At 64.8% G+C, this 57,671-nt stretch carries 47 protein-coding genes and 1 pseudogene (1 of these 48 running past the window's edge); 33 read left to right on the top strand and 15 right to left on the bottom strand.

Going from position 1 to position 57,671, the window contains the following annotated elements; all coding sequences use genetic code 11:
- Positions 1 to 456, bottom strand: the 5' portion of a protein-coding gene (locus DZC52_RS00570; protein ID WP_181918693.1) for a class I SAM-dependent methyltransferase. 144 nt of this gene lie to the left of the window's left edge; the window shows 456 of its 600 coding nt (coding positions 1–456); it begins with the start codon at positions 454 to 456; its stop codon lies beyond the left edge, outside the window.
- A 58-nt stretch (positions 457 to 514) separates the two neighbouring features.
- Here DZC52_RS00570 and gloB point away from each other — a divergent pair, with 58 nt between their 5' ends.
- On the top strand, positions 515 to 1,282 hold the full coding sequence (gene gloB, locus DZC52_RS00565) for a hydroxyacylglutathione hydrolase (protein ID WP_116649175.1): 768 nt from the start codon (positions 515 to 517) through the stop codon (positions 1,280 to 1,282).
- Between the two features lie 2 nt (positions 1,283 to 1,284).
- Positions 1,285 to 2,154, top strand: coding sequence for a cupin-like domain-containing protein (locus tag DZC52_RS00560; protein WP_116649174.1), 870 nt, complete (start codon positions 1,285 to 1,287; stop codon positions 2,152 to 2,154).
- Positions 2,155 to 2,191: 37 nt separating this feature from the next.
- Here the strand turns inward: DZC52_RS00560 and DZC52_RS00555 are convergent, their stop codons facing one another.
- Positions 2,192 to 3,058 carry a hypothetical protein gene (locus DZC52_RS00555; protein WP_116649173.1) on the bottom strand — a complete coding sequence of 289 codons (867 nt, stop codon included), beginning with the start codon at positions 3,056 to 3,058 and terminating at the stop codon, positions 2,192 to 2,194.
- Between the two features lie 111 nt (positions 3,059 to 3,169).
- On the opposite strand from DZC52_RS00555, the gene DZC52_RS00550 reads away from it, so the two are divergent.
- Positions 3,170 to 3,826: a Fe2+-dependent dioxygenase gene (locus DZC52_RS00550; RefSeq protein ID WP_116649172.1), complete on the top strand. Its 657-nt coding sequence runs from the start codon at positions 3,170 to 3,172 to the stop codon at positions 3,824 to 3,826.
- Between the two features lie 43 nt (positions 3,827 to 3,869).
- Here the strand turns inward: DZC52_RS00550 and DZC52_RS00545 are convergent, their stop codons facing one another.
- A complete protein-coding gene (locus tag DZC52_RS00545; protein ID WP_147307562.1) occupies positions 3,870 to 4,427 on the bottom strand; it encodes a hypothetical protein in 558 nt (185 codons plus the stop codon).
- Between the two features lie 229 nt (positions 4,428 to 4,656).
- On the opposite strand from DZC52_RS00545, the gene DZC52_RS15655 reads away from it, so the two are divergent.
- On the top strand, positions 4,657 to 5,571 hold the full coding sequence (locus tag DZC52_RS15655) for an ArsR/SmtB family transcription factor (protein ID WP_245960726.1): 915 nt from the start codon (positions 4,657 to 4,659) through the stop codon (positions 5,569 to 5,571).
- A pseudogene (gene metH / locus DZC52_RS00530) lies at positions 5,568 to 9,277 on the top strand (methionine synthase). Before DZC52_RS15655 ends, metH begins: the two are co-directional and overlap by 4 nt.
- Positions 9,278 to 9,513: 236 nt before the next feature.
- Here the strand turns inward: metH and DZC52_RS00525 are convergent.
- Positions 9,514 to 10,095 (bottom strand): DUF2058 family protein, encoded by a 582-nt coding sequence (locus DZC52_RS00525; protein ID WP_116649167.1) that lies wholly within the window; start codon positions 10,093 to 10,095, stop codon positions 9,514 to 9,516.
- Between the two features lie 19 nt (positions 10,096 to 10,114).
- On the bottom strand, positions 10,115 to 10,825 hold the full coding sequence (gene bamJ / locus DZC52_RS00520) for a BamJ family beta-barrel-assembly machinery protein (RefSeq protein ID WP_116649166.1): 711 nt from the start codon (positions 10,823 to 10,825) through the stop codon (positions 10,115 to 10,117).
- Positions 10,826 to 11,018: 193 nt separating this feature from the next.
- Here bamJ and DZC52_RS00515 point away from each other — a divergent pair, with 193 nt between their 5' ends.
- The 6 genes from DZC52_RS00515 to DZC52_RS15650 are packed head-to-tail and all read left to right on the top strand — an operon-like array spanning position 11,019 to position 16,162.
- Positions 11,019 to 11,285, top strand: a complete 267-nt coding sequence (locus DZC52_RS00515; RefSeq protein WP_116649165.1) for a hypothetical protein — start codon at positions 11,019 to 11,021, stop codon at positions 11,283 to 11,285.
- Between the two features lie 2 nt (positions 11,286 to 11,287).
- The gene (locus tag DZC52_RS00510) at positions 11,288 to 11,662 is read left to right on the top strand and encodes a GntR family transcriptional regulator (protein WP_116649164.1); all 375 of its coding nucleotides are present in this window, start codon (positions 11,288 to 11,290) and stop codon (positions 11,660 to 11,662) included.
- Positions 11,659 to 12,543 (top strand): ABC transporter ATP-binding protein, encoded by an 885-nt coding sequence (locus tag DZC52_RS00505; RefSeq protein ID WP_116649163.1) that lies wholly within the window; start codon positions 11,659 to 11,661, stop codon positions 12,541 to 12,543. The genes DZC52_RS00510 and DZC52_RS00505 overlap by 4 nt, the downstream gene beginning before the upstream one ends.
- Positions 12,540 to 13,508 (top strand): hypothetical protein, encoded by a 969-nt coding sequence (locus tag DZC52_RS00500; protein WP_116649162.1) that lies wholly within the window; start codon positions 12,540 to 12,542, stop codon positions 13,506 to 13,508. Before DZC52_RS00505 ends, DZC52_RS00500 begins: the two co-directional genes overlap by 4 nt.
- Positions 13,505 to 13,873 carry a hypothetical protein gene (locus DZC52_RS00495; RefSeq protein WP_116649161.1) on the top strand — a complete coding sequence of 123 codons (369 nt, stop codon included), beginning with the start codon at positions 13,505 to 13,507 and terminating at the stop codon, positions 13,871 to 13,873. The genes DZC52_RS00500 and DZC52_RS00495 overlap by 4 nt, the downstream gene beginning before the upstream one ends.
- 54 nt (positions 13,874 to 13,927) lie before the next feature.
- Positions 13,928 to 16,162 (top strand): TIGR03032 family protein, encoded by a 2,235-nt coding sequence (locus DZC52_RS15650; protein WP_245960725.1) that lies wholly within the window; start codon positions 13,928 to 13,930, stop codon positions 16,160 to 16,162.
- 33 nt (positions 16,163 to 16,195) lie between these two features.
- On the opposite strand, the gene DZC52_RS00485 is transcribed toward DZC52_RS15650, so the two are convergent.
- Positions 16,196 to 16,744 carry a hypothetical protein gene (locus DZC52_RS00485; protein WP_116649160.1) on the bottom strand — a complete coding sequence of 183 codons (549 nt, stop codon included), beginning with the start codon at positions 16,742 to 16,744 and terminating at the stop codon, positions 16,196 to 16,198.
- Between the two features lie 158 nt (positions 16,745 to 16,902).
- Here DZC52_RS00485 and DZC52_RS00480 point away from each other — a divergent pair, with 158 nt between their 5' ends.
- Positions 16,903 to 19,092, top strand: a complete 2,190-nt coding sequence (locus DZC52_RS00480) for a TonB-dependent receptor family protein (protein WP_245960724.1) — start codon at positions 16,903 to 16,905, stop codon at positions 19,090 to 19,092.
- A gap of 118 nt (positions 19,093 to 19,210) precedes the next feature.
- A complete protein-coding gene (locus DZC52_RS00475) occupies positions 19,211 to 19,531 on the top strand; it encodes a DUF4156 domain-containing protein (protein ID WP_116649159.1) in 321 nt (106 codons plus the stop codon).
- A 219-nt stretch (positions 19,532 to 19,750) separates the two neighbouring features.
- Here DZC52_RS00475 and DZC52_RS00470 read toward each other — a convergent pair whose 3' ends face one another.
- The 3 genes from DZC52_RS00470 to uvrB form a co-directional block, all read right to left on the bottom strand.
- Positions 19,751 to 20,272 (bottom strand): type 1 glutamine amidotransferase domain-containing protein, encoded by a 522-nt coding sequence (locus DZC52_RS00470; protein WP_116649158.1) that lies wholly within the window; start codon positions 20,270 to 20,272, stop codon positions 19,751 to 19,753.
- Positions 20,273 to 20,423: 151 nt separating this feature from the next.
- Entirely contained in the window at positions 20,424 to 21,143 is a 720-nt protein-coding gene (locus tag DZC52_RS00465) for a ZIP family metal transporter (RefSeq protein WP_116649157.1), read from the bottom strand.
- A 43-nt stretch (positions 21,144 to 21,186) separates the two neighbouring features.
- Positions 21,187 to 23,205 carry an excinuclease ABC subunit UvrB gene (gene uvrB / locus DZC52_RS00460; RefSeq protein ID WP_116649156.1) on the bottom strand — a complete coding sequence of 673 codons (2,019 nt, stop codon included), beginning with the start codon at positions 23,203 to 23,205 and terminating at the stop codon, positions 21,187 to 21,189.
- 101 nt (positions 23,206 to 23,306) lie between these two features.
- Here uvrB and DZC52_RS00455 point away from each other — a divergent pair, with 101 nt between their 5' ends.
- The 7 genes from DZC52_RS00455 (at position 23,307) to DZC52_RS00425 (ending at position 32,879) form a co-directional block, all read left to right on the top strand.
- Positions 23,307 to 24,485 (top strand): pyridoxal phosphate-dependent aminotransferase, encoded by a 1,179-nt coding sequence (locus DZC52_RS00455; RefSeq protein ID WP_116649155.1) that lies wholly within the window; start codon positions 23,307 to 23,309, stop codon positions 24,483 to 24,485.
- Positions 24,486 to 24,502: 17 nt separating this feature from the next.
- The gene (locus tag DZC52_RS00450; protein WP_116649213.1) at positions 24,503 to 25,183 is read left to right on the top strand and encodes a YceH family protein; all 681 of its coding nucleotides are present in this window, start codon (positions 24,503 to 24,505) and stop codon (positions 25,181 to 25,183) included.
- Between the two features lie 148 nt (positions 25,184 to 25,331).
- Positions 25,332 to 25,859 carry a GspH/FimT family pseudopilin gene (locus DZC52_RS00445; RefSeq protein WP_181918692.1) on the top strand — a complete coding sequence of 176 codons (528 nt, stop codon included), beginning with the start codon at positions 25,332 to 25,334 and terminating at the stop codon, positions 25,857 to 25,859.
- 70 nt (positions 25,860 to 25,929) lie between these two features.
- Positions 25,930 to 26,568: a TetR/AcrR family transcriptional regulator gene (locus DZC52_RS00440; RefSeq protein ID WP_181918691.1), complete on the top strand. Its 639-nt coding sequence runs from the start codon at positions 25,930 to 25,932 to the stop codon at positions 26,566 to 26,568.
- Positions 26,565 to 29,003, top strand: coding sequence for an acyl-CoA dehydrogenase (locus DZC52_RS00435; RefSeq protein ID WP_116649152.1), 2,439 nt, complete (start codon positions 26,565 to 26,567; stop codon positions 29,001 to 29,003). The genes DZC52_RS00440 and DZC52_RS00435 overlap by 4 nt, the downstream gene beginning before the upstream one ends.
- A 118-nt stretch (positions 29,004 to 29,121) precedes the next feature.
- Positions 29,122 to 31,491, top strand: coding sequence for a 3-hydroxyacyl-CoA dehydrogenase/enoyl-CoA hydratase family protein (locus DZC52_RS00430; protein WP_116649151.1), 2,370 nt, complete (start codon positions 29,122 to 29,124; stop codon positions 31,489 to 31,491).
- A gap of 209 nt (positions 31,492 to 31,700) precedes the next feature.
- Positions 31,701 to 32,879, top strand: coding sequence for an acetyl-CoA C-acyltransferase (locus DZC52_RS00425; protein WP_116649150.1), 1,179 nt, complete (start codon positions 31,701 to 31,703; stop codon positions 32,877 to 32,879).
- A gap of 482 nt (positions 32,880 to 33,361) precedes the next feature.
- On the opposite strand, the gene DZC52_RS00420 is transcribed toward DZC52_RS00425, so the two are convergent.
- Positions 33,362 to 34,663: an NAD(P)/FAD-dependent oxidoreductase gene (locus DZC52_RS00420; protein ID WP_181918690.1), complete on the bottom strand. Its 1,302-nt coding sequence runs from the start codon at positions 34,661 to 34,663 to the stop codon at positions 33,362 to 33,364.
- Positions 34,664 to 34,717: 54 nt separating this feature from the next.
- Here DZC52_RS00420 and phhA point away from each other — a divergent pair, with 54 nt between their 5' ends.
- The 9 genes from phhA (at position 34,718) to DZC52_RS15340 (ending at position 44,109) form a co-directional block, all read left to right on the top strand.
- Positions 34,718 to 35,518 carry a phenylalanine 4-monooxygenase gene (gene phhA / locus DZC52_RS00415; protein ID WP_116649148.1) on the top strand — a complete coding sequence of 267 codons (801 nt, stop codon included), beginning with the start codon at positions 34,718 to 34,720 and terminating at the stop codon, positions 35,516 to 35,518.
- Between the two features lie 2 nt (positions 35,519 to 35,520).
- The gene (locus DZC52_RS00410) at positions 35,521 to 35,859 is read left to right on the top strand and encodes a 4a-hydroxytetrahydrobiopterin dehydratase (RefSeq protein WP_116649147.1); all 339 of its coding nucleotides are present in this window, start codon (positions 35,521 to 35,523) and stop codon (positions 35,857 to 35,859) included.
- Positions 35,852 to 36,802 (top strand): AAA family ATPase, encoded by a 951-nt coding sequence (locus DZC52_RS00405; protein ID WP_116649146.1) that lies wholly within the window; start codon positions 35,852 to 35,854, stop codon positions 36,800 to 36,802. Before DZC52_RS00410 ends, DZC52_RS00405 begins: the two co-directional genes overlap by 8 nt.
- Positions 36,802 to 37,767, top strand: a complete 966-nt coding sequence (locus tag DZC52_RS00400) for a DUF58 domain-containing protein (RefSeq protein WP_116649145.1) — start codon at positions 36,802 to 36,804, stop codon at positions 37,765 to 37,767. The genes DZC52_RS00405 and DZC52_RS00400 overlap by 1 nt, the downstream gene beginning before the upstream one ends.
- Positions 37,764 to 39,746 (top strand): transglutaminase TgpA family protein, encoded by a 1,983-nt coding sequence (locus DZC52_RS00395; RefSeq protein ID WP_181918689.1) that lies wholly within the window; start codon positions 37,764 to 37,766, stop codon positions 39,744 to 39,746. The genes DZC52_RS00400 and DZC52_RS00395 overlap by 4 nt, the downstream gene beginning before the upstream one ends.
- A 42-nt stretch (positions 39,747 to 39,788) precedes the next feature.
- Positions 39,789 to 40,337, top strand: coding sequence for a Slp family lipoprotein (locus tag DZC52_RS00390; protein ID WP_116649143.1), 549 nt, complete (start codon positions 39,789 to 39,791; stop codon positions 40,335 to 40,337).
- 46 nt (positions 40,338 to 40,383) lie between these two features.
- Positions 40,384 to 41,013, top strand: a complete 630-nt coding sequence (gene lexA, locus DZC52_RS00385; protein ID WP_116649142.1) for a transcriptional repressor LexA — start codon at positions 40,384 to 40,386, stop codon at positions 41,011 to 41,013.
- Between the two features lie 81 nt (positions 41,014 to 41,094).
- Positions 41,095 to 43,116 (top strand): alpha/beta hydrolase family protein, encoded by a 2,022-nt coding sequence (locus DZC52_RS00380; protein WP_116649141.1) that lies wholly within the window; start codon positions 41,095 to 41,097, stop codon positions 43,114 to 43,116.
- Positions 43,117 to 43,533: 417 nt separating this feature from the next.
- Positions 43,534 to 44,109 carry a hypothetical protein gene (locus DZC52_RS15340; protein WP_147307561.1) on the top strand — a complete coding sequence of 192 codons (576 nt, stop codon included), beginning with the start codon at positions 43,534 to 43,536 and terminating at the stop codon, positions 44,107 to 44,109.
- 1,786 nt (positions 44,110 to 45,895) lie between these two features.
- Here the strand turns inward: DZC52_RS15340 and DZC52_RS00365 are convergent.
- The 3 genes from DZC52_RS00365 to icd all read right to left on the bottom strand — a co-directional run bounded on the left by DZC52_RS00365 (position 45,896) and on the right by icd (position 50,997).
- Positions 45,896 to 48,760: a TonB-dependent receptor plug domain-containing protein gene (locus DZC52_RS00365; RefSeq protein ID WP_220338231.1), complete on the bottom strand. Its 2,865-nt coding sequence runs from the start codon at positions 48,758 to 48,760 to the stop codon at positions 45,896 to 45,898.
- Positions 48,761 to 48,945: 185 nt separating this feature from the next.
- The gene (locus DZC52_RS00360; protein WP_116649137.1) at positions 48,946 to 49,740 is read right to left on the bottom strand and encodes a nitrilase-related carbon-nitrogen hydrolase; all 795 of its coding nucleotides are present in this window, start codon (positions 49,738 to 49,740) and stop codon (positions 48,946 to 48,948) included.
- 3 nt (positions 49,741 to 49,743) lie between these two features.
- The gene (gene icd, locus DZC52_RS00355) at positions 49,744 to 50,997 is read right to left on the bottom strand and encodes an isocitrate dehydrogenase (NADP(+)) (protein ID WP_116649136.1); all 1,254 of its coding nucleotides are present in this window, start codon (positions 50,995 to 50,997) and stop codon (positions 49,744 to 49,746) included.
- 64 nt (positions 50,998 to 51,061) lie between these two features.
- Between icd and DZC52_RS00350 the strand changes: the two genes are divergently transcribed.
- A complete protein-coding gene (locus tag DZC52_RS00350; protein WP_116649135.1) occupies positions 51,062 to 51,787 on the top strand; it encodes a hypothetical protein in 726 nt (241 codons plus the stop codon).
- Between the two features lie 3 nt (positions 51,788 to 51,790).
- Here the strand turns inward: DZC52_RS00350 and DZC52_RS00345 are convergent, their stop codons facing one another.
- Together DZC52_RS00345 and DZC52_RS00340 are read right to left on the bottom strand one after the other, a co-directional pair.
- Positions 51,791 to 54,043: a transketolase C-terminal domain-containing protein gene (locus DZC52_RS00345; RefSeq protein ID WP_116649134.1), complete on the bottom strand. Its 2,253-nt coding sequence runs from the start codon at positions 54,041 to 54,043 to the stop codon at positions 51,791 to 51,793.
- A 221-nt stretch (positions 54,044 to 54,264) separates the two neighbouring features.
- Positions 54,265 to 55,428 (bottom strand): acyl-CoA dehydrogenase family protein, encoded by a 1,164-nt coding sequence (locus DZC52_RS00340; RefSeq protein WP_116649133.1) that lies wholly within the window; start codon positions 55,426 to 55,428, stop codon positions 54,265 to 54,267.
- Positions 55,429 to 55,655: 227 nt separating this feature from the next.
- Here DZC52_RS00340 and DZC52_RS00335 point away from each other — a divergent pair, with 227 nt between their 5' ends.
- The 3 genes from DZC52_RS00335 to DZC52_RS00325 all read left to right on the top strand — a co-directional run bounded on the left by DZC52_RS00335 (position 55,656) and on the right by DZC52_RS00325 (position 56,858).
- Complete coding sequence (locus DZC52_RS00335) at positions 55,656 to 56,048, top strand: hypothetical protein (protein WP_116649132.1); 393 nt, start codon at positions 55,656 to 55,658, stop codon at positions 56,046 to 56,048.
- Between the two features lie 121 nt (positions 56,049 to 56,169).
- The gene (locus DZC52_RS00330) at positions 56,170 to 56,520 is read left to right on the top strand and encodes a c-type cytochrome (protein WP_116649131.1); all 351 of its coding nucleotides are present in this window, start codon (positions 56,170 to 56,172) and stop codon (positions 56,518 to 56,520) included.
- Positions 56,517 to 56,858, top strand: coding sequence for a c-type cytochrome (locus DZC52_RS00325; RefSeq protein WP_116649130.1), 342 nt, complete (start codon positions 56,517 to 56,519; stop codon positions 56,856 to 56,858). Before DZC52_RS00330 ends, DZC52_RS00325 begins: the two co-directional genes overlap by 4 nt.
- Positions 56,859 to 57,671: the final 813 nt, after the last annotated feature.

Below are 57,671 nucleotides of genomic sequence, written 5' to 3'. Positions count from 1 at the left end.
CACCTGGAGGCTGGCCGAGGTCGACAACCGAAGATCGCAGCGCAGGTGCATCCACTGGAACTGCGGCCAGCTGGGCAAGCGGAGCGCCGTACGACCGAGCTCGCGCCAGGCGAGCCGGTGCCAGGGGTTGGCCGAAACGGACACCAGCACGCCGCCGGGCTTGAGCACCCTGGAGGCCTCGCCGAGCAGGTCACCCCGTATGGCCGGCTGCCAGACGTGGCGAAGCAGCACGGCCGGGACGCTGTCGTCGTCGAGCGGCCAGCGCTCGAGTTCCGCCTTGTAGGGCCAGCAGCAGGACTCGGCGTCGATCAGAACACGGCTGCGCCGCAGTTCGCTTTTCGGCGAGGCACTGGCCGTCGGCGCGACTTCCAGGATCCAGTTCGGACGCGGCTGCGCGAACCCGGCCTCGACAAGACGGGTTTCAAGGGCCTGCAGGCCGGAAAAACCGGCCGGCATGCGGCGCGCGTTAGAATGCTTCTCGGACACGCAAAAAGGATACCAGACGGAGCCCGAGATGCCGCTGTCGATCGACGCCATTCCCACCCTGGAGAGCAACTACGTCTGGGCCCTGCACGACGGCAGGCACGCCCTGCTCGTGGATCCCGGCGCGTCTGCCGCGCCGCTGCGCTGGCTGGCGGAGAACGGCCTGGCGCTGAAGGCGCTGCTGATCACCCACCACCACTGGGACCATACCGACGGCATCGACGACATTCTCGCCGAGCACCCGGTACCGGTCTACGGCCCCGAGGACCGGCGCATTCCCCAGGTCGATCACCCGCTGCGCGAGGGCGATCACGTCGACATCGAAGCACCGGAAGCGCATTTCGAGGTACTGAGCGTGCCCGGGCACACCAGCATCCACCTGGCCTTCTTCGGCCACCGAATCGTGCTCTGCGGCGACGCGCTGTTCTCGGCCGGCTGCGGCCGGATGTTCGAGGGCACGCCCGAACAGATGCTGGCCTCGCTCGACAAGCTGGCCGAGCTGCCCGCCGACACGCGGGTGCTCTGCGCCCACGAGTACACGGTGGCCAACTGCCGCTTCGCCCTGGCCGTCGAGCCCGGCAACGAAGACCTGCGCGAGCGCGCTCGCGAGGCCACGGCCCTGCGCGAAAAGGGCGAGATCACCCTGCCCTCCCGCATCGGCGCCGAGCGCCGCTTCAATCCCTTCCTCCGCACCCGCGAACCGGCCGTGATCGATGCCGTCCGGGCCCACGATCCCGATTGCGGCAGCGACCCGGTCGAGGTCTTCGCCGCCCTGCGGCGCTGGAAGGACGACTTCTGAACATGGTCGATCTCACGCGCGTTCCCAGAATCGAAAACGTCGACGCCGCGACCTTCCAGGCCGACTACAAGAAGCCGGCCCGGCCGGTGGTCATCGAGCGGATGACCGAATCCTGGCCGGCCCGGCGCAAGTGGACGGTCGAACACCTGAAGGAGCGCGCCGGGGACGTGGTCGTCCCGCTCTACGACAGCCAGCCCTCGCGCGACCACAAGCACCAGCACGCGCCGGCGGCGCGCATGCCGCTGGGCGAGTACATGGAACTGCTGGAGAAAGGTGAAAACGATCTGCGGCTGTTCTTCTTCAATTTCTTCAACACCATCCCCGACCTGACCGAGGACTTCGAGTACCCGGATGTAGGGCTGAAGTTCTTCCGGAAGCTGCCCGTGCTGTTCATGGGCGGCAAGGGATCGCGGGTGCAGCTGCATTTCGACATCGACCTGGCCGACATCATGCTCTGCCATTTCGGCGGACCCAAGCGCGTGCTGTTGTTCTCGCCCGAGCAGACGCAATGGCTCTACCGCGTCCCGTTCTCCTTCAGCGCGCTGTTCGACGCGCGCGTGGACGAACCCGATTACGAGAAGTACCCGGCCCTGCGGCAGGTTCGGGGACAGGTCGCCGAGCTGGAGCACGGCGACGTGCTCTACATTCCGCCCGGCTGGTGGCACTTCGTGGAATACCGGGAAATCGGCTTCTCGATGTCCCTGCGCGCCTTCCCGCGCACGCCGCGCAACCTCTCGCGGATGATCTACAACCTGCTGGTGCTGCGCACCGTCGACGGCCTCATGCGCAAGACGGTCGGGCAGCCGTGGAACGACCGCAACGAGCGGCGGGCGGTGACGCGGACCAACCAGAGGCTGGCGCAGGTCCGTTGACCGACCCCGCCGAACGGCGGGGCCGGATGGTTGCCTATTACTCCAGGCCCAGCGCGGCGAGTTCGACGCGCGCTGCGGCCCCGTAGAGCCGGCTGGCTTCGCCCTCGACCGAATCGCCGGGCACCAACTCGGGCCAGAGTTCGGAAAGGTCGCCGACGATGGACTCGACGCGCTCGACCACTTCCGGCGCCTGGTCGCGCAGATCCTGCGGGAGCTCCCCGAGGCGCTTCATCGCGATCTGCGTGAAGCCCCAGGCGTCCTGGTATTCGTGCGCGTTGACCAGGCGACCCTCCTCCACGCCGATGGCGTACTCCTCGCCGGCCGTTCGCAGCAGGCCCATCACGCTCAACAGCTCGTCCGACAGCGTCGTTTCGGCCGTGTCTTCCGCGGCCCGGATGGCTTCGACCAGGGCCTCGTAAGCGGCGGCCACCCCGGCCTGCTCGGCGCCCTTCTCCACCGCTGTGGCCAGCGCGGAAAGCTGGTCGTCGAAGGCCCGGCCGCCGCGATGTTCGATGGCCGGAACGAGCCCGGCGTAGAGTTCGTCGCGGGGATGCTTCATGTGCGTGCGGGCCATGTCGGCCTCGCCTTGCGAGTAGAGCGTGAACCCGACCATGAGATGGCCCCGGATAAGGCCCAGTCGGGTCAGGTAGGCCGGGGCGTCTGTCTTGATGTCGACGGGTGCGGCACCTTCCCCCTCTCCTTCGCCTTCTCCTTCGCCCTCGCCGGCATAGGCCTGGCTGCCTTCACCCTCGCCCTCGCCTTCACCGGGGCCCTGGGCGCTGTCCTGGACCACGACGGTCGAAGCCGAGCCGGGGTCCAGCCCCGTGTCCTGGTCGGCCGCCACGACCGAAGTGCCGAACAGGGCCACGCTCATGCTGATCCAGAGTTTTCTGCGTTCGTTCATGCTTGGTCCGGGGATGATTCGGGGAAGCCGAAAGGCTCGCATAGATGAGATTGATTTTCAATACCAACTCAGCCAGAATCGCAGTTCCCTCTCTCGTTCGATAATTCGCCCATGCTTCTCCAGATTGCCGACTGCCTCGAAGCCTCCGACCTCGAAGCCGTTGTCGAGACCGCGGCGCGCGCCGACTTCACATCCGGAGAAAACACGGCCGGGCGGGTGGCTCGAACGGTCAAGCACAACCTGCAGGCCGAGGACTCCGCCGAGATTCGCGGCCTGCTCGAGCTCGTCGAGCGGCGCCTGCGCGCCAACCCACTCGTCCAGTCGGTGGCCCGCCCGATGGCCTTCGTCAAGCTGCTGCTCAGCCGCTACGAACCGGGCATGGCCTACGGGAGCCACGTCGACAACGCCCTGATGAAGGGCCAGCGCACCGACCTGAGTTTCACGCTCTTGCTTTCCGACCCTGCCAGTTACGAAGGCGGTGAACTGGTGATGGAAGACAGCAGCGGCGAGCGCGCCTGGAAACCGGCCGCCGGCAGCCTGCTGCTCTACCCCAGCACCACCCTTCATCGCGTGGAAGAAGTGACCCGCGGCGAACGCCTGGCCGTCGTCGGCTGGATACAAAGCCGCGTGCGCTCGGCCGAGCAGCGCGAACTCCTGTTCGATCTGGAAAGGGCGATGAGCAGCGAATACGACGCCCGGGGAAAGACCAACCAGTACGACCGGCTCAGCAAGTGCTTCAATAATCTCCTGAGAAGATGGCTGGATTGATCATCGCTCATGGACCCTGTGTCGCATTGGGGACGCCGACCGCTCAGCTCTGGATCAAGCTTCCGTCGGCACGCCTTGCGGTGGCCTGATCCACGACGAGTTGCAAGTGAAGTCCCGACCGGGGATCGAGCCCTTTCAATAGTTCGTCGACTCGCAGAGTGACTTGAGTACCATCTGCAAAGCGTACCTTCATTTCGCGATCTCCCTGCTTTTCGAATTCCTGGACGACGGAGAGCACTGCCAAGTGGGATCCCAACCAACCGAGTGCCCGAAAGCGCCTGTTCCACTCGTGCTCGTAGTAATCGTTCACGTCAGCCTTGAGCTGATTGCGTGCAAGACCGGCGGGCGAATCATCGGCACCGATCAGCTCGACCGCGCTTTCGACTCGGGTAAGGAAACCTTCCCGATCCGGCCCCTCCCTCAGGCTGCGGACGAAGTCGCGCGCTTCGGCATGGACACTGGACTTGTCGCCCTGAGTGCTGACGGCTGAACCAGCACTAGCTGCATGACCTCCGAAGGCAAGGCAAAAAAACAAAGCCACGCTCACAACTGAGCTGCGTCGCAAAGACACGGCCTGATTCGGACGATTTGATCGATCCATGACAGACTCCCCGAACTCAACGTCAATCCCCTTTCAGGACAATAGTTTAGGCACGAAAGCAGTCGTTGCTCAAGGACACCGGCTTGGTCGCTGGCGCACCAGGTCATCAGGTAGAGCCGTACATTTGACGGGCAAAGATCCAGGAATCGGTTGCAAAAACCGGGCGGCAGAACTAACCTTAAATATCTTTCAATCGCGATAAAAGGATATAGTCATCGACCTGGACCGCGTGGGCCGCCACTGCAGCCTGCTGGGGGACGCGACCCGGCTGAGGCTGCTGGCGTTGCTCGAAACCGAGGAATTGACGGTGGCCGAACTGGCGCAGATCACGCGCCTGGCGCAGCCGCGCGTGTCCACGCACCTGGCCCGCCTGCGCGAGGCCGGGCTGGTGGTCGACCGGCGCGACGGCGTGTCCGTCTACTACCGCCTGGGCAACCCCGACGACAATCCCGAGCTGCACCGGCTCTGGACGCTGTTCCGGGACGGCCTGGACGATGCGGTCGTGTCGGCCGACGCCGAGCGCCTGCCCGAGATCATGGCGCAGCGCGCGGCCGGCCGCAACTGGCCCGACTCGGTGGCCGGCGACATGGAGCGCCACTACTCGCCGGGCCGCACCTGGGAGGCCACCACCCGCGCGCTGGTCCAGCTGCTCTCGCTGGGCCGGGTGCTGGATGTGGCATCCGGCGACGGCGTCATGGGCGAACTGCTCGCCCGCCAGGCCGAGCGCATCGACTGCGTGGACGTTTCCGAAAAGGTCGTCGCCGCAGGCCGCGAGCGCGTCAAGCCGCTTACGAACGTGCAGTTCCATCTCGGCGACATGCACGCCCTGCCCTTCGACGACGACGCCTTCGACAGCGTGCTGATGATGCACGCCCTGACCTACAGCGATCGCCCGCAGGCGGCGCTGGCCGAGGCGGCGCGGACCATGAAACCGGGTGGACGGCTGGTCGGTGCCACGCTCAGGAAGCACCGCCACAGCGCGCAGGTGAAGACCTTCGGGCACGCCAACAACGGCTTCACGCCGCGCCAGCTCGCCGGACTGATCGAGAAGGCGGGGCTCGACACCGCCTTTTGCGACGTGACTTCCGTGGAACGCAAGACGCCGAATTTCGAAATCATCACCTTTCTCGCGGAGAAACCATGACCCGACTGCAATGGCACGACCCCGACGGCGTCGAGGCGCTGTTCGGCGCGCTGGGCGAGCGCATCCTGCTGCTCGACGGCGCCATGGGCACCATGATCCAGAACGAAAAGCTCGACGAGGCCGCCTTTCGCGGCGAACGCTTCGCCGACCATTCCGACGACCTCAAGGGCAACAACGACCTGCTCACGCTCACCAGGCCCGAGCTGATCACGCGCATCCACGACGATTTCCTCGAAGTCGGCTGCGACCTGGTCGAGACCAACACCTTCAATGCGAATCGCATCAGCCAGGCCGACTACGCCCTGGAGGATCTCTCCGAGGAGATCAACCGCGAGGCCGCCAGGCTCGCTCGCCAGACCTGTGACGCCTGGAGCGAAAAGACCGGGCAGCGCAGGTACGTGGTGGGCGTGATCGGCCCGACCAACCGCACGGCCTCGATCTCGCCGGACGTGACCAACCCCGGCTACCGCAACATCGACTTCGCCACGCTGGTCGAGGCCTATACCGAGGCGGCCCGCGGCCTGCTCGACGGCGGCTCGGACCTCATCCTGATCGAGACCATCTTCGACACCCTCAACGCCAAGGCGGCGATCTACGCCGTCTACGAGGAGTTCGAGCGCCGCGGCGAACGCTGGCCGCTCATGATCTCCGGCACGATCACCGACGCCTCCGGCCGCACCCTGTCGGGCCAGACGCCCGAGGCCTTCTACTACTCGGTCGAGCACGCCGAGCCCTTCTCGGTGGGCTTCAACTGCGCGCTCGGGGCCGACCAGCTCAAGCCGCACATCAAGGCGCTCTCGCGCGTGGCCGATTGCCTGGTCTCGGCCCACCCCAATGCCGGCCTGCCCAACGAGTTCGGCGAATACGATCAGACGCCCGAGGAGATGGCCGAGATCATCGAGGGCTTCGCCCGCGATCGCCTGGTCAACATCATCGGCGGCTGCTGCGGCACCACGCCCGAACACCTGGCCGCGATCGGCAAGGCGATCGAGGGCCACTCACCCCGTCCCATCCGAAGCAAGAAAGCGGCATGAGCGATACCGAACAGCACAAGCGCCACACGCGACTGAGCGGCCTCGAGCCGCTGGTGATCACGCCCGAGCTGAACTTCGTCAACGTCGGCGAGCGCACCAACGTGACCGGCTCGGCGCGCTTCAAGCGCCTGATCGCCGAGGAAAAGTACGAGGAAGCCGTCGAGGTTGCCCTGCAGCAGGTCGAAAACGGCGCGCAGATCATCGACGTCAACATGGACGAAGGCCTGCTCGACTCCGAACAGGCGATGGTCGATTTCCTCAACCTGATCGCGGCCGAGCCGGACATCGCCCGGGTGCCGGTGATGATCGACTCCTCGAAGTGGAGCGTGATCGAGGCCGGCCTGCGCTGCCTGCAGGGCAAGGGCGTGGTCAATTCGATCAGCCTCAAGGAAGGCGAGGAAGCATTCCTGAAAGAGGCGCGAAAGATCCGCCGCTACGGCGCGGCCGTGGTGGTCATGGCCTTCGACGAGGAAGGGCAGGCCGACAACGCCGAACACATGGTCGAGTGCCTGTCTCGTGCCCACAAGCTGCTGACCGAAGACGCCGGCTTCCCGCCGGAAGACATCATCTTCGACCCCAACATCTTTCCGGTGGCCACCGGCATCGCCGAGCACGACAACTATTCTGTCGAGTTCATCGAGGCGACGAAGGCGCTCAAGAAGCGCTTTCCGGACTGCCACGTCTCCGGCGGCGTGTCGAACATGTCGTTTTCATTCCGGGGCAACAACCCGGTGCGGGAGGCCATGCATTCGGTCTTCCTCTACCACGCCACGAAGGCGGGCATGGACATGGGCATCGTCAACGCCGGCCAGCTGGCCGTCTACGACGACATCGACCCCGAACTGCGCGAGCTGGTCGAGGACGTCGTTCTCAACCGGCGATCCGACGCCACCGAGCGCCTGCTCGAAGCCGCCGACAAGTTCAAGGGCGACGGCAAGCGGGAAGAAAAGGACGAGGCCTGGCGCGAGAAACCCGTGGCCGAGCGGTTGAAGTACAGCCTGGTCAAGGGCATCGACAAGCACGTCACCGAAGACACCGAAGAAGCCCGCCAGCAGTTCGACACCGCACTGGAGGTGATCGAGGGGCCGTTGATGGACGGCATGAACTACGTCGGCGACCTGTTCGGCGAAGGCAAGATGTTCCTGCCGCAGGTGGTCAAGTCCGCACGCGTGATGAAGAAGGCCGTCGCCTACCTCGTGCCCTACCTCGAGGCCGAGAAGACCACCAAGGAGAAGAAGGGCAAGGTGCTGCTGGCCACGGTCAAGGGCGACGTCCACGACATCGGCAAGAACATCGTCGGCGTGGTGCTGGCCTGCAACGGCTTCGACGTCCACGACCTGGGCGTGATGGTGCCGGCCGAGAAGATCCTCGAGGAGGCGCGCAGCTCGGAGGCCGACATCATCGGCCTGTCCGGACTGATCACGCCCTCGCTCGACGAGATGGTCAACGTCGCCGAGGCGATGAACGAGGCCAAGTTCGAACTGCCGCTGCTGATCGGCGGGGCGACGACCTCGCGCGCGCACACCGCGCTCAAGATCGATCCCGTCTACCCGGGCCCGGTCTGCTGGGTCAAGGACGCCTCCCGCTCGGTCGACGTCGTGCGCAAGCTCGCCAGCAAGCAGCACCGCGAAGGCTACGCGGCCGACATCCGCGCCGACTATGAAGAATACCGTGAGCGCAGCGCCAAGGGCCGTCGGCGCAAGCCGCTGGTCTCGATCGAGGCGGCCCGCTCCAACGCCTTCCGGCCGGACTGGGACGAACACCGCCCGGAAGCGCCCAAACAGCCCGGCCTGCACGTCTACGAGGACTGGCCGATTGACGAACTGGTCGACTACATCGACTGGACGCCCTTCTTCCAGACCTGGGAAATCAAGGGGCGCTATCCCGACATCCTCGAGGACGAAGAAGCGGGCGAAGCGGCCCGCAACCTGTTCCGCGACGGGCAGGACATGCTCCAGCGCATCATCGACAACGACTGGCTGACCGCCCGCGCCGTCTGCGGCCTGTGGCCGGCCGCCCGCGACGGCGACGACGTGCTGTTCTATACCGACGAGAAGCGCGACAAGGTCGCCGAACGCATGGTCATGCTGCGCCAGCAGGCCGACAAGCCCTCGGCCAACCTGTGTCTGTCCGACTTCGTGGCCGACGCCGACAGCGGCATCAAGGACTGGGCCGGCCTGTTCGCGGTGACCACGGGCATCGGCCTGGAAGAGGCCCTCGAACAGTTCCCGGCAACCGACGACTACAGCCGGATCCTGCTGCAGTCGCTGGCCGACCGCCTGGCCGAGGCGCTGGCCGAAGCGCTGCACCAAAAGGTCCGGCGCGAAATCTGGGGCTACGCCGCCGACGAGGCGCTGGACAACAAGGCGCTGATCCGCGAGAAGTACCGCGGCATCCGCCCCGCCCCGGGATACCCCGCCTGCCCCGATCACAGCGAGAAGGTCAAGCTGTTCGAGCTGCTCGACGTGACCGACAGGATCGGGATCGAGCTGACCGACGGCTTCGCCATGAAGCCGATGGCCGCCGTCAGCGGCTACTACTTCGGTCATCCCGAAAGCAAGTACTTCGTGGTCGGCAAGCTCGGGAAGGATCAGGTCGAAGACTACGCCGAGCGCAAGGGCATCAGCATCGCCGAGGCGGAGAAATACCTGCGGCCGAATCTCGATTACTGAGAATAGGTTTCAGGTTTCAGGTTTCAGGGTTCAGGTTTCAGGGCGGCAGCCGGAACCAATGCGGGCGGCTAAGCCGTGGGATGCCTTGCGAGACCGACAGGAAGCAATAGAGCCTTTCGGTTTGCGGAATCAAATCGCGGCGCAGCCGCCTCGCACAGCCAGCCGTTCCACCATCATCCGGAACCCGGAACCCCGAACCCCTTCTTTCCTGAAACCTGAAACCTGAAACCTAATTCTCACCAGACCAGATCGTCCGGCACCGGCGGATAATGACTGCCGTCGTCCTCGGGCTCGTCGCGGCCTTCCAGGCCGGGGACCAGGTCCGGGGCGACCTCGCGATACTTTTCGAGCGTCTCGAGTGAGACGAGCAGATACGATCCCCGCAGGTTGACCACGCCGATTTCACCCTTGTTGAGCTGCTCGCGCTGCTCGGGCGTGCACAGCACGCGGCGAATGCGGCCCATGTGCTCGAAATAGCGCGGCACCTCGGCGTCCTTTCGGTTGAGGGTGTTGCCCTTGATGATCGCGTCGAGCTCGAGGTTGCGCCGGCGGCGTTCCTCCTGCTCGGCCACGCGGCGCTGCTTCTCGGCCTCCTTCTCGCGCACTTCGGCCTTGCGTCGGGCCGCGTAGGCCCGTGCCAGGTCCGAGTCCGCGGCCTTTTTCTTGCGCGCGGTGCGTTTTTTCTTGGCCGGCGCGCTATTGCGGGCCTTTTTCGGGCCGGAATGGCCGGCGCCGGGCTTGCCCCGACGCCGGTTCTTCTTCAGCTGCTCTTCGTCAGCCAGCCCCGACTTGAGCAGGGCGTCCTGCAATGTCCCCATGACGAAGCGCTCTTCCGTCTTATTCCTGGGATTCGCTGTCGGCCACTTCCAGCAGCTCGACTTCGAAGATGAGGGTCGAGTTCGGACCGATCGGGCCCGGACGGCCCTGTTCGCCGTAGGCCAGTTCGGACGGAATGAAGAACTCGTACTTGGCGCCTTCGCTCATCAGCTGCAGCCCTTCGGTCCAGCCGGGAATGACCTGGTTGAGCGCGAAGGTGGCCGGCTCACCCCGGTCATAGGAGCTGTCGAACTGCGTGCCGTCGATCAGCGTGCCCTTGTAATGGACGGTGACGCGGTCCTCGGCGGCCGGGCTGGCGCCCTCGCCTTCCTCGATCACTCGGTACTGCAGACCGGAATCGGTCACCATCACGCCATCGCGCTCGGCGTTTTCGGCCAGGAAGGCCTCGCCGGCTTCCTGGTTGGCGCTCGCCTCTTCCTGGCGCTGGGCCTGCATCTGCTGCTGGCGACGCTGCATGAACGCCTCCCGCTCGGCCAGGGCCTCTTCCTTGGTCAGACGGGTTTCCTCGCCGTTGTAGCTGGCGCGAAGCGCCTCGACCAGGAGGTCCAGGTTCAGGTCCATGTCCTGTTCGGACAGGGAGCCGCCGATGTCCATGCCGATGGTGTAGCTGAGGCGCTCCTCGGGCGTGTCGAGGGTCTCGTCCTGGGCCAGGGCCACCGTCGAAACGCTCGCGGCCAGCACGGAGCCGGCCAGAATTCGGGCAATCTTCATGGAATAAAACTCCTTGGGAATGGGAAACTTGAGTGAGCCTGTGACCAGCCGAATGGCGGTCGGTTCCAGCCGAAAAGTCTACCAGATCGAGGAAGCGCGCTACGAGCGCGTGTTGTCGGTGAAAATACCGCTTGACTCTGTGGTGGTGTTTTACTAGACTAATACACCAACACGACAGCCAAAGGAGCTGACCATGTTGCCGATATCCAAGCACCGCACGCTCGTCATCCCGCACCGGCTGGCGCTGGTCGCTGCCGCGGTGTGCCTGGCCCTGTCCTTCACCTCCGACCGCGGAGACGTTCAGGGCCACCTCCAGGCCGACGGGGACCAGCCCATCGAACAGATCGAGGCGGTCAACGGCGGTTCGGCCTCGGTCGGCCATTCCGACCAGACGGCACGCTCGAGCCGCGGCAGGGGCAACCCCAGTCTCCTGCCCTGGTTTTCGGGGCTGACGCACTGACGATGGAAGCGCGCTGGGACGACAACCAGCCGATCTACTGGCAGTTGCGGGAGAAAACCGTTGCGGCCATTCTGGACGGCACTCTGCGAGAAGGACAGCCCCTGCCCTCGGTGCGGCAGGTGGCCGTTGATTTCCAGATCAATCCGCTGACGGTGTCCAAGGCCTACCAGTCACTGGTCGATGACGAACTGGTCGACAAGCGGCGGGGCGTGGGCATGTTCGTGCGCGAGGGCGCACGCAGCAAGCTGCTGGCAAGTGAGCGCAACCGGTTTCTCAATGAAGAATGGCCGCGGCTGGCCCAGCGGATCGAAAAGCTCGGCCTGTCGATCGAGGACCTGATGGCCGCAAGCGACAAGAAAGAGGAGAGCAATTCATGAGCCTGACCATTCACGCCCGGGACCTCAAACGCTATTACGGCAGCAACCGGGCTGTCGACGGCATCGATCTCGAGATCCCCTCGGGTCGCATCGTCGGCCTGATCGGCCCCAACGGCGCCGGCAAGACGACGGCCCTCAAGGCGATTCTCGGCCTGACCGGTTTCGACGGCCAGCTCGAGGTGCTCGGCCGCAAGCCGGACAAGGACCGCGACGAGCTGATGGAAGACGTGTGCTTCATCGCCGACGTGGCCGTCCTGCCGCGCTGGGCACGGGTCTGGCAGGTCATCGAGATGACCGAACGCCTGCACCCGCGTTTCTCCCGCGAGCGCTGCATGCATTACCTGAAGAACACCAAGGTCAAGCAGAACACCAAGGTCAAGGCACTCTCCAAGGGCATGGTCGTGCAGCTGCACCTGGCGCTGGTCATGGCCATCGACGCCAAGCTGCTGGTGCTCGACGAGCCAACGCTCGGCCTGGATATCCTTTTCCGCAAGCGCTTCTACTCGAATCTTCTCAACGAATACTTCGACGAAGAGCGCACGATCCTGATCACGACCCACCAGGTCGAGGAAGTCGAGCACATCCTGACTGATCTGCTGTTCATCAAGGACGGTAAACTCGTGCTCAACGCCACCATGGACGCCGTTCACGAACGCTACCGCGAAGTCATGGTCAAGCCCGACCACGTCGAGGAGGCGCGCGCCATGAACCCGATACACGAGCGCGTGCTGTTCGGCCGCCATATCTTCCTGTTCGACGGCGGCGACATCGCACGCCTCAAGGAGATCGGCGAGTTGCACCGACCGAGCGTTGCCGACCTCTTCGTGGCCCTGATGGGCGAAGAGTACGAGAACGGTGAGAGCACGGAGGAAGCAGCATGAGCACGCGATCGATCAGCACCATGTGGACCCTGATGCGGCGCGAGCTCTGGGAGAGCCCGGGTGCATTCAAGTGGGCCCCGATCACGATCCTTGGCCTGACCCTGTTCTTCATCGTCTTCGGGCTCATCCTCGGTTCGCGCTTCGACAACGAGATGGCCTTCACGCTGGACGCCATCCGGCAGTTTGCCGATGTGCCGACGGACCAGAAGCGACTGTTCGTCACCGGCGCGCTGTTCGCGGTCTCGGGCCTGTTTTTCCAGATTCTTTTGCTCGTGCTGCTGTTCTATCTTTCCAGCTGCCTCTACGACGAGCGCAAGGACCGTTCGATCCTGTTCTGGAAATCCCTGCCCGTATCGGACACGATGACAGTGGCCTCCAAGGTCCTCACGGCCTGCCTGCTGGCGCCGGCGATCTACCTGGTGATCGTCGTGATCACGCAGCTCATCGTGCTGCTGATCGCCACCGTTTACGGGTTCATGGCCGGCATCAACCCCTTCACCGCGTTCTGGCTTCCCGCCAGCCTGCCCAAGCTGTGGTCGGTCATGGCCTTGGGCCTGCTCATCCAGGGACTCTGGCTGCTGCCGGTGTATGCCTGGCTGGTGTTCTGCTCCTCCTGGGCGCCGAGAGTACCAATCCTGGTGGCCGTGGCCGTACCCGCCGTGATCTCGCTGTTGCAGCATGCCTGGAGCCTGCTGTCGAGCTTCAGCATGCCGGAGCTCAACGTGGGCCTGATCATCCTCAAGCGCCTGGGCAGCGGCATCCTGCCAAGCAACATCGGTTGGCGGGTCGAATCGAGCGGCAACAACATCGATCTCGCGGACGTCGAGTTCAGCGAGGAGTTGTTCATGAGCTTCTCCAACAGCCTGGAATACCTGGCGCGACCGGAGATGTGGGTCGGCATCGGCATCGCCCTGGCCCTGCTGGCGGGTTCGATCTGGTTCCGCCGCCGCGCGACCGACACTTGATTTCGACTCGCATCGCCATTCCCGCCCTGGCCGCAGTGCTGGCCGGGGCGTTCCTCCTCGCCTGGCAGCAGGCGCACTGGAGCTTCGTGGCGGGAACGGCCCTGTCCGCTGGAGCGCCGCTGGCCTTCGTGCTCCGGCAGCGCTTCAGCGCAGCTCCCCTGACCGCGCACCCGCTGGTCGTTTCCATCGCCAGCGGACTCGGCTGCGTGGCCGTGATGGTCGCCGAAACCCGCTTCGGGCCGGACCATCGCTGGGCGCTGTTCATCGCACTGGGGGCGCTGGTCATCTGGATGCTGTGGCAGCGGGGGCAACGAGGCCGCTCGCGGGCGCACCGGAACCGAGGGTTACAATCGGGCGGCGAGTGACAAGTTGACGCGTCATTTGACGTTACTAGTGAGAACCTTGAAAGCGCATAGCCCATGAAACTCGATTCACCCTTCATTCGTCTTCCCTACCGCTTCGATGCCGCCGGCGTCCTGGAAGAAATCGACGGCGTGGCCGATGCCGATGCCTGGCAAGCTCACCCGAGGAATCTCGAGGGCCACCGGATCCTGCCTCTGGTGACCGCTGAGGGCGGAAATGATGCCGGCCGGATGGAGGGCAGGATGCAGCCGACGGAATGGCTCGAGAAACTGCCCTCCCTGAAGAGCCTGCTTGCATCGCTCGACACGATCGTCGGACGAGCCCTGCTGGTCAGGGTCAAGCCCGGCCGGGCGGCGCAACGCATGGTCGACGCCGGCGCTTACTGGCACCGTCGAGCACGCGTTTTCATGGTCGTTGCCGGCGGCGAAGGCGCCGAATGGCAATGCAGAGACTCACGAGCGACCATTCCCGCCGGACAGGCCTGGCTGATGGACGGATGGGGAGGCTACGAGTACACGGCCGCGCCGGATGCCGAGCTGATCTACCTGGTCGTCGACACGGTGGGCTCGGCCACGTTCTGGTCGACGGTCAAGTCGGCCGACAGGCCGCTCGACTCCGAACGCGAAACGGGCATGAGCCCCAGGCAGGTCAATCTCGGGGCCGGCTCCCGACAGCTCGATACCGAAACGGTGCGGGTCGGTCGCGTGATGTCGCCCTGGGAGATGGAGAGCCTGATCAAGGAGATCATGGCCGAACTGCGCAGCGTCGTGCCGACGGAGGCGCCGCATCTGCCCAAGCTGGAAGCAGCCCTGGACCAGTACATCAACCAGTGGCAGGGCATCCACGCCCGGCACGGTGACGACGAGGCCGGCGACGCGGCCTACCGCCAGGCCATGGAACAGCTGGTCGCACAAGCCGGGATGTTCGCAGGCAACTGGAAGCTGCCGAACGGCCTCGACGTGGCCCAGGCCCTCTACCAGACCGTTGTGCTCGGCGCCCTGCGCGACGACGAAGGCAAGCCCGTGGTCATTGTTCCCCCCGGCGCACGCACGAATCGGGAGCCGAAGGCAGCTCCGGCATCGAATCACGCAGAGTCCGGTCAAGACAACGGTGTAGAACCGGCCATCGGCGCCCCGAATCGTGCACCCGAGCCGCCCGGCGGCCCGGCGGCCGCGAAGCCCGGCCCGCCGGGAGCGGCAACCCCGGAGAACGGGGCTCAGGATCCCGACTTGTCACCGCTGCGCAGCGTGCACACCGCCAGCATGCCGAAGCTGCTCCAGCAAGCGGCAAGCTCGCTGCTGGTCAGCACCTACCAGGCGGGCAAGCTGGTGATCGTGCGCGAGAACGAAGGCAAACTCAATACGCATTTTCGCGTCTACAATCGTCCGATGGGCCTGGCCAGCGATGGCGGCCGCATGGCGCTGGGCACGGCCTACACCGTCGAGTACTACCGCAACATGCCGGAAGTGGCACGCAAGCTCCCCCCTGAGGGCCGGCACGATGCGGCCTTCCTGCCCCGGCACGGTCACATCACCGGCAATATCGACATTCACGAAATGGACTGGGCCGGCGACGAACTCTGGCTCGTCAACACCCGCTTCTCCTGCCTGTGCACGCTCGACAACGAGCACAGTTTCGTCCCGCGCTGGCGACCGAAATTCATCTCCGGCTATGCGGCGGAGGACCGCTGTCACCTCAACGGACTGGAAGTGGTCGACGGACGTCCGAAGTACGTCACGGCCCTGGGCACTTCCGATACGGCCGGTGGATGGCGCGAAAACAAGGCCGGCGGCGGCGTCCTGATCGATGTCGAGAGCGACGAGATCATCTGCCGTGGCCTGTCCATGCCGCACTCGCCACGCTGGTACCAGGACAAGCTCTGGGTGCTGGAGTCGGGCAACGGCACGCTGGCCACAGTCGACCCGGACAACGGCCAGCTCGAAACCGTGGCCGAGCTGCCCGGGTTCACACGCGGCCTGGATTTCCTCGGGCCTTACGCCTTCGTCGGCCTGTCCCAGGTGCGCGAGTCGGCCGTATTCTCGGGGATATCGCTGACCGAGAGAGTCAGCGAGCGAAACTGCGGGGTCTGGGTGGTCGACATCCGCTCGGGACAGACGGTCGCATTCCTCAAGTTCGAAGACGCGGTGCAGGAAGTGTTTGCCGTCTCGGTTCTCGGCGGGATGCGCTTTCCCGAAGTGCTCGGGGGCAACGACAAGCACCTCGCCATCAGCTACTCGCTGCCGGACGAAGCACTGAAGGAAGTCGTGCAACCCCGCACGGCCGCTCACTGAAGCCGCCAGCGGGGCAACGCCCGCGTCCGACCGCTACTGAGCCGGCCGTGCCTGGCTGACCTGTTCGCCGGGGTTCTTCAGCTTTGCCTTGCGGAACCAGTGCACGCGGCACTCCAGGCCGCGGGGGCTGCGCCCGATGTAGACGAATTCGATGCGCGGCCAGACGGGCATGCGACCCGTTTCGCCGAAGCGCTGGTTCTCCAACTCCAGCAGCACGCCGATACAGGGCCAGTCGTGTTCCTGCGCGTCGGCCTCCAGAAGGCGCACGGCCTTGCGCAACAGGTTGTAAACCACCCGGGTATGGCGCCACTTCGGCGAGACGAAACTGCGGTAGTAATAAACCGGCTGAGCCAGTTGCGGGGGCCACTGAGGCACCGCCGTGCCGACTGCCGCGACCTCGCCGTCGGCATCGCGAGCGAACATCACGACCTGACTCACCCGGCGGCGAGGATCCTGCCCACCCGGCAGCGCCTTCTCCCGCTTCCAGAATTCGATGACGTCCTGCGCATCCTGCTCGGTCAGTTCGGTCCAGCCCGGGTGGTAGGTGAACTGGGGCGTGGCGCCCTCGCCTGCCTGATTCATGTATGGATTCTCTTCGCTTGGCTCCAACGCTCAATGTAACGAAATTCACTGCGGGGGGCGGTCATTCAGGCCTGCATCCGCAATTGCTCTTGCGCATGAAAATGATTTGCGTTTAGAATCGCCGCGCGCCATCAACAACAGTTCTCAAAGGACCCTTCGTGATCAAGAATCTCCTGCTCACCGGCCTCGCTCTGGGCGCGGTCGCCACTGCGCTCGCCGAGGAAGCGGGTCGGGACACCGAGTCGCAAGCCGAGCGCGAGGAAAGCGCGCGAGCCGTCCAGCAAAGCCTCCAAAGCGTTCTCGACCGCGTGCGCATCGTCGGCTCGAGCGCAGACGCCCGCAGGCTGTCCGGAACGGGCGCCGTCATCGACCCCGGGCAGATGGCGGTCGAGTCGCGAACCGACATCAATCAGCTGCTCAAGACCGTGCCGGGCGTCTATATCCGCGAGGAAGACGGCGAGGGCCTGCGTCCCAATATCGGCATCCGGGCCGCGGCCGGCGGCCGTTCGAGCAAGATCACCCTGCTCGAGGACGGCGTGCTGATTGCACCGGCGCCCTACTCCAACCCGGCCGCCTACTATTTCCCGCAGGTCTACCAGATGCACGCGGTCGAAGTCCTCAAGGGCGCGCCCCTGCTGCGCTACGGCCCCCAGACGATCGGCGGCGTCGTCAACCTGGTGACCACGCCGATTCCGTCGGAAACCTCCGGTCGCATCGTCACGACGATGGGAGAGAACAGCGAACACAACACGCACGCCTGGGTCGGCGGCCGCGAAGGCGGCTTCGGCTGGCTGGTCGATGCCGTTTACCGCAACAGCGAGGGCTTCAAGCACATCGATCGCAGCAATCGCGACACCGGCTTCGACATCCAGAGCTACCTGGTCAAGTTCGGCTGGGCCGGCGAACGCCAGAGCCTGCAGTTCAAGGCGCAGTACTCCGAAGAGACTTCCAACGAGACCTACGCCGGCCTGACGGACCGAGACTTCGAGCGCGACGCCAACCGCCGGTACGGCCTGTCGGAAATCGATCAGATGGACAACGACCACCAGGGCTTTTCGCTGGCCTGGGATTTCGACCTGACCAGCCAGATAAAGCTCTCTGCGCTTGGCTATCGCAACGAATTTGCCCGCGACTGGTTCAAGACCGGCATCGGCGCGTTCGTGGACGCGGCCAATGCCGGCGACGCCGAGGCCCTGGCCATCCTGCACGGCGAACAGGACTACAGCGGCCTGGGCTACAAGCACAACAACCGCGAATACGAATCCTATGGCCTGGAACTGGGTCTCGACGCCATCTTCGGCGACCATCGCCTGCAGCTCGGCGTGCGTGATCACAGCGACCGCATGGACCGATACCAGCCGGTCGAAGTCTACGATCAGCTCGACGGCAGCCTCGTCTACCGCGACACCGTCGCGCCGACCGGCAGCGACAACCGCCTCGAAGGCGCGGACGCCCTGGCCTTCTGGGCGCTGGACCAGTGGCAGGTCACCCCCGACTTCAGGCTGGACCTGGCCTTGCGTTATGAAGATGTCGAGACATTCCGGCGGCAGTTCGCCACGCCCGAGCGCACCGACGAACCCGCTCGCCGCAGCAACTCGACGGCCGAGTGGCTGCCCGGCGCCGCCATGACCTGGGACTTCCACGATCGATTCCAGCTACTCGCGGGCATTCACCGCGGCTTCGCCCCGCTGGGCGGCGGTGCCACCGAGAACGACGAACCCGAAACCAGCGTCAACTACGAGCTGGGCTTACGCCATTTCCGCGGCGATCTTTTCGTCGAACTGGTGGGTTTCCTGAGCGACTTCGAGAATCAGGCAGAAGTCTGTTCCATGGCCAGCCCCTGCAGCAACGGGGCGACCTCCGGCAGCTTCGTCACCGGCGAGGCGGTCGTCCGGGGCATCGAGTTCCAGTTCGGCCATGAGTGGCAAGCCGGCAAGCTGACCATCCCGCTGAGTTTCAACTACACCTACTCCGACGCCGCAATCAGCGAGGACAACCCTGTAACGGGCGTCCTCGACGGCGACACGCTCGCCGACATTCCGGAGAACATCTTCAGCCTCCGGCTGGGCATCGAACATACCGGGGGCTGGGACAACCATTTCGTCGCCAAGTACATGGACGAAACCTGCGTGCAGGTGGGCTGCAATCGCAACGACGACCCGTTCGATCGCACCGAGTCCCTGTTCGTACTCGACTGGATCTCGCGCTATGCCGTCACCGAGGACCTGACGGCTTTCGTCCGGGTCGACAACCTGCTGGATCGGCAGGTGATCATTTCTCGCCTGCCCGACGGCGCCCGGCCCAATAAACCGCGCACGGGCACTGTGGGCCTGGACTACAGCTTCTGATCCCGCGGGGCGGGCTCCGGTCGCGGCCCGGTCGCCCGCCCCGCCCGGCCGACATTGACGCCTGCCCCGCACCCGCCTATCGTGACATCCACCGTCAGCAGAAACGAACACACAGCAGATGAAGATTCACGTACCGGCCGCCGTCACCGCCGCGCTCATTCTGTCGAGCTGCACCTGGGTCGAACTCGAACGGGGCGCCGAGGGCGTGCGGCTCGTGGAACCCTCTCACGTACTGAATTGCGAGCGGCTGGGCACGACCACCACGTCGGTCAAGAGTCGCGTTGCCGGGGTCGAGCGCGACCCCGACAAGGTGGCCGCCGAGCTCGCCGACCTGGCGCGCAACAGCGCCTGGGACATGAACGGAGACACGATCGTCGCCGACGGCCCGGCGCGAGACGGGGAACAGCGGTTTGTCATCTACCGCTGCCGCAGCCGCTAGGAAGCCGCCGGAGAGCTACTGCGCGAGCGCCTGACGGCGTCCGGCGGTGCTCGAAATCCTCATGTATATCTACATACACTGCGGTTCCTGCGCTCCGTCGGCCACCGTCAGCCACTCGCTCGCGACGCTCTCCGGCGGCTTCCTCGCAATTCTGAGGTACTGCGCGAGCGCCTGACGGCGTCTGGCAGCGCAGTGCCTTGAAGCGCGTGCTCGAACCGGTCAATCGGCCCCGAGGGCGGCGAGAATGGCCCGGCAGAAAGCGGGCAGGTCGCCGGGCACGCGGCTACTGATCAGGTTGCCGTCGACCACCACTTCCTCGTCGACCCATTCGGCGCCGGCATTGACCATGTCGTCGCGGATGGATGCAAAAGACGTGACTCGCCGGCCGCGGACAATGTCGGCAGAAACCGCCATCCATCCCGCATGGCAGATCCAGGCAACCGGCTTTCCGGCTTCGTTCAACTCGCGTACGAACTCGACCATCGACTGATGCCGACGCATCTTGTCCGGCGCCATGCCGCCCGGAATCACGACTGCGTCGAAATCTTCGGCACGGACATCGTCCACGTTCTCGTCCACCGCCACCGCATAGCCCTTGCCGCTGTGATAGACATCCTTGCCGGCACCGATCACCGAGACGCGGGCACCGGCCTCCATCAGGCGCAGCCGCGGGTAGTGCAGCTCGAGCTCCTGGTACTCGTCTTCGGCCAGGATGGCGACGTGCTTGTCGTTGAAACTCATTCTCTCCTCCTTTTCAGGCTGTTCTCATTCCACTCTATTGATGCCCTGTAGCGTCGAGATCAAGCCCCTGACCCTCTCGACTGAGCAACGAGTGCTACGACGCAGCACGGTGGACGGCCGTTCGATTCGACACCCTTGGGCATCAGCCCCTTCAGGCACCGCCGATGATCCCGTGCCCGATCATGCCCATCAGGAAGCCGGCGACCGCGCCCAGGGGCGGCGCCCAATGCCGCTCGAGGCGCGCCTGCGGTGCGATGTCCTGGAAAACGAGGTAGAGGATGCCGCCGGATGCGAAGAGCATGATGGAGGCAACGATCGCCTGCGCGTCGACCAGCAGGAAGAAACCAGCCAGGGCGGCCGCCGGCCCCAACAGACCGATAGCGCTGAAGGCGACCAGGATCCTGGAGGATGTCGCATGCGTCTTGGCCTCGATTTCCCGATAGGCGTTGAAAGCCTCCGGCACATTTTGGAGCGCGATGAGAACAGCCAGTAGCACGGCAGTATTCGATCCACTGGCAAACACCGCCCCCAGCGCCATGGCCTCCGGCAGAAAGTCGGCCAGCATCGCGGCGAGCTGGCTGGCGGACGTGGCCTTGCGCGCAAGCCACCAATCGAGCCCGAAAAAACACAACCCGCCGAGGACAAACCAGCCGGCGGAGGCGGACAGGGGAAGACCTTCCATGCCGTTGGGCACGAGGACAAGGGCGACCGCCGACAGCAGGGCACCGCCGCCGAAGGCGATGATGGAATGACGCAGCTCGGCCTCCAGCCAATCGGGCCGAATGCGTTCGGCCGACGCCAGGGCCGCGCCGACCGGGACGCTTACACCCGCCCCGGCGGCGATCAGGAGCACCGCGATCCATTCAGGCATTTCGACCAGCCTCCCTGACTGCTTTGCGATGCGCGCCGGGCCCTCAGGTCGCGACCTTGAAACCCTGCTCGCGAATCTGGTGGATCCGGTCGCGGATCTCGGCCGCCTTTTCGAACTCGAGATCCTCGGCCGCCTTGAACATTTCCTTCTCGAGCTTCGAGATCTCCTTCGCCGCGTCTTCGGGAGAGACCGGCTCGACGACGTATTCGGACTCGCGTTCCTCGGCGACCCTGCGCGCCGGCTTATTCTTGCCCGGCATGTGCTGGGCGTCGGCCATGATGTCGGCGATGTTCTTGCGGATGGTCTGCGGCGTGATCCCGTGTTCTTCGTTGTAGGCGATCTGCTTGGCCCGCCGGCGTTCGGTTTCCTCGATGGCGCGCTTCATCGAATCGGTGACCTTGTCGGCATAGAGGATGGCCTTGCCGCGTTCGTTGCGGGCCGCACGACCGATGGTCTGGATCAGCGAGCCCTCCGAGCGCAGGAAACCTTCCTTGTCGGCGTCGAGGATGGCCACCAGCGAGACTTCGGGCATGTCCAGGCCTTCGCGCAGCAGATTGATCCCCACCAGGACGTCGAAAGCGCCCAGCCGGAGATCGCGGATGATCTCGACGCGCTCGACCGTGTCGATGTCCGAATGCAGGTAGCGCACGCGGACGTCGTGCTCGGCCAGGTACTCGGTGAGATTTTCGGCCATGCGCTTGGTCAGGGTGGTCACCAGCACGCGATCGCCCTGCCCGACGCGGTCGCGGATCTCGGACAGCAGGTCGTCGACCTGGCTGCCGACCGGCCGCACCTCGACCTCGGGATCGACCAGGCCGGTCGGCCGCACGACCTGCTCGGCCACGGTCTTCGAATGATCGAACTCCCACTGCCGGGGCGTGGCCGAGACGAGCACCATCTGCGGGGCGCGTTCCTCGAATTCCTCGAAAGTGAGCGGCCGGTTGTCCATCGCCGAGGGCAGGCGGAAACCGTAATCGACCAGCGTTTCCTTCCTCGCCCGGTCGCCGCGGTACATGCCGCCGATCTGCGGAATGGTCACGTGCGACTCGTCGACGATCAGGATCGAATCCTTGGGCAGGTAATCGAAAAGGGTCGGCGGCGGGTCGCCGGGTTGCCGGCCGGTGAGGTGACGCGAGTAGTTCTCGATGCCCTGGCAGTAGCCGAGCTCCAGCATCATCTCGATGTCGAACTCGGTGCGCTGCTTCAGGCGCTGCGCCTCGAGCAACTTGCCGGCCCGCTCCAGCTGCTCCAGGCGTTCCTTGAGTTCGGCCTTGATCGCCTCGACGGCGTCGAGCACCACCTGTCGGGGCGTGACGTAGTGCGTCTTGGGAAAGATGGTCAGCTCGTCGGCCTTCTCGTGCACCTCGCCGGTGAGCGGATCGAAGAAGCTGATGCGCTCGATCTCGTCGTCGAAAAGTTCGACGCGAACGGCCTCCATTTCCGAATCGCCCGGGAACATGTCGATGACCTCGCCGCGCACCCGGTAGGTGCCGCGGCGCAATTCGAAATCGTTGCGCGAGTACTGCATCTCGGCCAGGCGGCGCAGGATCTCGCGCTGCGACATGCGCTCGCCCACCTTCAGCGGCAGGGTCATCTTCAGGAAGGAACTGGGATCGCCCAGGCCGTAGATCGACGAGACGGTGGCGACGATCAGCGAGTCGGGGCGCTCGAGCAGCGCCTTGGTTGCCGACAGGCGCATCTGCTCGATGTGTTCGTTGATCGAGGCGTCCTTCTCGATGAAGGTGTCCGACGAGGGCACGTAGGCCTCGGGTTGGTAGTAGTCGTAGTAGCTGACGAAGTACTCGACGGCGTTGTCCGGGAAAAACGCCTTGAACTCGCCGTAGAGCTGCGCGGCCAGGGTCTTGTTGGGCGCCATCACCAGGGCCGGGCGCTGCACGCGCTCGATCACGTTGGCCATGGTGAAGGTCTTGCCCGACCCGGTCACCCCGAGCAGGGTCTGGTGCGACTCGCCCGCGCCGAGCCCCTTGACCAGGGCGTCGATCGCAGTCGGCTGGTCGCCGGCGGGCTGATAGCTCGACGCCATGCGGAAACGCCTGGTCATTGTCCTGAATCACTCATCAACATTGCTGGGGCGATTATAATCATGACCTCGTTCGTGGCCGTGACCGGCCGCAAAACCCGAATCCAGTAGGGAGTTCTATCGTGACTTTTCGATTTGCATCGCGCGTCAGCCAGGTCAAGCCTTCCGCCACCATTGCCATGGCGGCCAAGGCCGGCGAACTCAAGGCCGCCGGCAAGGACGTCATCTCGCTGAGCATGGGCGAACCCGACTTCGACACGCCGGCCCACATCAGGAAAGCGGCGGCCGAGGCCATCGAAGCCGGCCAGACCCGGTACACGCCGGTCGACGGCACCCCGGAGCTCAAGCAGGCCGTGATCTCGAAGTTCCAGCGCGACAACGAACTCAGCTACGAACCCAACCAGATCCTCGCCTCCACCGGCGCCAAGCAGAGCCTCTACAACCTGATGCAGGCGCTGATCGGCGAAGGCGACGAGGTGCTGATTCCCGCGCCGTACTGGGTGTCCTACCCCGACATGGCCCGGCTGGCCGGCGGCGCACCGGTGATCCTCAACACTTCGGCCAAGAACAACTATCTGGTCACGCCTTCGCAGCTCCAAGCCTCGATCACCGACCAGACCCGCCTGCTGATCCTCAACTCGCCGAGCAACCCCAGCGGCCGCGCCTACACCCGCGAACAGCTGGCCGCCATCGGCGAAGTGCTGCTCGAGTATCCCAAGATCGTCATCTGCACCGACGACATCTACGAGCACATCTGGTGGGCCGACGAGCCGTTCTCCACGCTCGCGCAAGTGGTGCCCGCCCTACAGGACCGCACCCTGGTGGTCAACGGCGTCAGCAAGGCGTACGCAATGACCGGCTGGCGCATCGGCTACACCGCCGGCCCGGCCGAGATCATCAAGGAAATGAAGAAGATCCAGGGCCAGAGCACTTCCAACCCCAGCTCGGTCAGCCAGGCCGCCGCGGTGGCCGCCCTCAACGGCGACCAGGCCTGCGTGGGCGAGATGTGCAAGGCCTTCAAGGAGCGCCACGACTGGCTGGTTCCGGCATTGAACGAACTGCCGGGCGTCAGCTGCGAGCCGGGTGAAGGCGCCTTCTACGCTTTCGCCGATTTCAGCGGTGCGATCGAGAAACTGGGCTTGAGCGACGACATCGAGCTGGCCGAACACCTGCTCGAGAAGGCCCTGGTCGCCTCGGTGCCCGGCACCGCCTTCGGTACCGCCGGTCACCTGCGACTGTCCTTCGCCTGCGGTCTCGATACCCTCAAGACGGCGGTCGAACGGATCGGCAACTCACTTTGAGCAGCGAGTACACGGCCATGAGCGACGAACCCACGAACAGCGGGGATCAGGAACCCGAAGACAGCGGGGGCATCCGCCTCAGCGCCGTGGAAGCGCGCGTGCTGGGCTGCCTGGTGGAGAAGGAGGCAACCACCCCGGACGCCTATCCGCTGACGCTCAACGCCACCGTCACGGCCTGCAACCAGAAGACCAGCCGAGACCCGGTCATGAAACTCGAACCGGGCCGCGTCGGCCAGGCCCTGCGCGAGCTCGAGCGCAAGGGCCTGGTGCGGCACCAGTTCTCGTCGCGAGCCGAACGCTACCGGCACACGGCCGAAAAAGGTCTGGAACTGACCGAGGGCCAGCTCGCCGTCCTGGCCCTGCTGATGCTGCGCGGCGGGCAAACGATCAACGAACTGCTGACGCGAACAGAGCGGCTCCACCGCTTCGACGACGCCGACGACGTCCAGTTCGCGCTGGAGCGCCTGGCGCAGAAGCAACCCGCCATGGTGGTCCGGCTGCCGCGACGCCCCGGCCAGCGCGAGGATCGCTACATGCACCTGCTCTGCGGCCCGGTCGACCTCGAAGCCGAGCTGGCTCCGGAGCCAGCCGCTCCCGAGCCGTCACGAGCAGGCCCCGACCCGGATCTAGTCGCGCGCCTCGAAGCGCTCGAAGAGCGGGTGGCCGAGCTCGAGGCGCGACTGGGCGGAGAGGATTAGGCAACACCCAACCGCTCTCCACGAGCGCCGGTCCCACGATGCCGCGCGCTTTTTTCCTACACGACTTCCCGTAATCGGCCGGATGATGCCAACGCCGGTCGCGGGCGATGCTGGAGGCCTCCACTCGAAAACCACCAAGGAGGCTCCCGTGTCCAAGCGCGACTGTTCCGGTTTCACCATCATCGAGCTGATGATCGCCATCTCGCTTCTCGCGGTCATCCTGACTCTCGCCGTTCCGGCCTTCGGCCGATTCATCGAGCAGCAACAGCTGACGGCCACGGCCAACCGGCTGGTCGGTCACCTGCAGTTCGCGCGCGGCCAGGCCATCACCCGCGGCACCCTCGTAGCCGCATGTCCGAGCCGCGACGGCCGAACCTGCACGGGCGGCAACCGCTGGGAACAGGGCTGGATCGTCTACCTCGATCCTGAAAAAGCGGGTCAGCCGGCGGAAGGCGGGGATGTGTTGCGGGTGGTACAGGCCATGCCGGAGCACGTCATGCATTCGGGCGGACGCCACCGGGTCCGCTTCAAGGACAGCGGAATGGCCTACGGCACGAACCTGACCATCCGGATCTGCTCAAGGGGCAACCCCGAAGCGGCCCGAGCGGTGATCGTCTCCAATCCCGGCCGAGTCCGCGCGACCCGCGAAGTCGATCCCGCCGAATGCGGCGGCTGACTCCTGCCCCCTTGCAGCCACGACTCGCGCGGAGTAGGATTGAAACGGTTGTTTGAATCGAGCGTTTCAATTGTCCGTTTCGACCCGTGATCGCATTCTCGACGCCGCCGAGGGCCTGTTCGCCGACCAGGGCTTCCACCTGACGACGCTCAGGCAGATCACCCAGGCGGCCGAGGCCAATCTGGCCGCGGTCAACTACTACTTCGGGTCCAAGCAGGAACTGATCCGCGCCATCTTTCGGCGCCGCCTGGATGCCCTCAACGCCGCCCGGCTGGAGCGGCTGGACGCCATCGAGGAAGACGACAGCCGGGCCGACCTGGAAGCCGTGCTCGACGCCTTCGTGGAACCGGCCCTGGAATTCACCCGCGGCGGGGACGCCGAAGGACAACGCTTCATGCAGCTGCTGCTGCGCGCCTTCGCCGACCGGGACACGGCGCTCCACGAGGCCATGCGCCAGGAATACGCGCACGTCATGCGGCGCTTCGCGGACGCCGTGTCCGCCGCCCTGCCGGGCGCCGATCGCACTCGCCTCAGGCACCAGCTCGATTTCATTGTCGGCGCCTTGACGCTGACCATGGCCGAATCGGCCCTGAAGGACACCCGCATCATTGCCGCCGAGCTGGTGCAGTTCGCCGCAGCCGGCCTGCGCGGCAGTCTCGACCACCGAATCCCTGAAAGTGCCCGACGCACTCTGGAGGCAACATCATGACCTGGTTGTTGATCATCGCACTCGTCGTCGGCCTGCTCGCGCTGGCCTGGTTCCGCTCCCCTTCCTGGCTGGCCGCACTGCTCGCCATCGCCGCCCTGGTGGGCACGATCTGGCAGGCGGCGTCCTGGCCGGTCATCACGCTTTACGCGGTGACCGCCGTGGCCCTGACCGTGGTCGCCATCCGCCCCTTGCGCCGGGCGCTGGTCTCCGACCGCCTGTTCGGTTGGTTCAAGTCGGTCATGCCGTCGATCTCCGATACCGAGCGCGAGGCGCTCGATGCGGGCACCGTCTGGTGGGACGCCGAGTTGTTTTCAGGCCGCCCGCGCTGGAAGAAGCTGTTCGGCATCGACAAGCCGGCGCTATCCGCCGAGGAACAGGCCTTCCTGGACGGCGAGGTGGAGGAACTGTGCGCCATGCTCGACGAATGGCAGATCAACAAGGACCTCAAGGACCTGCCGCCGGAAGCCTGGCAGTACATTCGGGAAAAGCGTTTCCTGAGCATGATCATTCCCAAGGAATACGGCGGTCTCGGATTTTCATCGCAGGGCAACGGCGCGGTCGTCACCAAGATCGCCACCCGCAGCCTGTCGGCGGCGGTGTCGGTGATGGTGCCCAACTCTCTCGGTCCGGGCGAGCTGCTGATGCACTTCGGCACCGATGAGCAGAAGAATCATTATCTACCGCGTCTGGCCAGGGGCGAGGATATCCCCTGCTTCGCCCTGACCTCCCCGCTGGCCGGTTCCGACGCCGCCTCGATGCCCGACGAAGGCATCGTCTGCAAGGGCACGTACAAGGGCGAGGAAGTGCTCGGCCTGCGCGTGAGCTGGGACAAGCGCTACATCACGCTGGCGCCGGTGGCTACCGTGCTCGGGCTGGCCTTCAAGGCCAAGGACCCGGACGGCCTCCTGGGCGACCAGAAGAACCTCGGAATCACCTGCGCACTCATACCCACCGAAACGCCGGGCGTCGAAATCGGCGATCGGCACCTGCCCGGCGGCAGCATCTTTCTCAATGGTCCGACCCGCGGCAAGGACGTGTTCATTCCCCTCGACTGGGTCATCGGCGGGCGCGAGCGCGTCGGCCAGGGCTGGCGCATGCTGATGCACTGCCTGGCCGCCGGCCGCGCCATCTCCCTGCCGGCCCAGAGCGTGGCCAACGGCAAGCTCACCAGCCTGACCACCGGCGCCTACGCACGCGTGCGCTACCAGTTCAAGCAGCCGATCGGCTACTTCGAAGGCATCGAGGAGCCGCTGGCCCGCATCGCCGGCGAGACCTATCGCATGGAGGCGGCCCACAAGCTCACGCTCAGCGCGCTCGACCACGGCGAAAAGCCGGTCGTGCTTTCGGCCATTCTCAAGGCGTACCTGACCGAGGCGAACAGGCGCGTTCTCAACGATGCCATGGACGTCCACGGCGGCAAGGCCGTGGTCGAGGGACCGAACAACTACCTGTCGATTCCCTGGCAGTCGATTCCCGTCGCGATTACGGTCGAAGGCGCCAATATCCTGACCCGCTCGATGATCGTCTTCGGGCAGGGCGCGATTCGCTGCCACCCCTACTTGCTCAAGGAGATGATGTCGGCGACCGACGACGACCCCAAGGCCTTCGACAGCGCCCTGTTCGGACACATGGGCTTCGTGATCTCCAACTTCGTGCGCGCCCCGCTGCTGGGACTGACCGGCGGCCGACTGAGCCGCGCGCCGGTGTCGGGCCCGACGGCCGGCCTGTACCGCAAAGTCAATCGCCTGAGCGCCGCCTTCACCCTGGTGGCCGACCTGTGCCTGCTCATCCTCGGCGGCAAATTCAAGTTCAAGGAGAAGCTGTCGGGCCGCCTGGCCGATGCGCTGGCGCACCTCTACATGGCATCGACCGTACTGCGCCGTTTTGAAGACGACGGCCGGCCGGAAGAAGACCTGCCGCTGGTCCAGTGGGCCGTGGCCGACAGCCTGCACCAGGTCGAGAACGCGCTGTTCACGGTGCTCCAGAACTTCCCCCTCTCCGGCCTGGGCGGCCCGTTGCGCGTGCTGCTCTTCCCCTGGGGCCGCCGGCATCGCCCGGTCGACGACCGCACGACCCATCGCATCGCCCGCCTGACCATGGAGGCCTCGCCGAGCCGCGAACGCCTGATCGCCGGGGCCTACCAGTCACGCGCCGACGACGGCACGGGCCTGCTGGCCCAGGCCTTCGAGGCCGTGTTGAAGGCCGCCCCCGCGGAAATGGCCGTGCGCAATGCCCTCAAGGTCGTGCCGACGCCGGTCAACGTCGACGAAGTAACCGCCAAGGCGGTCTCGGCCGGCGTGATCAGCGAAGAGCAGGCAGCGGACCTCAAGCGGGCCCAGGAACTGACGGCGAAGGTCATCGCCGTCGACGAGTTCACGCCCGAGGAAATCGGCGGCCAGCAGGCCATGCAGCCGCCGGTGGCCAAAGCCAGCTGAAACCCTGCAACCATGGAAGACACGGAAATCGCGGAATGATCAAGCTTTGCCCGTGCGATTCCGTGCATTCCGTGGTTCGTGCTTTTTGTTAACCATCTCGAACGCACAAGGACGACAAATGACGGATCACAAGCTCCAGGTACGACGTGCCGCGGTACTCGGTGCCGGGGTGATGGGGGCGCAGATCGCCGCCCACCTGACCGCCGCCGGCATTCCGGTCGATCTCTACGACCTGCCCAGCGACGACGGCCCGCGCAGCAAGCTGGCCGCCGAAGGCATCAAGCGCCTGACCAAGCTCAAGCCCGCCCCCCTGGCCCGCAAGGACCTGGCGGAATTCATCCGGCCGCTCAACTTCGCCGATGACCTCGAAAGCCTCGCCGACTGCGACTTCATCATCGAAGCCGTGGCCGAGCGCATGGACATCAAGCGCGACCTCTACGGCAAGATCGCACCGAATATCCGCGACGGCGCGATTTTCGCTTCCAACACCTCGGGCCTGTCCATCACCGACCTGTCGAAGGAACTGCCCGAGAGCCTGCGCGGGCGTTTCTGCGGCGTTCATTTCTTCAACCCGCCGCGCTACATGCACCTGGTGGAGCTGATCCCGCACGCCGGCACTGACGCGAAGGTCATGGACCTGCTCGAGGATTTCCTGACCCGAAACCTCGGCAAGGGCGTGGTCCGGGCCCGCGACACGGCCAACTTCATCGGCAACCGGGTGGGGATGTTCAGCCTGCTGTCCACCATGCACCACGCCGACCGCCTCGGCCTGGGTTTCGACACCGTCGACGCCCTGACCGGCCCGGTCATCGGACGGCCCAAGAGCGCCACCTTCCGCCTGGCCGACGTGGTAGGGCTCGACACCATGGGCAACGTCATCAACACGATGAAGAACCAGCTCGAGGGCGATCCCTGGCACGCCTGGTTCGAGCAGCCCGACTGGCTCAAGCGGCTGATCGAGGCCGGTGCCGTCGGCCAGAAGGCCGGCGCCGGGGTGTTCCGGAAGGAAGGCAAGACCATTCGTGTCCTGGACCCTTCCACCGGCGAGTACCGCGACACCGACTACAGCCTGCCCGAGGACGTGCAGAAAACCCTGGCCATCAGGGATCCGGGCGAGAAGCTGGCCGAGCTGGCCAAGTGCGAGAACGCGCACACCGAGTTCCTCTGGTCGCTCCACCGCGACCTGTTCCACTACTGCGCCTACCACCTGGCCGAAATTGCCGACAGCGCACGCGAAGTGGATCTCGCCATCCGCTGGGGCTACGGCTGGAAGATCGGTCCGTTCGAGATCTGGCAGTCGGCCGGCTGGCAGGCCATGGCCAACCTGGTCAAGCGCGATATCGAACAGGGCCGCACCGGCGTGGACGCGAACCTGCCCGACTGGGTCGGCAGCATCGAGGCCGCGCACACCCCCGAGGGCTCCTGGGCGGCCGACGAGGCGCGCTACCTGCCGCGTCCGGACCTGCCGGTGTTCCAGCGCCAGTACCAGCCGGTGCGCCTGCTCGGTGAGAAGACCGAATCCGGCAACACGGTCCACGAGACCGATTCGATCCGCCTGTGGACACTGGACGACGACATCCTCATCGCCAGCCTCAAGAGCAAGATGGCGGTCATCGACAACGGCGTCGTCGACGGCCTCAACGAGGCGATCGAACGCGCCGAGTCCGGCTACGAGGGCCTGGTGATCTGGCAGCCCAACGGCCCGTTCTCCGCCGGCGCCAATCTCAAGGCCGCCGCCGAAGCCATCCAGAAGGGGGACTTCGACAGTGTCCACGACCTGGTCGCCGGCTTCCAGGCGGTCAATCTTCGCCTGCGCTACTCGACCGTTCCCTCGGTGGCCGCGGTGCGCGGCCTGGCCTTGGGTGGCGGCCTGGAGCTGGCCATGCACGCCGCCACGCGCGTGGCCCACCTGGAAAGCTACATGGGCCTGGTCGAAGCCGGCGTCGGCCTGCTGCCGGCCGGCGGCGGCCTCGGCACCCTGGCCATGCAGGTCGTTGACGACACGAAGGCCGGCGACACCTATCCCCTGCTCGAGAAGCGCTACAAGCAGGTCGCCATGGGCCAGGTGGCCGGCTCGGCCATGGAAGCGCGCGAGATGGGCTACCTGCGCGAACACGATCGCATCGTCATGCACGAACACGAACTGCTGCACGCCGCCCACTTCGAGGCGCGGGCGATGGCCGCGGCCGGCTACCGGCCGCCGATGGCGGAAAGGACCTTCCCGGCCGCCGGCGATGTCGGCATCGCCACGCTCAAGATGCTGCTGGTCAATATGCTCGAGGGGCACTTCATCTCCGAGCACGACTACGAGATCGGCCAGCGCATCGCCACCGTGCTCTGCGGCGGGGAGATCGATCGCGGCTCGAAGGTCGACGAGGCCTGGATCCACCGCCTCGAGCGCGAGCATTTCCTGGAACTGTGCGCCATGGAAAAGACCCAGGAGCGCATCGCCCACATGCTCAAGACCGGCAAGCCGATGCGGAATTGATGGAAGGTTTCAGTGTTCAGGGTTCAGGTTTCAGGGAAGCCTTCGGACACGAAGCAGGTGCCTCGTGCCTTGAACGCTTCCCTAAACGCTGGTGCGACGGCTTCTCCAATCGAGACCGTCCTGAAACCTGAAACCTGAAACCTATTCCAGAACAGTTGCCGAAAGCCACTGAATCAAGACCAGACACCAAGACATCCGAGGACTCCACCATGAGTGACGCATACGTAGTCTCCGCCGTAAGAACCCCGGTTGCCCGGGCGTTCAAGGGCGCCTTCCGCAACTACCGCCCTGACGACATGCTGGCCCACGTCATCCGCGAATCGCTGGCCGAAGTGCCCGGCCTCGATCCGGCCCGCGTCGAAGACGTGATCGTCGGCTGCGCCATGCCGGAAGCCGAACAGGGCATGAATGTCGCCCGCATCGGCGCCCTGCTGGCCGGCCTGCCCGACAACGTGCCGGGCGTGACCGTCAACCGCTTCTGCTCCTCAGGCCTGCAGACCATCGCCATGGCTGCCGACCGCATCCGGCTCGGAGAGGCCGACGTGATGATCGCCGGCGGCACGGAGACCATGACCATGGTCCCGATGATGGGGCACAAGGTGGCCATGAATCCGAAGGTGTTCGCCGACGACAACGTCGCCATCGCCTACGGCATGGGCATCACCGCCGAGAAGGTGGCGAACAAGTGGGGCGTCTCGCGCGAGGAACAGGACGAGTTCGGGTACCAGTCGCACCAGAAGGCGATCAAGGCCATCGACGGCGGCGAGTTCACCGAGATTCGTCCGGTGACGGTGACCAACCGCGTGCCCGGCCCGGACGGCACCGTACGCGAGATCGAGACCGTCGTGGACACCGACGAGGGTCCGCGCCGCGACACCACGCCGGAGGCATTGGGTAAGCTGCGCACGGTGTTCGACGCCAAAGGCAGCGTCACCGCGGGCACCAGTTCACAGATGTCCGACGGCGCCGGCGCCCTGGTGCTGGTCTCCGAGCGGGTAGTCAAGGAGCTGAACCTGCAACCCCTGGCCGTCTTCCGCGGCTTCTCCGTGGCCGGCGTGCCGCCGGAGATCATGGGCATCGGCCCGATCGAGGCCATCCCGAAAGTGCTCAAGCAGACCGGCATCGGCAAGGACGAACTCGACTGGATCGAACTCAACGAGGCCTTCGCCGCCCAGGCCCTGGCCGTGATCCGCAACACCGAGCTCGATCCGGACAAGGTCAACCCGCTCGGTGGCGCGATCGCCCTGGGCCACCCGCTGGGCGCGACCGGCGCAGTCCTCGCAGCCAAGATGATCCACGGCCTGCACCGCCGCGACCAGCGCTACGGCATGGTCACCATGTGCGTGGGCACCGGCATGGGCGCCGCCGGCATTTTCGAAAAACTGTAAGCACAAGAAACCGCTGCAAAACGTAGCGAGCGGGTGTCTGACGGTGGCCGCCGGAGCGCAGGAACCGCAGCGCAGGCGAAAGCACGGTGCGGTTTGCGCGCAGCGCAAAAAGCGCCGGGCTGCAGCCGTGGCGCGTGTATGTGCTGATACATGAGGATTCCGAGCACGCGCTTGACGGCGCGCCGCCCTGGCTTCTTTCCTTCGGAAAACCGTCCAGGGCTCTGCGCCTGCGCTGCCGGACGCCGTCAGACGCACGCGCAGTAGTTTTGCAGCGGTTTCGAAAAAAAGGCGGCGCAGGGGATGCGCCGCCTCAACCCCCCAGCGAGTCCCGGGCAGGACTCTCCTGGGTGCGCCCGTACCAGCAAACGGGCTGACCTGCCAAAGGTGTTGCCACACAGTCTGACAAAAGTCCGGACACCCGGATAGAAGCAAGTGCCGCGACGACGGGTAAGAAATCAACCCGACGGCTTGTAGGAAATTTCCTACAAGTGGGAACGGCGATCGCGCAAGCGGTCGCGTAGCTGCGCCTGCCAGTAGATCCCCTGCCCCACGGCGCGGCCGAGAGGCCCGCCGGCCCAGACCGGCCGCCAGCGCTCGAACTCGGCCAGGCGCCGACCGTCGCCGCAAAGGGCTTCGGCCATGATCTCGCCGGCCAGCGTGGTCGTGGCCATGCCGTGGCCACCAAAGGCGAGCGCGTGCCAGACGCCGTCCCGGTTCCGGCCGAGCAGCGGCATTTCATGGCGCGCATAGCTCATCCACCCGCCCCAGGCGTACTCCAGTTGCACATTCTCAAGGTCGGGAAAGACGCGCGCCAGGTCGCGCCGCATCAGGCGGCGAATGGCGGCCGGCGAGCGGCTGGCCATGGAGATGCGGCCGCCCCAGAGCAAGCGGGTGTCGGGCAAGGGCCGGTAGTAATCGAAGGCGAAACGCGTGTCGTAGACGGCCACCGGACGCGGCAGGTGTCGCGGCAGGCGATCGCCGAGGGGTTCGGTAACCGCGATGTAGGTGGCCACGGGCTGCAGGGCGCGCTGCACCGACGGCACCAGCTTGCGGTCATAGCCGCCGGTGGCCAGCACGAGTTCGTCGGCCTCAAGCGTTCCCCGTTCGGTTTCCACCCGCCAGCGGCCGCTGGATCGGTCGACGCTCAACGCGCGCGATCGACCGAAAACCCGGCCACCCGCGGTCTCGATGCGCTCGGCCAGCCCGCGAATATGCCGCAGCGGGTGGAAATGGAAACTGCCGGGCTCCAACAAGCCGCCGCCGTACCGATTCGAACGCACCCAGTCGTTCATTCTGGCGGCGGGGATCCATTCAAGTTCGAAGCCGAGCCGCCGGCGCATCCGCTCGGCCGTGGCCTGCATGGTCTCCGCCTCGTCGAACCAGTCGGCGAGGAGCACCCCGGCGTCATTGACGTGGCACTCGATGCCGAAGCGCTCGATGCGCCGGCGAATCAACGCAACGGCATCGCGCGTGTAGCCGTGCAGGCGGGCGGCCGCTTCCTCGCCCACCTGGCCGATCAGGGCGTCGTTGCCCAGCGAGTAGCCGGCAAAAACGAAGCCGCCGTTGCGGCCGGAGGCGCCGGCACCCGGCCCCTGATCGTCGAGCACGACCACATCCTCGAGGCCGCGCTCGATCAGGCCAATCGCCGTGGCAATGCCCGCAAGGCCGGCGCCGACGATCGCCACGCGGCAACGCTGCCGCCCCTCGAACACCGGCCAGTCCCGCGATCCGGCCTTGGACTCGTACCAGCTCGTACCCGGCCAGTGTTCGGCACCGGTGTTCATGGCAGCCCGCCGCTCAGGTGATAACATGATGTGGATAACTCAAAGGAGGTGCTCATGGGCAAGTCAACCAAGTACGAAGCCAAGGTGCCGGACGAAAACGGCATCATCCCGTACACCGACGAAGAGCATAGCGTCTGGCGCGACTTATATGCACGCCAGATCGAGGTCATCCGGGGCCGGGTCTGCCAGGAATTCCACGACGGACTGGACATCCTCGACCTGCCCCACGACCGCATTCCCCAGCCCAAGGAAGTCTCGGAGGTGCTGCGCGAGCGCACCGGCTGGGAAGTGGCGCCGGTACCCGCGCTGATCAACTTCGACAAGTTCTTCAAGCTGCTCTCGGAGAAGAAGTTTCCTGCCGCATCCTTCATTCGCACGCGCGAATCGATGGATTACCTGCAGGAGCCGGACATCTTCCACGAGATATTCGGCCACACGACCATGCTCACGCACCAGGCTTTCGCGGACTTCACGCACGCCTACGGGCTGGCGGGGGTCAAGGCCTCCAAGAAGGAACGCGTCTTCCTGGCCCGCCTGTACTGGTTCACGGTCGAGTTCGGCCTGATCCAGAACGGCAGTCAGCTGAGCATCTACGGCGGCGGCATCGCCTCCTCGCCCGGCGAAACCGTCTACTCGCTCGAGAGCGATGAGCCCATTCGCCGGCCGTTCGACCCGATCGACGCGCTGCGCACGCCGTACCGCATCGACATCTACCAGACGGTCTACTACGTTCTCGACCGCATGGACGATCTGTTCGAACTGGCCAACACCGACCTGCTCGCCCTGATCCGCAAGGCACGCGCGCTGGGCGAGTTCGAACCCACCTATCCACCCAAGAACAAGGAAGCAGCCTGATCATGTCCGATACCCTGACCGACAAGAAGTGCGTCCCCTGCGAAGGGGGCACCGATCCGCTCGACCGCAATCGCGCCGAGGAGCTGCTCGCGCAGATCCCCGGATGGCAGATCGACGCCGACGGCAAGAAGATCTATCGCCGCTTCGAGTTCAAGGGGTTCTACAAGACCATGGCCTTCATCAACGCCATGGCCTGGATCGCCAACCAGGAGGGCCACCATCCGGACTTCGAAGCAGGCTACAACTTCTGCCTGATCCATTTCACCACCCACGCCATCGACGGGCTGAGCGAGAACGATTTCATCTGCGCAGCCAAGGTCAACGCACTGCTGGATGAATAAGCCCTCGACGGCCCGTAGCGGGGCCCCGCTGGCCGAAGATCTGGCCAGGGCCCGGGCGACGGTCAACGAGATCATCGTCGACAAGGGCGAGGTCATCGACCTCGCCTTCTCGGCCCTGCTCGCGGGCGGGCACCTTCTGATCGAAGACCTGCCCGGGGTGGGCAAGACGACGCTGGCACAGGCCCTGTCCCTTGCAGTGGGCGGCGACTGGCAGCGAATCCAGTTCACCAGCGACATGCTGCCGGCCGACATCCTGGGTGTCTCGATGTTCCGCCGCGAAGGCGAGCAATTCGAATTCCGCCCCGGTCCGATCTTCGCCAACGTCGTCCTCGCCGACGAAATCAACCGGGCCACGCCGCGCACCCAGTCGGCGCTGCTCGAGGCCATGGCCGAAGGCCAGGTCACCGTCGACGGGCGAACGCACGAGTTGCCCCGCCCGTTCTTCGTGATCGCCACGCAGAATCCGCTGGACCTCACGGGCACCTACCCCCTGCCCGACTCGCAGCTGGACCGCTTCCTGCTGCGCACCCGAATCGGCTATCCGTCGGCGGCCGAGGAACGCCGCCTGCTGACCGAGCCCGATCGGCGCAACCTGCTCAAGGACATGGAGCCGTCACTCGATCCGAACCGGGTCATGGAGCTGATCGGACTCGCCGGCGAGCTCCACGTCTCCGAGCCGGTACTCGACTACATCCAGGCCCTGGTTGCGGCCACGCGCTCGCATCCTGCGGTCAAGGCGGGGCTGTCCCCGCGCGCGGCGCTCGCCCTGATCCAGACCGCGAGGGCGCACGCCCTGGTCATGCAGCAGGATTTCTGCCTGCCCGACAACGTCCGCACGGTCTTCCCGGCGCTGGCCGGGCACCGCCTGCAGCCGGTTGCCGAATCGGGCATGGACGGCGACGCGGTGGCCGCGGAGATCCTGGAGTCCACCCCCGTTCCCTGATGGCCCAGGCCACCGGTTCACGATCCGGTTCGCGGCGCCCGAATCTGCTCGATCGCTGGCTGCGGCGGCGCACGCGCCTCGACCTCCCGCTGACGCTCGCCTACCGACGTATCTTCATCCTGCCGACCCGGTTCGGATGGATGCTGGGCGTCCTCATGGGCGCGATGCTCATCGGCAGCCTCAATTTCAACAACAACCTCGGCCTGCTGACCACCTTCCTCATCGCCGCCACCGCGGTCAATTCCATGCTGCTGGCCTTCCGCAACCTCGACGGCCTGCACCTTCGCCACGGCAAGGCCCGGCCCGTGCATGCCGGAGAGCCGGTCGAATGGCGGATGGCGGCGATCAACGAATCGGCGCGGGACAGGACGGGCCTGCAGCTCGACTCGGGCGAGGCGGCAAGCGGCTTCGACGTGCCGGCCGGAACCACGCAAGAAGTCACCGTCCGGCTGCCGGACCGGCATCGCGGCTGGCACCGGCCCAGAAGGATGCGCATCCAGACTACCCAGCCGCTCGGCCTTTTCCGGGCCTGGTCCTGGATCGAGCCCACCTCGCGCTTTCTGGTCTGGCCCAGGCCGGCCAGCGGCGCGCCGCCCTTGCCCGAAGGAGGCGACGACCGGCAGGGTCTGCGCAGCCAGGCCCTCGAAGAAGGAGAGGATTTCCACAGCCTGCGTGAATGGCGGGAAGGCGACCCGCTCCACCGCATCGCCTGGAAGGCGAGCCAGCGCCACCAGACACTGCTGTCGCGACAATTTCGGCGCGAGCGCTCACGCGAGGTCTTTCTCTGCCTCGAGCGCGCTCCCGGTCGCGATCTCGAAGAGCGGATCGGCATCGTGACCGCCTGGATCCTGCGGGCCGAGCAACAGAAACGCCCCTGGATCCTCGAAATCGGCGCGCAGCGACTCGGCCCCGATGCCAGCGAACGCCACAAGCACGAATGCCTCCGGGCCCTGGCGGAACTGTGAACAGGCCTGCAACGCACCTGCCGCTCGGCCCCGTCGCCTGGACCGTCGCCACCTTCCTGGTTGCGGCCCTGCCGCACCTGCTGGCGATGCCGCCGGTGCTGGGCGTCGTAGTGTTCGCGCTGTGCGGCTGGCGACTGCTGGTGGCCCGGAAACGGTGGCGCCTGCCGCCGGGCTGGCTGCGACTTCTGCTGACGATCGCGGCAATCGGGCTGCTGGCGGTCAGCTACGGCGGGCTCTGGGGCCGGCGCGCCGCCACCGGCATGCTCTGTTTGATGCTGGCAGCCAAGATGATGGAACTGTCGCGCCTGCGCGACCTGCGCATGGTGGCCTCGGTCTCCCTGTTCCTGATCGCCAGCCAGTTCCTTTTCAACGAGCGGCTCGTCCTTCTCGTCTACCTGTTCGGCGGCGTGCTGCTGGCTCTCGCCGCGCTTCTTCGAATCCAGCAACTCGACGTCAACCGCCGAACCGCACCGGGCGGCGATGTGGCGCTGCTCCGCCAGAGCGCCTTACTGCTGGTGTCTGCCCTTCCGATGGCACTGGCCCTCTGGGTGACCTTTCCCCGGCTGGCCGAGCCGCTGTGGGGCCTCCCGGACGAAGTGATGGACGGCAAGACCGGGCTGTCCGACAGCATGTCGCCCGGGTCGATCGCCAACTTGTTCCTTGACGACTCGCCGGCTTTCCGCGCGGAGTTCGCCGGCGAGCCGCCGCCGCCCAGCCAGCGCTACTGGCGCGGCCCCGTGCTGTGGCGCTTCGACGGAGACACCTGGGAACGCGCGTTCCTGCCCTCGCGCACCGAGGCGCCGCGCGTTCCGCCCGGATCGAACGACTACCGCTACACCGTCCAGCTCGAACCGCATGAGCGTCGCTGGTTGTTCGCCCTCGACCACCCCGTCCGGGTACCACAAGACGCGCGACTGTCGCTGGACTTCCAGCTGACCCGTCGGAATCCGATCACGACCCTCACGGAGTACTCGGTGCGCAGCAATCCGGATTTCACCGACATGCCGAGGCTGCCGGTGACGCTGCGGCAACTGGCAGTGAGCCTGCCCGAGGACCGCAATCCGAGAACGCGCGAGATGGCGCTCGAACTTCGCGAGCGATTCGAAGACGACCGCGCGCTGATCGACCACGTACTCGACTGGCTGCGAACGGAGCCCTTCTACTACAGCCTGGAGACGGCGCCGCTGGGGCGCCATGGCGCCGACGAATTCCTCTTCGACCTGCGTACCGGCTACTGCGAATACTACGCCTCGGCCTTTGCCGTGATGATGCGCGCGGCCGACATTCCGGCGCGCGTCGTCACCGGCTATCAGGGCGGTTTCTGGCAGGAAGGCGGTCAGTATCTGCTCGTCCGAAACTCCGACGCCCATGCCTGGGTTGAAGTCTGGCTCGAGGGCAGCGGCTGGACTCGTGTTGACCCGACCGCGGCGGTCTCACCGGCCCGCATCCGAAGCGGTGCGGGCAGCGTGGCCGGCGGCGGCGAAGGCCTGGAATGGCTGCGCGCCCTGCGCAACCGCTACGACCGGCTGCAGCATCTCTGGAATTCCTGGGTACTTGGCTTCGACGCCGACCGTCAGCAGCGCATGATGAACTTCTTCGGCCTGCCGAACCTCTCGCGCACGGGCATGGCGCTCCTCATGGCCGGCGTTCTCGGCCTTATCGTGCTCGCCCTCGCCTGGGCCTGGCTGCGCCAGCCGGCGCGATCGCGCGATCCCGTAAGGCGCGCGTGGCTGCGCCTGGCGCGTCGAATGCAGCGCCGCGGGCTCGGCCCCGGGCTCGGTGAAACGCCATTGGCCTGGGCCGAGCGCGTCGCTCATCGCCTTGCCGACGGAGCGCGTTTTCTCGAGCTTGCGAGGGACTACTGCGCCATTCGCTACGGCGACCGCGGCAACGAGGCCGACCGGCAACGCTTTATCCGCGCAGCGCGGAGATTCCCGGTCCGGCGAGCCGTTGAACCGCGACGCGCCGCCAGCGTCTAAACTGGCAGTATCCGATTCGCCTCAAGCACGAGGAGTTCGATCATGAAAGCCATTCGCCTCGCCCTTCCCGCAATCGCCCTGGCGGCCCTGCTTGCGTCGGGCTGCGCCACGGTGCCCGAACCCCTGGGCGGGGAGTACCCGCCGCTCACGCCCGAGCAATCCGGCGATCAACACGTCGGCCAGCGCGTGCGCTGGGGCGGCAGCATCGTCGACACCCGCCCCGGAAAGGCCGAGACCTGCATCGAGATACTCGCGCGCTCGCTCGACGACAGTGCACGTCCCCGGGGCGGCGACGCCAACCAGGGCCGCTTCCTCGCCTGCCGGGAGGGATTCGAGGATCCCGCGGTTTTCGAGGGCGGGCGCGATATCACCGTCGTCGGCACACTGACCGGGTTCGTGGAAGGCCGGATCGGAGAGTTTCGCTACGTCTATCCACGCGTGGCCGCCGACACCCTGTTCCTCTGGGGCGAGGAGCGGCCGGTGCGCTACTACCACGACCCCTGGTTCTACGACCCCTGGTGGCCCTACGCGCGGTTTCCCTGGTCTCACTCGCGCTGGCATTTCTCCGGACACATCATCATCACGGACTGAATACGGCCGGGCGACCCAGCGAACTGTTTTTTGATACAGTAGCAGGATGCAACTGACCGCGCGCCAGCAGCAGATCCTGGACTTCATCGAGCAGCGGATGGCGGCCGACGGCCTGCCACCCACCCGCGCCGAGATCGTCGAGCATTTCGGCTTCGCTTCGCCCAACGCCGCCCAGTGCCACCTGCGGGCGCTGGCCGAGCGCGGCGCCATCGAGCTGCGGCCCGGTCGAGCCCGGGGCATCGTCCCGCTTCGCACCTCGCCCGCCCCCGAACCGGACGCGACCACCACCCGCAGCCTGCCCGTCATCGGGCGAGTCGCCGCCGGCTCGCCGTTGCTTGCAATCGAAAACCTCGAAGACGAAATCCGGGTCGACGCCGAACTGTTCCACCCGGCGCCCGACTACGCGCTGAAGGTCCGCGGCGACAGCATGGTCGGCGCCGGAATCGACGACGGGGACCTGCTTCTCGTACACAGAACCCCCGAAGCGCGGGCCGGCCAGATCGTGGTTGCCCGCATCGACGGCGAGGTCACCGTCAAGCGCCTGCGCCGCAAGGGCCGGGGCATCTTTCTCGACAGCGAAAACCCGGCCTACGCGAGCATTCACGTCTCTCCCGGCAGCGATTTCGCCATCGAAGGACTGGCCGTGGGCAGCATTCGCGCCTTCCAGCCCGCCTGAACTTGCGAGCGCCGTGACACCGCATTGAGTAAACTGTCGCTCAGTCCGACCAAACCAATCAACCTCCAGAGGATCAGCAAAATGACCCGAAGGTTTTCAACAATCGTTCTCCTGGTCAGCGCCCTGCTGGCGACGGGATTCGCCCACGCCGAACAGATTTCCGCCGAGTCCCTGGCGAAGATCCCCAATATCCAGTCGGTGTCGATCAGCGCCGACGGGGAGCACCTCGCGGCCATCATCGCCCTGCCCGGCTCGGACAACAGCGAGACGGCCCTGGCGACCTGGGAACTGGACAACATGGGCCAGGACCCGGAAATCACGCCCAGCGGCGACAAGATGAAATTCATCGCCGCCAGCGCCCTGAAGGCTGGCCGAATGCTCGTCCTCGGCCGACAGGAATGGACCGGTCGCCTCGGCGGCTGCGGCGAAGGCAAGATGTCCGGCGCCACCCGGACCTTCGTCACCAAGGCCTACCTGACCGACGCCGAACACGAAGAGTTCGAAGAGGCCTTCGCCCAGAACGTACGACGCATCGGTATCAGTGAAAACACAGAGCGCTGCCTCGAACTCAGCGGCGAAGCCAACCTGGTCAGCAACCTGCCCCTGGATCCGCATCGTGTGATCATCCAGCAGCTCAACGGCCTCACGCTACAGGGCAACTACTACCTGTACGACCTGCGCGACGGCAGCACCGAGTTGCTGGTCAGCTCCAACGCCGGCAGCTCGCCCAGCCTCTTCCACCCCCGCACCGGCGAGGTCCTCGCCCGCAGCGATCTCGAATCGGTCGACGGCGAATACGTACAGCGCATCCTGCTGCGCAACGACGAAGGCGAGTTCGAAGTCCACGACAAGCTGACGACCAAACTCAGCGAGCGCCACTCGGTCACGATCGAGGGTATCGACGAGGAAAGCGGCAAGTTCTACGTGCTCACCGACCAGTTCTCCAACCAGGTCCAGGCACGCATGTACGACCCGGCCAAGCGGGACTACGATCCCGAGCCGCTCGTCGCACATGACAAGTACTCGATTTCGGGGCTGGTATTCGGCAACCGCCGGTCGAACTTCAACCAGTTGCTGGGCTTCCGGATCGCCGGCCCGCGCATGCAGACCGTCTACGTCGACCCGACCATGCGCAGCATCCAGGACGGCCTGGAGCAGGCCTTCCCCGACCAGCACGTGTCGATCAACGGTTACACCGACGAGATGACGACCGTCCTGTTCAGCACCTCGAGCAACCGGCATCCGCCCACCTACCACCTGTTGCGCGACCGCAAGCAGGTCGAGACCATCGGCAGCCAGCGCCCCTGGATCGAGCCGGAAGACATCGGCGAGCAGCGCTGGGTCACCTACGAAGCCCGCGACGGCATGGAAATTCCGGCCATCCTCGACCTGCCTGCGGGCTGGGAAGAGGGTGACGAGCCGCTGCCGACGATCATCCACCCTCACGGCGGGCCCTGGGCGCGCGACAGCATGGGCTGGGACGCATCCGGCTGGGTCCCCTTCCTCACCTCGCGCGGCTATGCCGTACTGCGCCCGCAGTACCGCGGCTCCGCCGGACTCGGCCGTGAGCTCTGGATGGCCGGCGACCGCGAGTGGGGCAAGAAGATGCAGGACGACAAGGACGACGGCGCCGCCTGGCTCGTGGAACAGGGCATCGCCGACGAGGGCCGCATCGCGATCTTCGGCTACTCCTATGGCGGCTTTGCCGCGGTGGCGGCCACCGTGCGGCCCGACGGCCCCTACAACTGCGCCATCGCCGGCGCCCCGGTCAGCGACCTGGGCCGCCTGGGCGTGACCTGGAGCGACAACCGCCTGCAGCGCATCCTGCAGGGGCAGACCGTCACCGGTATGGACCCGATGCGCAACACCGACAAGGCCGACATCCCGATCCTGCTCTACGTCGGCGACCGCGACGTGCGCACGCCGTCCTGGCACGCGGAGAACTTCTACAACGCGGTCAAGGAGCACGTGCCTGCACGCTTCGAGCTGGTACCGGACATGCCCCACAGCATGCCCTGGTATCCGCGCCATCAGACCCAGACCCTGGGCCTGATTGAGGAATTCCTCAGCAGCGGCCACTGCGGGATGGACACCCGCGCCTGACCTGGGCGCTGACGACCCGCTTTCAGCAAGCCCGCCGCGTCTCTCGATGCGGCGGGTTTTCTTTTGCCGACCTGGGAAGATTTCGCGTCATTGCTTGACTTGTACATTAAGTGCAACCCGCGCACACAATTGGACATGCCAACAACAAAATTCAATTGTTGATTAACTTCTCGTTTTAAGCAATCAAATTTGATTCATCTCCCTTACGTCAGAAGCCCGCCCCGCCCACTCAGCACGCCAGATGCTTATAGCTGAGAGTTTTCTTGACACATTCTGACAGACTCTGATACACCTATACGCGCTACCAAAAATGTAGCAAATGGCGTATGAGCAGCGAGGGGGGAGTGATGTACCCGGCAAAATCGGTCATCCTGCTTGTTCGCGTCTTTTTTGACATCACATTGTTAGGAGACGGGAATGAAACCAATTGCACCACTCACGATTGCTATCCTGATTTCAGTCACACTGCTTCCGCTTTCAGCAATTAGCCAGGAGCGCCCCAACCCTGCCATAGAAGCAAAAGCTGTGGCTTTGGAAATTGCAAATAGTCAGGCGTCGATTCGATCCGAAGCTGAACTCCAGCAGAATCTTCGCTCCAAGTCCAGCCCCCTCCACCAACTGTCTCCCGGAGCCAAAGAGCGCCTGATTGACAGTCTTGTGTTCACGGAAACTGGCTTGGGCAGCATGCGCACCGACGACATCAGCCGCGAACTCAGCGAACAGCAAATTTACGAGCTAGCGAAACTTTTTGGAGTGCAATTTGAACTTCCCAAGCTCATTACCCCTTCCGTATACGACAAGGAGGATCAAGCACTCTACAGGCTAATCCAACAGCCAACTACCGAAGGGGAACTCCAGTCCTGTGGTGGCTGGCCTCCCAGCGATTCTGGCTGCCTTGAAGACGGTGACGTTTGCGTGCAAATGGGAGGCGGCAGAACATGCATGCCGCTACCAATGAACGTCTGCTTCAGCAACTGCGAGTCATCCGGTTAATGTCCACCAGGGGCGGCTTGGCCAATGATGCCAGGTCGCCCCATCTCCGGTGTATCAATCACCACTAGTCAATATGCAGCACATGCCGGCCTTGCTCCGCTTTGATCTAACTCTATTGCCGGAAGCACCCAAGCCTTCAAAATCTGACCAGCGCGTAACCCATAGAGCCCCACTCAGAGGCACTGAATGAATGCAGTTGGATGTGTTCAAGAACTGACATACCAAAGGCCTGTTCAGGCCATAGCTGGAGCCACCGCCCTCAGGGGGGCACTACTAGTCGGAATATTCACGGCAGTCTTTCTGGGCTTGTCTTCAGCCGTGACTGCAACCCCAACCGATGATAACCATAAAGAGCGCTTGAGACACGACATCCTATTGGGTTATCCAACGCATCACTCCACTACTGACCATCAATACAAATCAGACCTGTATCCGACCCGACAAACTTCAAACTGGGTACAAGATACGTTTGACCGACTTTACTCTGCAGATGATTTCGCCTCAGAATTAGGTTCTGTGAGCCATGAAACCCTTCGGCTCCGGTTTAGTGCGGCCTCAACAGCCGTCTTCTTTACGCACAGCACGAGGCACCTGCGATTCTTGGAGCGCGCTTTCGATGAATTGAAGCAAAGGGAAGCATCTACAGCGTCAGACTACCGGGTGTTATTCAAACACTACATACGACTTCGGGAGTTCAGAAAAGCCGCCCAGCTCTTCCCCGATAACTGGCCCGGTCTATCGGACCACATTCCCCAGATTACTGATAATGACACTGCACAAGCCCCACATAGCGTGGAGTCCAGGCCCGTTTGGAGACTCGGCGAGAACCATTCAACCATGGCTAGATCAACTCTCGACTTGTCAGGAACACACGTAGTCGTGACCTTCGACCCAAAGTGTAGCGCATCAATGCAGGCCGTAGAAGCGATACGAAACAATCGGGAATTGAGCTCCATCTTCAGGCTCCAAGGCTGGTTCCTGATCCCACCGTCATCAAGCCTCTCGATCCCCACGTTACGTGAGCTCCCGAGCTTTGCTCCTATAGGCCAACTAGCCTTCATTGACAAGAGGTCTCAATGGAGCGAAATCCCTTCTTGGTCAACTCCGGCATTTCATATCTACATAGACGGCAACCTAGTTGACGTAATGGTCGGATGGAAAAGCGAGGAGAGCTTGCGTGAGTTCTTGGCCAAGCAGAGAATCATGGTTACGGAATAAGGCCTCGAATGGCCCATTGGTGGTATAGCAAGCCACTTGCGCCCCCGATGATTGGAAAGTCAAAATCAGCTAGGACATTTGCGGACCCCGAGGGACCAGTAGTGAACTGAGCAGCTTCGGTCTTTAATTGCGCCAGCAAAGATCCGGAGTCAGCCGTGCAACCATGACTCTTGCCCTGGACCTAGCCCAGCCACGGATTCCAGGGACAGCGGCCCACATATCTCACTCCTGCAGGCCTTGAATGCGATGCATGTTATCAATGAGCTTATCCAGGGTTGCGGAGACCTCATGCCACTCCGCGCTGGGCGCCGCCGGACGAAATGCTTCCACGACGGAACTGCAGCTCTACCCTGCCGATTATCGCTTGAGCCGATCTCTAAATGTTGAAACCGTGAGCTTCTCGGCCGCTCCTTCCTTCCGCAACGTAGTCACAATTAATTCTCGGGAACATATATGGTGAGTGGACACCCCCACGAAAGAAAGAGATGTCCACACCAAGCCGACAATAGGAAAAAAGGGGCGGCGCTTGCACGCCGCCCCAAAAGGGTCTTCAGAAGCGTTCGTTTGCTTAGAAGTAGTAGTTGAACCGAACGAAACCGGTCCGGCCACGCGGGTCATACTGCGTAGCAGCAAGCGGGATATTTCCGCGGCGCTGAACGCTCGAGGACACGAGCGGCGGCTCCTCATTGAAGAGGTTGCGAACGCCGGCGAGGATCGACCACTTATTCTGTTCGTAAAGAACGGAAATCGTGTGGTACAGGCCGCGCTCAGCGGTGATGTCCTGGTAAGCCGGATCGAAACCGAAGTACGTGGTTTCTTCGTCGACGAACTTCTTCAGGTCGGTGCGACGGATGTATTCAATGTAGTAATTGAACGTCCAGTCGTCACGCGTGAGAGACGTGCGCAGGTTGCTGACCAGCTTCGGTCGACCGATGATGCCGTTGCGATCATTGTCGTCAAAGCCCTGGGCCAGGCTCGGGTCGAACAGCTGTTCGAGGTCCTCGAACACCCAGGTGCTCTGGTTCTCGACGACCAGGCGACCGAAGGAGAACAGACCGTCGTAGCGGAAGTTGACGTCAACACCGCGGGTCTTCTGACGGTCCACGTTCAGGAAAGAATCGCGAACTTCCGTGATGTTATACGGAGCGGTGGGGTGGTCTCCCGCGTTGCGGTCGAAAAGATCGCAGAAGGCGTTCGGGTAATTCGGCGAACCGTAGCAGCCGCCCAGGATGGAACCGGCACCCAGCTGGGCCACCTGGTCCTCTACTTCCATCTCGAAGTAGTCGACAGCGATACTGAAGTCCGCGAACGACGGCGTGAGAATCAGGCCGGCCGTGAACGAGTTCGAAGTCTCGGGCTCGAGCACGCCAAGACCACCGCCGGACACGATCGTGGCGGAAGACGAAGCACCAGCGTCATAGTCTCCCGGGATGCCGGCAGCAGCACAGTTATTACGCAGCGTCTCGTTCGTGCTCTCGGCCCAATCGATGCAGGGATCCACCGCCAGCTGGCTCAGGAAACTGGTCTGATCACCCAGGTACAGCTCATACAGAGCCGGAGAGCGGTAGGAGGTGCCGTAGGTGCTGCGCAGGCGAACCGTCGGGTTGATCTGCCAGTTCAGGCCGGCCTTCCAGACGTAATCCGAACCCGTGGAGTCGTAGTCGAACCAGCGGCCCGACGCATTGAGGGTCAGCGACTCGAAGGGAGTCTCGCCGGCCAGGAGCGGCAACTCGATTTCCGCGAAGCCTTCCACGACGGAATCATCACCCTTGGTGACCTGAGCAGAGGAAGAACCCCAGAGGTCACCGTCCTGCGAGAGCTGGCTCGGCACGTCGTCGATACTGAAGTCACGATACTCGGCACCGAAAGCAACACCGACCGGGCCGGCCGGCATCTGGAACAGGTCACCGGTGATGATGCCCGTGGTGACGAACTGGTCGTAAACCGTGTTGCCTGTGTGAACTTCACCGATGGTCGCAACCAGCTCATCCATGCGCTGACCGCTCAGGATCTCCGGGCTGTAGTAGGGGAGCTGCGGAGCGCGAGTATCGAACCGGACGTCACCGGAACGCGAGGCCACGATGCCGTTGCTGGTGTAGTCACCATCGGAACGCGAATACGAAGCGTCGACGCTCCAGGTCCACAGGCTATTGCCGATCGAACCTTCAAGCCCCGTGGCCACATAGTAGTAGTCGACCTCGACATTGCTGTTCGACGGGTAAGGAATGATCGGGCGACCGATCCCAGAGGGCACCGGCGTGATGTAGTCCGGACTGTCAGGATAAACGTAGCTCGGGATCGGGGCGTTGGCGCCGCCGGTCTGCGGGAAGAACTGACGCCAGCCTTCGGCCGTGGTTTCTCGCTTGTTGTAGAGCCACTCGGTGTCCCAGGTCACGCCGCCGGCGAAGTCCAGGTTGAACTCCGAGGCACCGTACAGGCTCATGCGTTCCTGGCGGTTGATCGCGGTCTCAGAGGCTGCGAACGGGAAATTGGTCACAATCTCGTAGTAGGCTTCACCGTTCGAGCCCGGATCGTCATACCGCAGAGGGGTGCGCGGACGGTAGCCGGGGATCAAACCAATGGTCTCGCCGCCCGGGGACGGAATGTAGCGTACACCGGTAAGCAGGTCATCCACTGCATTCGCAAACAGATTGTCGCAACCGGCCAGGTCGGTGCCGGCCAGAATCGAGCGGTCTTCCCGATCGATGCGATTGCCTTCTGCGTCGTAGAAGAGGTCCTGCGGGCACTCAAGAAAGTCGCGATCGCGGTGCCGCAGTTCTTCCTGGAGGTGGTACTGCGCAGCAACGACGACACTACCACTGGCGAAATTCCAACCGTAACCGGCCGAGCCCTGATAGGTGGCGCCGCCGGCCTCTTCGGGCTGGCTGATGCTCAACGAAACCTCACCCCCGTCGAGATTCTTACGCGTGATCACGTTCACGACGCCGGCAACAGCGTCAGAACCGTAGATCGAGGAAGCGCCATCCTTGAGAATCTCAGCGCGCTGGACAATCACTTCAGGGATCACGTTGAGGTCAAAGGCGCCGACCTGGCCGCGAACGCCGGCCGGGCCGGGGCGACGGTTATTGAGCACCACCAGCGTGCGCTGGGCGCCCAGACCGCGCAGGGACAGCGAGTTGATACCCGTGCCGCCCTCGATCACGAAACCGTTGAAGGTGTTGTTGTACTGCGTGGAGCCGGCAGCAACGCTGGAACGCTGCAGATACTCCGCCGTGCTGATCTGACCGACCTGCGCCTGCGTTTCGGCAGTGATCACCTGGACCGGCGAGGTGGAACTGTACTCGGCTCGGCGAATCAGCGAGCCGGTAACCTGGACTCGGCCGAGATCGGCGGCCTCTTCATCCTCATCGGCCTCGTCCGTCGTCTCTTCGGCGACGTCTTCTTCCGAGTCGGAATCCTGATCCTGCGCCATGACCGGGTTCCAGATCAGACCCAGCATTGCGAGGAAAAACAACAAGCTGGCGAGGGCCAGCCTACGCTTGATGAGAGTCAACATCCCTTTTTACTCCCTGAAGTTACAAATTGGTTAAGGGAGTATAGCCTCTCGATTCGGGTCGGGCAATCGTTAAATGCCGCCAATTTGTTCACTTTCGTGAACTAACGGAAGCAAAACGGGTCGCGGTCGGCCAGGAATGGAAGGGCCGAGCGGAAGTCGTCGAGAGCGGCCTTGTCAAGCGTGGCCCGACCGCAGGTTTCGATGGGCCCGAGCTCGAGCAGGCGTTTCCCGTCGGGTCCGCGGATGACGGTGTCCCCGGCATAGTCGAGATCGTTGCCGTCGCGACCGCAGCGATTGACGCCGATGACGTAGGCCTGGTTCTCGATTGCGCGGGCCTTGAGCAGGCTGCGCCAGTGATCGGCCCGGGGCGCCGGCCAGTTGGCCACGAAAAGCTGGATGTCGAAGTCCCGGTCGTTGCGACACCAGACCGGAAAGCGCAGATCGAAGCAGACCTGCAGATCGACGCGCCAGCCCTTCCACTCGACGACGACCTGCCGCTCACCAGGGCTGTAGCGCTCATCCTCGCCGCCGAAACCGAATCGATGGCGCTTGTCGTAGGTAACGGGCTCGCCGTCGGGCGGCAGGAAGATCATGCGGTTGAAGCGCCTGCCCCCGCCGCCGTCGATCACGAGGCTGCCGCAAATCGCGGCGCCGCGCGAGCGCGCCTGCTCGCGCATCCAGGTCACGCTCGGCCCGTCCATGGATTCAGCCTCCAGGCCGGCGTCACCCAAAAAGCCGGTGGAGAAAGTCTCGGGTATGACGTAGAGATCGCAGCCGGGCTGGGCGTCCATCATCGCCGCCAGGCGGCGGCGATTGGCGTCCGGATCCTGCCAGACGAGGTCGGCCTGGACCAGGCCGACCTCGAGGGTCTCGGCAACGTCGTGCGCTGCCGACACCGATCAGGCCTTCCGGATGGCCTCGACCAGCGCGTCGGCGAAGCCGGAGGTCTTGACCTCGGTGGCGTCGTCGCGCTGCCGGGCGAAGTCGTAGGTCACCGTGCCGCCGACGACCACCTTCTCGAAGGCGTCCTCGATCAGGCGACCCACTTCCGGCCAGCCGATGTAGTCGAACATCATCACGCCCGAGAACAGCAGCGAGGACGGGTTGACCTTGTCCTGGCCGGCGTACTTCGGCGCGGTACCGTGGGTGGCCTCGAACACGGCCACATGGTCGGCCATGTTGGCGCCCGGCGCGATGCCGATGCCGCCGACCGAGGCCGCGGCCGCGTCGGAGAGGTAGTCGCCGTTGAGGTTCATGGTCGCCAGCACGTCGAACTCGGCCGGGCGCAGCTGCAGCAGCTGGAACATGATGTCGGCGATGCGGTCCTTGATGACGATCTTGCCTTCGGGACGCTTGCCGTCGTGCTTTTCCCAGAGCTCGTCCTCGGTGATGGTCACGTCGCCGAATTCCTCGGCGGCCAGCTCGTAGCCCCACTTGCGGAAAGCGCCCTCGGTGAACTTCATGATGTTGCCCTTGTGGACCAGGGTCACCGACTCGCGATCGTTCTCGATGGCGTATTCGATGGCCTTGCGCACCAGGCGCTTGGTGCCGAACTCCGAGATCGGCTTGACGCCCAGGCCGGCACCCTCGAAGAATTTGGCGCCCATTTCCTCGCGCAGGAACTTCGCCAGCTTCTCGTTCTCGGCCGTGCCGGACTCGAACTCGATGCCCGAGTACACGTCTTCGGTGTTCTCGCGGAAGATCACCACGTCGAAATCGTCGGGCTTGCGCAGCGGCGAGGGCACGCCCTGGTAGTACTTGACCGGGCGCACGCAGGCGTAGAGGTCGAGCGTCTGGCGCAGCGACACGTTGAGCGAACGGAAGCCTTCGCCGACCGGCGTGGTCAGCGGACCCTTGATGGCCACGGTCAGGTCCTTGATCGCGTCGAGGGTTTCGTCGGGGAAATAATCGCCGTCGTAGATGCCGGCGGCCTTCTCGCCCAGGTAGAGCTCGGCCCAGTGCACCTTGCGCTTGCCGCCGTAGGCCTTCTCGACCGCGGCGTCCCAGACCTTCAGGCAGGCCGGCGTGATGTCGACACCGATGCCGTCACCTTCGATGTAGCCGAGAATCGGCTCGTCGCCGACGATCATCTTGTCGTCTTCGACGCGAATCTTCTCGCCCGATTCGGGCATTGAGACGTGCTTGAAACCCATCTTGCATCCTCTTAACGCGAAAGCCGCTAGTTTACCACCGACGCCTTGATACTCGCTGCCGGTCATGGACTCGAAAAGGAGGGACAAACGCGCCTGGCCGACGGCGGCCGTGCTGGCCCTGTCGCTGCTGCTGCACGCGGGGCTGCTCTTCCTTCCGCTACCCGGACCGCGCCACGAAAGCCCCCGGCGCGACGCCCCGACAGTAACCCTCGACCTTCTGCCCCGGCCCGCAGAGCGCGCCGCTGACAACCCGGAGCGATTGCCGGAACCGGAGCAAGCGCCGCCCGAGCCAACGCAGCGCACGGCAGAACCCGATTCTCCCGAGCCCGAGGTTGCGGCCCAGAGCCCGGCGAAGGAACCCGCACAGGCGGAGGCGGAACCAGCCGTCGCCCCGGCTCCACCCGATACCACCGCAACGGCCGACCGAATGCAGGCCCAGTTGCTGAGCGCCGCGCGCGCCCTCGGCCGGGAAAGCGAACGAGCCGAAGATGACAAGGGCTTGCAGTACGAAGCGGCGCCGGCCCTGCCCTCGCAACCGGGCTGGCTGAATCAGTACACCGGCCCGGTCACCGCGTCGATCGATCGCTGGAAGGGCAACGACGGCAGCCGGAGCGCCCGCATTGTGACCGGCAGCGGCCAGGTCTTCTGCATACGCACCCGCGCGCCCACCATCGCGGAAACCTTCAACCCCTGGATGTCCTCGGCAGTGGGTATGGTGCGTGATTGCGGCCGGGAACGGCCCCGGGCGCCCGACGGGTCGGATCCGTGGGTACGTCGGCCGGAGGGATAGGTTTCAGGTTTCAGGTTTCAGGTTCGCGGCCACTTCCAGGCAGGCTTCGAGCAATTCTTCCTCGGTCGCGAGGATCAGGTTGGCCGCATCGCCCAGCGGGATGTAGCAGTCGGCGCCGGTCAGACGCTTGATCGGGCGATCGGCCACGCCGGCTTCGACCAGGGCGGTGACCACGGCTTCGCCGATGCCGCCGTCGGGCCGGCCCTCGTCGAAGACGACCACGCCGGAACATTCGCCGGCATGCCGGGCAATGGCTTCGACGTCGAGCGGCTTGAGCCAGCGCAGGTCGAGGACGCGGACGCGCTTGCCCTCCTGCTCGGCCAGGGCGCGTGCGCAGCGCAGCGCCATGGGCACGCCGTTGCCGAAAGTGATGACCAGCAGGTCCCGGGCCGCTTCGTCATAGACGCGCGGCGTGAACATCGGCAGGTGCTCGCCCGGAGCGGGGTAATCGAAGCTCCACTCGCCGTCGTCCTTGGCGTGCAGGTCCTTGGTCATGTACAGGGCGATGGGCTCGAGGAAGGCCGCCACCCGGCCGTCGACCTGCGCCAGGGCCGTCATGGTGCGCAGCATGTTCACTGCGTCGTCGCCGCGGGAAGGACAGCCGATGACCAGCCCGGGAATGTCGCGAAGGGCGGCAATCGAGTTGTCGTTGTGGAAGTGGCCGCCGAAGCCCTTCTGGTAGCCCAGGCTGGCAATGCGCATCACCATCGGGTTGCGGAAGCGGTTGTTGGAAAAGTACTGCAGCGAACAGGCCTCGCCGCGGATCTGGTCGCAGGCGTTGTGGAAATAGGCCAGGTACTGGATTTCCGGAATGGGCAGGTAGCCCATGGCGCCGTAGCCCTGCGCCAGGCCGAGAATCGTGGTTTCGTCGAGCAGGGTGTTGAATACTCGCCGCGGCCCGAAGCGCCAGGCCAGCCCCTTGGTCACGGTGTAGACCCCGCCCTTGCGACCGACGTCCTCGCCGAAAGCCAGCGCCTGCGGGTACTTGATCAGGAGATCGGTCAGGGCCCGGTTGATCTGCACGGCCATGTGCTTGGCCGGCTGATTCTCCGGCAACAGGCGTTCATTGCCGAACACCCGCATTCGCTCCTCTTTCGAAGGCATGTGCGCCGCCTCGCCAGCGACGGCGTCCCGGCTGAGCGGGGCGAGCGGCTGCATGACCTCTTCGCGCGTGGTGATCCGCCCGGCGCCGTCGGCGCGGTCGGCCTCGGCCAGGCAGCGTTCGGCCAGGACCTTGTAGCGCTCGCGTACCTGCGCAGGCGTCATCAGGCCCCGGCCCACGACCGCCTCCGCGGAGGTCTTGAGCGGGTCGCGCCCCTCGGCAGCCTCCAATTCGGCGCTGGGCCGGTACTCGATCTCGAAATCGGTGCCGGCATGGCCCATCAGGCGCGTGGTCTTGAGGTGCAGGAAGACCGGGCGCCGCCGGGTGCGACATTCGTCGACCGCTCGCTGGACCGCGCCGTAACCCTCGACCAGGTCGAGCCCGTTGGCGTAGTGGTAACTGATGCCGTGGCGAGCCCGCATGCTTTCGGCCACCCAATTGGTCGGCGTCGGTACGGAGATGCCGATGTCGTTGTCTTCGCAGACCAGCAGCACCGGCACGGACAGGCTCTGGTGGCGCGACCAGGCGCAGGAGTTGATGGCGGTCTGGGCGGCCGCGTGGTTCAGGCTGGCATCGCCGAAGCTGCACACCACGATCGAGTCGTCGGGCACCGGGAGCTCATGGCCGCCTCCCTTGCCGTGCGCGATCGCCAGCGCCGTCCCGACCGCCTTGGGCAGGTGGCTGGCGATGGTCGAGGTCTGGGGCAGGACCCAGAGATCGGGGTGGCCCCAGACCTTGTGACGCCCGCCCGAGGCGACATCCTCGCGGGCAGCGGCAAAGCTCAGGCAGGTGTCGCGAATAAAGTCCAGCCCCTGGCGCTTGCGGTAGCGCTCGGCCATGAACCCGCCGGAGCGATAGTGCAGGAAGGCCGGATCGGTCTCCCGGGTCAGCCGCCCGACCATCGCGTTGCCCTCGTGGCCGGAAGAACCGATGGTGTAGAAGACCTTGTTCTCCAGGCGCTTGATGCGCGCCATCAGATCGAGCTGGCGCGAAACCATCTGGCTGTCGAACAATTCGAGCAAGTCGGCGTTGGGCAAACCCGGCCGGTCCACGACGGCCACCCGCCCGCCCTCGATGGCCGCGAGGTGGTCGAGGAAGTTCTCGTCGACGACTTCGGCACGATTGATATTACGGTTCGACGCTGGCTTCGACATCAGGGATGCTCTGCTTCAAACGAAGGGGCTTCGAATTCGGCTCAGGTTTCAGGTTTCAGGTTGCAGGTTTCAGGAAGAAAACAGATGCTCCGGACTCAGGAATCTCGCCAACTTTCTTGCACTCTCAGCCAGTACGGCGGCCAGCTTGTCGGCAACGCACGCGCGTACTCTGAAGCGCTCCTGAACCCTGAAACCTGAAACCTGAACCCTTCATTTGATTTTTAAAACGCGTTATGCCCCGTCAGCTCCCGACCGATCACCAGCTGGTGCACGGTCTCGGTGCCTTCATAGGTGATCACCGACTCGAGGTTGAGGGCGTGGCGGATGGCCGAGTACTCCAGCGTGATACCGGAACCGCCGAGCAGGTCGCGGCATTCGCGGGCGATGTCGAGGGCCATGCGCACGTTGTTCCACTTGGCCAGCGAAACCTGACTGGGGTGCAGCTTGCCCTCGTCCTTGAGCCGGCCAAGGCGCCAGGAAAGAAGCTTGGCGCTGGTGATGCGGCGCGCCATGTCGGCCAGCTTGACCTGCGCGCTCTGCGTGGCCGAAACGGGTCGGCCGAACAATTCGCGCTCCCCACAGTAGTCGAGCGCTTCCTTCAAGCAGGCGGTGGCGGCGCCGATCGGCCCCCAGGTAATGCCGTAGCGCGCCTGGTTGAGGCACGACAGCGGTCCCTTGAGCCCCTTGACGTTGGGCAGTCGGTTGGCGTCGGGCACGCGCACGTTGTCGAAATAGAGTTCGGAGGTAATGGAAGCCCTGAGCGACATCTTGGCGTGGATCTCCCGCGCCTCGTAGCCGTCGAAGTCCTTCTCGACGATGAAGCCCTGGACGCCGTCGTCGGTCTGCGCCCAGACGATGGCGATGTCGGCGATGTTGCCGTTGGTGATCCACATCTTGGCGCCGTTGAGGATCCAGTCGTCGCCGTCCTTCCTGGCGCGGGTCTTCATGTTGGACGGATCCGATCCGCCGTGCGGCTCGGTCAGCCCGAAACAGCCGATCACGCGCCCGGCCGCCATCTCGGGAAGCCAGCGTTCCTTCTGCTCCTCGGAGCCGAAGGCGTGAATGGGATACATGCACAGCGAGGACTGCACGGACACGAAACTGCGCAGGCCCGAGTCGCCGCGCTCGAGTTCCTGGCAGATCAGGCCGTAGCTGGTGGCGTTGAGGCCGGCACAGCCGTAACCCTCGAGGCTGGAGCCGAGCAGGCCCAGGTCGGCGATCTCGGGGATGAGTTCGGCCGGGAACCGGGCTTCGTCGAAGCACTTCGGAATCAGCGGCAGGGCCTTTTCGTCGACGAAGCGGGCGACGGCGTCGCGAATCATCCGTTCCTCGTCGGACAACAGGTCGTCGATTTCGTAAAGATCGAGCGGATCGAGTGAGCGCATGGACTATCGAATCGTGGATTGAGTCAATCGTCCCATTGTACGTGATCGAATCGGCAACAGGCACCGGAATGCGTGCCGCCCGCCGCGAACCCCTGCTTTTGACCGCCCAGGGTCGGTGTGGTATCAAGGAGCGTGTCGGGCGTTGGCTATCGGCGCACCCGGCGCAGCATCCGAGGCGCCTTCCGACCATTCCCCGCCCGGTCCGTTCATCGACACGGAGGTGGAACATGAAGTACCTGAGCACGCTGATCTCCGCTGCGGCCCTGGCCGCGCTTTGCCAATTCGCCGTCGCGGCCAACGGCGAACCCGCCAAGGCCCGCGTGGTCGGCGGCCCGCCCGACCCCGTCCAGTACCTCTACGAGGTGGAGCTGACCGCCATAAACGGCGAGCGCATCATCCCGCGCGAGATGCTCACGCTCGAACCGGGCGACTACACCCTGACCGCCCGCATTCCGGCCCAGGTCACCGAGCCGGCCGTGGGGCAGCGCAAGCGCCGCTGGGATCGGCACGTCGACTTCGACATCACCCTCGAACCCGGCCGCGACTACAGCGTTCGGGTCAAGTGGAACCGCAGCAGCCTCGAAAAGCCCTACGAGCTGCTGATCGAGGAAATGGACTGATCGCAAACCGTCCGGAGTGAGGGTCGGGCGCCGGCCCTCCCGCCCCGGGCTACGGACAGTTTCCTCAGCGCCGGCCGGCTGGGTATAATAGGCGTTTAACCATTTCCACCTGGCGAAACACATGCTGAAGCGAATTCTTGTCGTTGCGGTTGTCGCTACGATTGCGGCGACGATCAGTCACGGCGCACTGGCGCAGAACCAGAACGAGGGCGACGCAGAACGCGGTCGCGTGATTGCCTACACCTGTTTCGGCTGTCACGGCATCCCCGAACAGAAGAACGTCTACCCGACCTACCCGGTTCCCAAGATCGGCGGCCAGACCGAGAGCTACATCGTCTCGGCCCTGAAGGCCTATCGTGCCGGTAACCGCCAGCATCCCACGATGCGGGCACAGGCCAACACGCTCAGCGACCAGGACATCAACGACATCGCCGCCTATTTCGTCAGCCTGCACGAAGGAGACGACTCATGAAGGCTCTTGCCCTGACCCTCGCCGCCTCCGTCCTTCTGCTGTGCGGCAGCAACGCCCTTGCCGCCGGCAGCGCCAGCCGCGGCCTCGAAAAGTCACAGGCCTGCCAGGCCTGCCACGGCAAGGACGGCAACCTGGCCGTCACGCCGGATACGCCGATCATCGCCGGCCAGCACGCCGGTTACCTGGAATACGCCCTCAAGCAGTACCGCTCCGGCGAACGCCAGAACGCGCAGATGAACGGCTTCGCGAGCGGGCTCAGCGACCAGGACATCGCCGACCTGGCGGCCTGGTACGCCAGCCAGGAAGGCCTGGTGACGCCGCAGCTCGACGAGAACTAGGCTCGCGGGCTCCATCGGAACCCGGCGCGAAAGGGCCGCCCCGTTGGGCGGCCTTTTTCGTTGGGGATTCATTCGTTTGTGGGGGTCTCGAACCTCGCGGGCGTTAGTCGGGACGGTGCTACTGGTCGCGGTCGGAGCTTCGACAAGTCAAAATCTGTTTCGCCCGGGCTCGCTTCGCGAGGTTTTGCGGCGACTCACTTTTGTCAATCGCGACAAAAGTAAGCAAAAGCGCTCTTTAACTTCAAAGTCCCACGCTTGGTTGTCTCAGGAGCTGGAAGACTGCGGGGGCTGGCCCCTTTGGTTGGCGGGCTTCGCGACGGCCCGGCTGGTCGCGTGATGCCCGGGATACTTGCTGAAAGTGGCCATGGGAAGGATCCGGGGCTTGCGCTCCTGATCGGTTACACCGCGCGCCTCGCGCGCGCCAGCTGGCAGGATTCCAGCCTATAGATAGGTGATTGGCCCGGACGGGCCGCTATGCCGGCGATTTTCGTGGGAGCGGCTTCCAAGCCGCGATGCCGACCTTGGGCCTTGTCATTGCGATCTGGAGATTGCTCCTACGGCCAGGTCGCCGCCTTCGATGCCGAGCCGCTCTCGTGTCGGCTTCGCCCCATTCCCGCTACATCCACCGGATCCTCCGACGGCATCCTCGCGAAGCCACCGCCCCGAAGGGGCCAGCCCCCACAGCCCCCTAAGAACCGAACCAACCGAGCGTGGGACTTTGACTTTGAAGAGCGATTTTTGGTTACTTTCTTCGCTCTGGAAAAAAGTTACCCGGCGCAAGAGCCTGCGAAGCAGGCCGGCCGGAACGCCTTT

This window comes from Wenzhouxiangella sediminis (assembly GCF_003410055.1).
Taxonomy (GTDB): domain Bacteria; phylum Pseudomonadota; class Gammaproteobacteria; order Xanthomonadales; family Wenzhouxiangellaceae; genus Wenzhouxiangella; species Wenzhouxiangella sediminis.
This window is presented reverse-complemented; position numbering and strand designations above follow the sequence as displayed.

Coding starts and splice junctions, on each gene's coding strand:
- DZC52_RS00340 (WP_116649133.1), bottom strand. CDS start 55,428: ATGCGCTCACTCGATCCGCTCGATCTTTACGAAATCGACGACCTGTTG.
- DZC52_RS00485 (WP_116649160.1), bottom strand. CDS start 16,744: ATGAATCAGGCAGGCGAGGGCGCCACGCCCCAGTTCACCTACCACCCG.
- DZC52_RS00550 (WP_116649172.1), top strand. CDS start 3,170: ATGCTTCTCCAGATTGCCGACTGCCTCGAAGCCTCCGACCTCGAAGCC.
- DZC52_RS00525 (WP_116649167.1), bottom strand. CDS start 10,095: ATGGGGACATTGCAGGACGCCCTGCTCAAGTCGGGGCTGGCTGACGAA.
- DZC52_RS00500 (WP_116649162.1), top strand. CDS start 12,540: ATGAGCACGCGATCGATCAGCACCATGTGGACCCTGATGCGGCGCGAG.
- DZC52_RS00345 (WP_116649134.1), bottom strand. CDS start 54,043: ATGTCGAAGCCAGCGTCGAACCGTAATATCAATCGTGCCGAAGTCGTC.
- DZC52_RS00510 (WP_116649164.1), top strand. CDS start 11,288: ATGGAAGCGCGCTGGGACGACAACCAGCCGATCTACTGGCAGTTGCGG.
- icd (WP_116649136.1), bottom strand. CDS start 50,997: ATGGGTTTCAAGCACGTCTCAATGCCCGAATCGGGCGAGAAGATTCGC.
- DZC52_RS00450 (WP_116649213.1), top strand. CDS start 24,503: ATGAGCGACGAACCCACGAACAGCGGGGATCAGGAACCCGAAGACAGC.
- bamJ (WP_116649166.1), bottom strand. CDS start 10,825: ATGAAGATTGCCCGAATTCTGGCCGGCTCCGTGCTGGCCGCGAGCGTT.
- uvrB (WP_116649156.1), bottom strand. CDS start 23,205: ATGACCAGGCGTTTCCGCATGGCGTCGAGCTATCAGCCCGCCGGCGAC.
- DZC52_RS00330 (WP_116649131.1), top strand. CDS start 56,170: ATGCTGAAGCGAATTCTTGTCGTTGCGGTTGTCGCTACGATTGCGGCG.
- DZC52_RS15340 (WP_147307561.1), top strand. CDS start 43,534: ATGAAACCAATTGCACCACTCACGATTGCTATCCTGATTTCAGTCACA.
- DZC52_RS00560 (WP_116649174.1), top strand. CDS start 1,285: ATGGTCGATCTCACGCGCGTTCCCAGAATCGAAAACGTCGACGCCGCG.
- DZC52_RS00380 (WP_116649141.1), top strand. CDS start 41,095: ATGACCCGAAGGTTTTCAACAATCGTTCTCCTGGTCAGCGCCCTGCTG.
- phhA (WP_116649148.1), top strand. CDS start 34,718: ATGGGCAAGTCAACCAAGTACGAAGCCAAGGTGCCGGACGAAAACGGC.
- DZC52_RS00365 (WP_220338231.1), bottom strand. CDS start 48,760: ATGGCGCAGGATCAGGATTCCGACTCGGAAGAAGACGTCGCCGAAGAG.
- DZC52_RS00410 (WP_116649147.1), top strand. CDS start 35,521: ATGTCCGATACCCTGACCGACAAGAAGTGCGTCCCCTGCGAAGGGGGC.
- DZC52_RS00430 (WP_116649151.1), top strand. CDS start 29,122: ATGACGGATCACAAGCTCCAGGTACGACGTGCCGCGGTACTCGGTGCC.
- DZC52_RS00350 (WP_116649135.1), top strand. CDS start 51,062: ATGGACTCGAAAAGGAGGGACAAACGCGCCTGGCCGACGGCGGCCGTG.
- DZC52_RS00475 (WP_116649159.1), top strand. CDS start 19,211: ATGAAGATTCACGTACCGGCCGCCGTCACCGCCGCGCTCATTCTGTCG.
- DZC52_RS00515 (WP_116649165.1), top strand. CDS start 11,019: ATGTTGCCGATATCCAAGCACCGCACGCTCGTCATCCCGCACCGGCTG.
- DZC52_RS00420 (WP_181918690.1), bottom strand. CDS start 34,663: ATGAACACCGGTGCCGAACACTGGCCGGGTACGAGCTGGTACGAGTCC.
- DZC52_RS00470 (WP_116649158.1), bottom strand. CDS start 20,272: ATGAGTTTCAACGACAAGCACGTCGCCATCCTGGCCGAAGACGAGTAC.
- DZC52_RS00390 (WP_116649143.1), top strand. CDS start 39,789: ATGAAAGCCATTCGCCTCGCCCTTCCCGCAATCGCCCTGGCGGCCCTG.
- DZC52_RS00425 (WP_116649150.1), top strand. CDS start 31,701: ATGAGTGACGCATACGTAGTCTCCGCCGTAAGAACCCCGGTTGCCCGG.
- DZC52_RS00465 (WP_116649157.1), bottom strand. CDS start 21,143: ATGCCTGAATGGATCGCGGTGCTCCTGATCGCCGCCGGGGCGGGTGTA.
- DZC52_RS00325 (WP_116649130.1), top strand. CDS start 56,517: ATGAAGGCTCTTGCCCTGACCCTCGCCGCCTCCGTCCTTCTGCTGTGC.
- DZC52_RS00505 (WP_116649163.1), top strand. CDS start 11,659: ATGAGCCTGACCATTCACGCCCGGGACCTCAAACGCTATTACGGCAGC.
- gloB (WP_116649175.1), top strand. CDS start 515: ATGCCGCTGTCGATCGACGCCATTCCCACCCTGGAGAGCAACTACGTC.
- DZC52_RS00545 (WP_147307562.1), bottom strand. CDS start 4,427: ATGGATCGATCAAATCGTCCGAATCAGGCCGTGTCTTTGCGACGCAGC.
- DZC52_RS00555 (WP_116649173.1), bottom strand. CDS start 3,058: ATGAACGAACGCAGAAAACTCTGGATCAGCATGAGCGTGGCCCTGTTC.
- DZC52_RS00400 (WP_116649145.1), top strand. CDS start 36,802: ATGGCCCAGGCCACCGGTTCACGATCCGGTTCGCGGCGCCCGAATCTG.
- lexA (WP_116649142.1), top strand. CDS start 40,384: ATGCAACTGACCGCGCGCCAGCAGCAGATCCTGGACTTCATCGAGCAG.
- DZC52_RS00435 (WP_116649152.1), top strand. CDS start 26,565: ATGACCTGGTTGTTGATCATCGCACTCGTCGTCGGCCTGCTCGCGCTG.
- DZC52_RS15650 (WP_245960725.1), top strand. CDS start 13,928: ATGAAACTCGATTCACCCTTCATTCGTCTTCCCTACCGCTTCGATGCC.
- DZC52_RS00335 (WP_116649132.1), top strand. CDS start 55,656: ATGAAGTACCTGAGCACGCTGATCTCCGCTGCGGCCCTGGCCGCGCTT.
- DZC52_RS00405 (WP_116649146.1), top strand. CDS start 35,852: ATGAATAAGCCCTCGACGGCCCGTAGCGGGGCCCCGCTGGCCGAAGAT.